Source organism: Paramixta manurensis (assembly GCF_013285385.1).
GTDB lineage: Bacteria > Pseudomonadota > Gammaproteobacteria > Enterobacterales > Enterobacteriaceae > Paramixta > Paramixta manurensis.
In genome coordinates, this window is the sequence record NZ_CP054212.1 from 2007558 (window position 1) to 2065228 (window position 57671).

At 53.5% G+C, this 57671-nt stretch carries 51 protein-coding genes, 2 pseudogenes and 1 CRISPR repeat array (2 of these 54 cut by a window edge); of the genes and pseudogenes, 36 read left to right on the top strand and 17 right to left on the bottom strand.

The window, feature by feature from the left end; genetic code table 11:
- A protein-coding gene (locus PMPD1_RS09820) for a nucleoside deaminase (RefSeq protein WP_173633862.1) crosses the window boundary here: on the bottom strand, positions 1-393 show its 5' portion. It extends 78 nt beyond the left edge of the window; the window shows 393 of its 471 coding nt (coding positions 1-393); it begins with the start codon at positions 391-393; the stop codon falls past the left edge of the window.
- Positions 394-504: 111 nt separating this feature from the next.
- On the opposite strand from PMPD1_RS09820, the gene cynR reads away from it, so the two are divergent.
- The 4 genes from cynR to PMPD1_RS09840 all read left to right on the top strand — a co-directional run bounded on the left by cynR (position 505) and on the right by PMPD1_RS09840 (position 3862).
- Positions 505-1407, top strand: a complete 903-nt coding sequence (gene cynR / locus PMPD1_RS09825; RefSeq protein WP_173633863.1) for a transcriptional regulator CynR — start codon at positions 505-507, stop codon at positions 1405-1407.
- A gap of 110 nt (positions 1408-1517) precedes the next feature.
- The gene (locus tag PMPD1_RS09830) at positions 1518-2699 is read left to right on the top strand and encodes an amidohydrolase family protein (RefSeq protein WP_173633864.1); all 1182 of its coding nucleotides are present in this window, start codon (positions 1518-1520) and stop codon (positions 2697-2699) included.
- A 352-nt stretch (positions 2700-3051) separates the two neighbouring features.
- Positions 3052-3447 (top strand): type IV secretion protein Rhs, encoded by a 396-nt coding sequence (locus tag PMPD1_RS09835; RefSeq protein ID WP_354292842.1) that lies wholly within the window; start codon positions 3052-3054, stop codon positions 3445-3447.
- A gap of 7 nt (positions 3448-3454) precedes the next feature.
- Positions 3455-3862 (top strand): putative T6SS immunity periplasmic lipoprotein, encoded by a 408-nt coding sequence (locus PMPD1_RS09840; protein ID WP_173633865.1) that lies wholly within the window; start codon positions 3455-3457, stop codon positions 3860-3862.
- 455 nt (positions 3863-4317) lie between these two features.
- On the opposite strand, the gene PMPD1_RS09845 is transcribed toward PMPD1_RS09840, so the two are convergent.
- The 3 genes and pseudogenes from PMPD1_RS09845 to PMPD1_RS22880 all read right to left on the bottom strand — a co-directional run.
- Positions 4318-4791, bottom strand: coding sequence for a DUF943 family protein (locus tag PMPD1_RS09845; RefSeq protein ID WP_173633866.1), 474 nt, complete (start codon positions 4789-4791; stop codon positions 4318-4320).
- Positions 4792-4896 (bottom strand): annotated as a pseudogene (locus PMPD1_RS22875) (DUF3289 family protein); the annotation flags it as partial. It lies immediately after the preceding gene.
- Positions 4897-4953: 57 nt separating this feature from the next.
- Positions 4954-5130: pseudogene (locus PMPD1_RS22880) on the bottom strand (DUF3289 family protein); the annotation flags it as partial.
- Between the two features lie 361 nt (positions 5131-5491).
- Positions 5492-5819: direct repeats of the CRISPR family, unit length 28 nt.
- Between the two features lie 1152 nt (positions 5820-6971).
- Here PMPD1_RS22880 and PMPD1_RS09855 point away from each other — a divergent pair.
- Complete coding sequence (locus PMPD1_RS09855; protein ID WP_173633868.1) at positions 6972-7652, top strand: GntR family transcriptional regulator; 681 nt, start codon at positions 6972-6974, stop codon at positions 7650-7652.
- On the opposite strand, the gene PMPD1_RS09860 is transcribed toward PMPD1_RS09855, so the two are convergent.
- Positions 7619-9115: an amidase gene (locus tag PMPD1_RS09860; RefSeq protein ID WP_173633869.1), complete on the bottom strand. Its 1497-nt coding sequence runs from the start codon at positions 9113-9115 to the stop codon at positions 7619-7621. The genes PMPD1_RS09855 and PMPD1_RS09860 overlap by 34 nt on opposite strands.
- 113 nt (positions 9116-9228) lie before the next feature.
- Between PMPD1_RS09860 and PMPD1_RS09865 the strand changes: the two genes are divergently transcribed.
- From PMPD1_RS09865 to PMPD1_RS09900, 8 genes are all read left to right on the top strand, one after another.
- The gene (locus tag PMPD1_RS09865) at positions 9229-10191 is read left to right on the top strand and encodes an ABC transporter substrate-binding protein (protein WP_173633870.1); all 963 of its coding nucleotides are present in this window, start codon (positions 9229-9231) and stop codon (positions 10189-10191) included.
- Between the two features lie 9 nt (positions 10192-10200).
- Complete coding sequence (locus PMPD1_RS09870) at positions 10201-11022, top strand: ABC transporter permease (protein ID WP_354292844.1); 822 nt, start codon at positions 10201-10203, stop codon at positions 11020-11022.
- The gene (locus PMPD1_RS09875) at positions 11019-11795 is read left to right on the top strand and encodes an ABC transporter ATP-binding protein (protein WP_173633871.1); all 777 of its coding nucleotides are present in this window, start codon (positions 11019-11021) and stop codon (positions 11793-11795) included. The genes PMPD1_RS09870 and PMPD1_RS09875 overlap by 4 nt, the downstream gene beginning before the upstream one ends.
- A gap of 52 nt (positions 11796-11847) precedes the next feature.
- Positions 11848-12735 (top strand): ABC transporter substrate-binding protein, encoded by an 888-nt coding sequence (locus tag PMPD1_RS09880; protein ID WP_173633872.1) that lies wholly within the window; start codon positions 11848-11850, stop codon positions 12733-12735.
- Positions 12736-12738: 3 nt separating this feature from the next.
- Positions 12739-13875 (top strand): LLM class flavin-dependent oxidoreductase, encoded by a 1137-nt coding sequence (locus PMPD1_RS09885; protein WP_173633873.1) that lies wholly within the window; start codon positions 12739-12741, stop codon positions 13873-13875.
- Between the two features lie 163 nt (positions 13876-14038).
- Entirely contained in the window at positions 14039-15307 is a 1269-nt protein-coding gene (locus PMPD1_RS09890; protein WP_173633874.1) for an OprD family outer membrane porin, read from the top strand.
- 256 nt (positions 15308-15563) lie between these two features.
- Positions 15564-15809 carry a type II toxin-antitoxin system CcdA family antitoxin gene (locus tag PMPD1_RS09895; protein ID WP_173633875.1) on the top strand — a complete coding sequence of 82 codons (246 nt, stop codon included), beginning with the start codon at positions 15564-15566 and terminating at the stop codon, positions 15807-15809.
- Complete coding sequence (locus PMPD1_RS09900; protein ID WP_173633876.1) at positions 15809-16126, top strand: CcdB family protein; 318 nt, start codon at positions 15809-15811, stop codon at positions 16124-16126. Before PMPD1_RS09895 ends, PMPD1_RS09900 begins: the two co-directional genes overlap by 1 nt.
- A gap of 615 nt (positions 16127-16741) precedes the next feature.
- Here the strand turns inward: PMPD1_RS09900 and PMPD1_RS09905 are convergent.
- Genes PMPD1_RS09905 through PMPD1_RS09930 form a run of 6 tightly spaced genes read right to left on the bottom strand, consistent with a single transcriptional unit; the run spans position 16742 to position 22149 of the window.
- Complete coding sequence (locus tag PMPD1_RS09905) at positions 16742-17509, bottom strand: ABC transporter ATP-binding protein (RefSeq protein ID WP_173633877.1); 768 nt, start codon at positions 17507-17509, stop codon at positions 16742-16744.
- Entirely contained in the window at positions 17494-18273 is a 780-nt protein-coding gene (locus tag PMPD1_RS09910; protein ID WP_173633878.1) for an ABC transporter permease, read from the bottom strand. Before PMPD1_RS09910 ends, PMPD1_RS09905 begins: the two co-directional genes overlap by 16 nt.
- Positions 18270-19106, bottom strand: a complete 837-nt coding sequence (locus PMPD1_RS09915; RefSeq protein ID WP_173633879.1) for an ABC transporter permease — start codon at positions 19104-19106, stop codon at positions 18270-18272. Before PMPD1_RS09915 ends, PMPD1_RS09910 begins: the two co-directional genes overlap by 4 nt.
- Positions 19107-19110: 4 nt before the next feature.
- Positions 19111-19464 carry a 4Fe-4S dicluster domain-containing protein gene (locus PMPD1_RS09920; RefSeq protein ID WP_173633880.1) on the bottom strand — a complete coding sequence of 118 codons (354 nt, stop codon included), beginning with the start codon at positions 19462-19464 and terminating at the stop codon, positions 19111-19113.
- Positions 19461-21080, bottom strand: coding sequence for an FAD-dependent oxidoreductase (locus tag PMPD1_RS09925; protein ID WP_173633881.1), 1620 nt, complete (start codon positions 21078-21080; stop codon positions 19461-19463). The genes PMPD1_RS09920 and PMPD1_RS09925 overlap by 4 nt, the downstream gene beginning before the upstream one ends.
- On the bottom strand, positions 21058-22149 hold the full coding sequence (locus PMPD1_RS09930) for an ABC transporter substrate-binding protein (RefSeq protein WP_173633882.1): 1092 nt from the start codon (positions 22147-22149) through the stop codon (positions 21058-21060). The genes PMPD1_RS09925 and PMPD1_RS09930 overlap by 23 nt, the downstream gene beginning before the upstream one ends.
- A 352-nt stretch (positions 22150-22501) precedes the next feature.
- On the opposite strand from PMPD1_RS09930, the gene PMPD1_RS09935 reads away from it, so the two are divergent.
- From PMPD1_RS09935 to PMPD1_RS09955, 5 genes are read left to right on the top strand one after another with little or no spacing between them, the layout of a single operon-like run.
- Positions 22502-24172 (top strand): ABC transporter substrate-binding protein, encoded by a 1671-nt coding sequence (locus PMPD1_RS09935; protein WP_173633883.1) that lies wholly within the window; start codon positions 22502-22504, stop codon positions 24170-24172.
- The gene (locus tag PMPD1_RS09940; protein ID WP_173633884.1) at positions 24169-25152 is read left to right on the top strand and encodes an ABC transporter permease; all 984 of its coding nucleotides are present in this window, start codon (positions 24169-24171) and stop codon (positions 25150-25152) included. Before PMPD1_RS09935 ends, PMPD1_RS09940 begins: the two co-directional genes overlap by 4 nt.
- Positions 25149-26012, top strand: coding sequence for an ABC transporter permease (locus PMPD1_RS09945; protein WP_173633885.1), 864 nt, complete (start codon positions 25149-25151; stop codon positions 26010-26012). Before PMPD1_RS09940 ends, PMPD1_RS09945 begins: the two co-directional genes overlap by 4 nt.
- Entirely contained in the window at positions 26009-27610 is a 1602-nt protein-coding gene (locus tag PMPD1_RS09950; RefSeq protein WP_173633886.1) for a dipeptide ABC transporter ATP-binding protein, read from the top strand. The genes PMPD1_RS09945 and PMPD1_RS09950 overlap by 4 nt, the downstream gene beginning before the upstream one ends.
- Before the next feature lie 22 nt (positions 27611-27632).
- Positions 27633-28850, top strand: coding sequence for an acyl-CoA dehydrogenase family protein (locus PMPD1_RS09955; RefSeq protein WP_173633887.1), 1218 nt, complete (start codon positions 27633-27635; stop codon positions 28848-28850).
- 109 nt (positions 28851-28959) lie between these two features.
- On the opposite strand, the gene PMPD1_RS09960 is transcribed toward PMPD1_RS09955, so the two are convergent.
- Positions 28960-29595: a GntR family transcriptional regulator gene (locus tag PMPD1_RS09960; protein ID WP_173633888.1), complete on the bottom strand. Its 636-nt coding sequence runs from the start codon at positions 29593-29595 to the stop codon at positions 28960-28962.
- A 289-nt stretch (positions 29596-29884) separates the two neighbouring features.
- On the opposite strand from PMPD1_RS09960, the gene PMPD1_RS09965 reads away from it, so the two are divergent.
- The 6 genes from PMPD1_RS09965 to PMPD1_RS09990 are packed head-to-tail and all read left to right on the top strand — an operon-like array spanning position 29885 to position 36851.
- Positions 29885-30745 (top strand): alpha/beta hydrolase, encoded by an 861-nt coding sequence (locus tag PMPD1_RS09965; protein WP_173633889.1) that lies wholly within the window; start codon positions 29885-29887, stop codon positions 30743-30745.
- 13 nt (positions 30746-30758) lie between these two features.
- Positions 30759-31865 carry a C45 family autoproteolytic acyltransferase/hydrolase gene (locus tag PMPD1_RS09970; protein WP_173633890.1) on the top strand — a complete coding sequence of 369 codons (1107 nt, stop codon included), beginning with the start codon at positions 30759-30761 and terminating at the stop codon, positions 31863-31865.
- Positions 31866-31880: 15 nt separating this feature from the next.
- Positions 31881-33434, top strand: coding sequence for an ABC transporter substrate-binding protein (locus PMPD1_RS09975; protein ID WP_173633891.1), 1554 nt, complete (start codon positions 31881-31883; stop codon positions 33432-33434).
- 14 nt (positions 33435-33448) lie between these two features.
- A complete protein-coding gene (locus PMPD1_RS09980) occupies positions 33449-34390 on the top strand; it encodes an ABC transporter permease (RefSeq protein ID WP_173633892.1) in 942 nt (313 codons plus the stop codon).
- Positions 34390-35208: an ABC transporter permease gene (locus PMPD1_RS09985; protein ID WP_173633893.1), complete on the top strand. Its 819-nt coding sequence runs from the start codon at positions 34390-34392 to the stop codon at positions 35206-35208. The genes PMPD1_RS09980 and PMPD1_RS09985 overlap by 1 nt, the downstream gene beginning before the upstream one ends.
- The gene (locus tag PMPD1_RS09990; protein WP_173633894.1) at positions 35208-36851 is read left to right on the top strand and encodes an ABC transporter ATP-binding protein; all 1644 of its coding nucleotides are present in this window, start codon (positions 35208-35210) and stop codon (positions 36849-36851) included. The genes PMPD1_RS09985 and PMPD1_RS09990 overlap by 1 nt, the downstream gene beginning before the upstream one ends.
- 9 nt (positions 36852-36860) lie before the next feature.
- On the opposite strand, the gene PMPD1_RS09995 is transcribed toward PMPD1_RS09990, so the two are convergent.
- Positions 36861-37634: an IclR family transcriptional regulator gene (locus tag PMPD1_RS09995; RefSeq protein ID WP_173633895.1), complete on the bottom strand. Its 774-nt coding sequence runs from the start codon at positions 37632-37634 to the stop codon at positions 36861-36863.
- A gap of 242 nt (positions 37635-37876) precedes the next feature.
- Between PMPD1_RS09995 and PMPD1_RS10000 the strand changes: the two genes are divergently transcribed.
- The 11 genes from PMPD1_RS10000 to kdpE all read left to right on the top strand — a co-directional run bounded on the left by PMPD1_RS10000 (position 37877) and on the right by kdpE (position 51301).
- Positions 37877-38632, top strand: coding sequence for an IclR family transcriptional regulator (locus PMPD1_RS10000; RefSeq protein ID WP_173633896.1), 756 nt, complete (start codon positions 37877-37879; stop codon positions 38630-38632).
- 83 nt (positions 38633-38715) lie between these two features.
- Positions 38716-39900: a CaiB/BaiF CoA transferase family protein gene (locus tag PMPD1_RS10005; RefSeq protein WP_173633897.1), complete on the top strand. Its 1185-nt coding sequence runs from the start codon at positions 38716-38718 to the stop codon at positions 39898-39900.
- 7 nt (positions 39901-39907) lie between these two features.
- Positions 39908-40675, top strand: coding sequence for an enoyl-CoA hydratase/isomerase family protein (locus PMPD1_RS10010; protein ID WP_173633898.1), 768 nt, complete (start codon positions 39908-39910; stop codon positions 40673-40675).
- A 69-nt stretch (positions 40676-40744) separates the two neighbouring features.
- On the top strand, positions 40745-42022 hold the full coding sequence (locus PMPD1_RS10015; RefSeq protein WP_173633899.1) for an MFS transporter: 1278 nt from the start codon (positions 40745-40747) through the stop codon (positions 42020-42022).
- A 152-nt stretch (positions 42023-42174) separates the two neighbouring features.
- A complete protein-coding gene (locus PMPD1_RS10020; RefSeq protein ID WP_173633900.1) occupies positions 42175-43251 on the top strand; it encodes a glycoside hydrolase family 88 protein in 1077 nt (358 codons plus the stop codon).
- Positions 43252-43537: 286 nt separating this feature from the next.
- Complete coding sequence (kdpF, locus tag PMPD1_RS10025) at positions 43538-43603, top strand: K(+)-transporting ATPase subunit F (protein WP_354292896.1); 66 nt, start codon at positions 43538-43540, stop codon at positions 43601-43603.
- Complete coding sequence (gene kdpA, locus PMPD1_RS10030) at positions 43603-45288, top strand: potassium-transporting ATPase subunit KdpA (RefSeq protein ID WP_173633902.1); 1686 nt, start codon at positions 43603-43605, stop codon at positions 45286-45288. The genes kdpF and kdpA overlap by 1 nt, the downstream gene beginning before the upstream one ends.
- Positions 45289-45342: 54 nt before the next feature.
- The gene (kdpB, locus tag PMPD1_RS10035) at positions 45343-47352 is read left to right on the top strand and encodes a potassium-transporting ATPase subunit KdpB (RefSeq protein ID WP_435529734.1); all 2010 of its coding nucleotides are present in this window, start codon (positions 45343-45345) and stop codon (positions 47350-47352) included.
- 11 nt (positions 47353-47363) lie between these two features.
- The gene (kdpC, locus tag PMPD1_RS10040; protein ID WP_173633904.1) at positions 47364-47936 is read left to right on the top strand and encodes a potassium-transporting ATPase subunit KdpC; all 573 of its coding nucleotides are present in this window, start codon (positions 47364-47366) and stop codon (positions 47934-47936) included.
- 12 nt (positions 47937-47948) lie between these two features.
- Entirely contained in the window at positions 47949-50636 is a 2688-nt protein-coding gene (kdpD, locus tag PMPD1_RS10045; protein WP_173633905.1) for a two-component system sensor histidine kinase KdpD, read from the top strand.
- Positions 50633-51301, top strand: coding sequence for a two-component system response regulator KdpE (gene kdpE, locus PMPD1_RS10050; RefSeq protein WP_173633906.1), 669 nt, complete (start codon positions 50633-50635; stop codon positions 51299-51301). Before kdpD ends, kdpE begins: the two co-directional genes overlap by 4 nt.
- Before the next feature lie 64 nt (positions 51302-51365).
- On the opposite strand, the gene fumA is transcribed toward kdpE, so the two are convergent.
- Together fumA and PMPD1_RS10060 are read right to left on the bottom strand one after the other, a co-directional pair.
- Positions 51366-53012, bottom strand: coding sequence for a class I fumarate hydratase FumA (gene fumA / locus PMPD1_RS10055; protein WP_173633907.1), 1647 nt, complete (start codon positions 53010-53012; stop codon positions 51366-51368).
- Positions 53013-53193: 181 nt separating this feature from the next.
- The gene (locus PMPD1_RS10060) at positions 53194-54705 is read right to left on the bottom strand and encodes an anion permease (protein ID WP_173633908.1); all 1512 of its coding nucleotides are present in this window, start codon (positions 54703-54705) and stop codon (positions 53194-53196) included.
- Between the two features lie 281 nt (positions 54706-54986).
- On the opposite strand from PMPD1_RS10060, the gene PMPD1_RS10065 reads away from it, so the two are divergent.
- Positions 54987-55952, top strand: a complete 966-nt coding sequence (locus PMPD1_RS10065; protein ID WP_173633909.1) for an FAD:protein FMN transferase — start codon at positions 54987-54989, stop codon at positions 55950-55952.
- Positions 55953-55995: 43 nt separating this feature from the next.
- Here PMPD1_RS10065 and PMPD1_RS10070 read toward each other — a convergent pair whose 3' ends face one another.
- Positions 55996-56916, bottom strand: coding sequence for a LysR family transcriptional regulator (locus tag PMPD1_RS10070; RefSeq protein WP_173633910.1), 921 nt, complete (start codon positions 56914-56916; stop codon positions 55996-55998).
- Between the two features lie 200 nt (positions 56917-57116).
- Positions 57117-57671, bottom strand: the 3' portion of a protein-coding gene (locus PMPD1_RS10075; protein ID WP_173633911.1) for a cupin domain-containing protein. Its footprint extends 387 nt past the window's final position; the window shows 555 of its 942 coding nt (coding positions 388-942); its start codon lies beyond the right edge, outside the window — the gene reads right to left on this strand; it ends in the stop codon at positions 57117-57119.

Consider the following 57671-nt stretch of genomic DNA (forward strand, 5'->3'; position numbering starts at 1 on the left):
ACGACGCTGCTCAATCGGCTTACGATATTCATCGTAGAAGGTATCCAACTCAAAATATTTACGGTCATCTTTATAGTACGGCGCGTAATCTTCGCGGGTAGTGATGTAGGTGACCTGCTTCGGGCTGCAGTAATAGAGCGAACCCAGGCACATTGGACACGGGCTGGCGAGGATATAGATTTCGCAGTCGGTCAAATGCTCGGTTTGTAGTTTTTGGCAGGCGGCGCGGATCGCCAAAATTTCGGCGTGCGCGGTAGGGTCATTGGTTTGCGCCACCAGGTTTGGGCTTTCAGCGATGATTTCGCCGTTACGAGCGATCACCGTGGCAAACGGACGTCCGCCTGCTTCCACGTTCTGCATCGCCAGATCGATAGTGCGTTGAATAAAATCCATAACTCCTCCTTAAGAGCGTGCGGAATACCTAACTAACGCTACGCGCTTCTTTCTATAAGTACCAAGACTGATTTACTATCTACCTCATAGGGAGTTCCTATAGGGGGAGTCATGTTACTGCGTCATATTCGCTATTTTCTTGCCGTTGCCGAACATGGCGGGTTTACGCCCGCTGCTCAGGCGCTGCATGTCTCACAGCCGACGCTTTCTCAGCAAATTAAACAGTTGGAGGAGCGGTTAGGCGCTCAACTGTTTGAACGCGGCGTGCGGCATACCTTACTGACCGATGCCGGTAAAGCCTATTTGACGTGGGCGCGTCGCGCGTTGAGCGATCTGGATGCCGGCGAGCGAGCGATCCATGACGTCCAGAGTTTGAATCGTGGTAGTTTGCGGATTGGCATGACGCCGACCTTTACCGCCTTTCTGGTTGGGCCATTGTTAGCGGCGTTTTATCAGCGTTATCCCAATATCACTTTACGGGTCGCGGAGATGTCGCAGGATGAGATCGAAAAAGCCTTAATAGAGGATGGCCTGGATATTGGTATCGCCTTTGATGAGCGCGGATCGCCGGATATTGAGGTGCAGCCGTTGCTGGAAGAGACGCTGGCGCTGGTGGTCGGACAGTCTCATCCTGCCGCCGGGCAAAAAGAAATTAATTTGGCGGCGCTCGGAGATGAGCATCTGGTATTGCTCAGTGAAGCCTTTGCCACCCGTGGGCAAATTGATAGCTATTGTCGGCAGCACGATATTCGTTTGCAGGTTGCCATTGAGGTGAACTCAATTGGTGCGGTGACCGAGATTGTGCAGCGTACCCATTTGGCGACACTTTTACCGATGACGATTGCGCAGCAACATTCGGCGTTAACCTCTATTACCCTCAAACCGACATTGCTGCAACGCACGGCGGTATTGTTGCAACGTAAAGGCGGCTGGCAAACCGCCGCCGCACGCGCTTTTATTACGCTGGCGCACCAACAAGCCCAGGCAATGATGACGGATGTATTACCGGACTGAATAGTCACTATGGTGATTTTTAATTGGTGACCGGCGAAAGGGGCTGCTTATAGTAGGGCTTTTCGTGTCGGTATTACGCCTGGCGTGTGCCAATCAGTTGAGGTGATGAAATGAACAATAAACGCTTTATTAATGCGCGAGCCGCCGACGGAAGCCCGCTCAGCTTTGAGGTGAAAGAGGGGCGCTTTGCCGCGTTCGGCGCGGATCTGCCGGACAATGCTGCCTCCGATAGCCTGATTGATTTGCAAGGGCGCTTAGTGTTACCGGGCCTGGTTGATGGGCATATTCATTTGGATAAAAGTTTTCTCGGCGGCGAATGGCAGCCACATCAACCGGTATCCAGCCTGCGTGAACGTTTAGCGGTGGAGAAGGCGTTACTGGCACAGGCGCAACCGGTTGAAGAACGCGCCAGTATGCTGATCGAGCAGGCGATTTCGTGGGGAACGGTGGCGATGCGTAGCCATGTGGATGTGGATGCCACCACCGGATTAACGAATCTGCATGCGGTGATGGCCGCGCGTGAGCAGTGGCGCGACAAAGTAGCGATTCAACTGGTGGCTTTTCCGCAGGCGGGCGTGATTTCCTGTCCGGGCAGCGCGGCGGTACTTGAATCGGCGGTGAAAGAGGGCGTGGAGGTGATTGGCGGTATCGATCCGACGACGCTGGATGGCGATGCTAACGGTCAGTTGGATATTTTGTTCAATTTGGCGGCGCGTTATGGCGTGCGAATGGATATTCATTTGCATGAGCCGGCGAACCAAGGCGCGCAGCAACTACAGCGTATTGCCGACCGTACGCAGGCGTTGGGGTTAGCAGGGCGCGTGGCGGTGAGCCATGCTTATGCGCTTGGCGATGTGTCGCCATCAGTACTGGAACAGACGGCGCGTAGTTTAGCCGATGCGGGCGTGGCGATTATGACGAATGCGCCCGGCGATCACGCTTTTCCACCGATTTTGACACTGCGCGCTGCTGGCGTGCGAGTATTTGCCGGTAACGACAATATTCGTGATGCCTGGTGGCCGTATGGGAATGGCGATATGTTGCAGCGTGCGATGTTGATTGGCTATCGCTCTGGTTTTAACACCGATGAAGAGTTAAATGTGGCGCTGGAGATGGCGACGACCGCAGCGGCTGAGGTGTTAGGGGTGGACGGTTATGGTTTAGCGCCGGGGAATGAGGCGAATTTTATCGTGATTGATGCGCCGAATTCCGCCGCCGCCGTTGCGATGACGCCGTCTGCGCGTGAAATTTATCGCCGTGGCGAAAAATTAGAGGTGCGTCGTTACGGTTGAATTATAGTATTAGCGTTAATTATTTAATTTAATTAGCGCTAATACTGTATTTAATAATACTTTAACGTTATTTAGACTAGTAAAAACAACCTGTAATTCTATTTTTTATTCTGGACTTTTCCAAAAGATACGATAAATTAATCCTCTTTTTAAGGACGAAAGGGATTGAAATAACGGGATGTTAATAAACGATAAAAAAAGCAATGTGACTGGAGAAGGGAGGTTGCGTCTAATCACACTGAGCGAGATCGCGATGGCCCATGCGATTTTTGGTCATACGATTGCATATAACCGCGTCTGGATTCATTGTGGAAGTTATCTCCCTGCAGGACTGTAAAGTGAAGGTGTTGCTATGTCCCCGAATGGAGAGATTTATTTCCGAAAAGAGCTTTATAGAAGTGATTACTCTTCTCCAATTGTTGGCATAGCTTTACAGCACACATTTATCCATGAGTTGGCTCATGTTTGGCAGTCTCAGCAAGGGATGTGGGTTAGATCAAGAGGGTTATTTAGTTGGGCGGCTAATTACTCCTATATTCTTGATGAGAAAAAAAAGCTTACGGACTATTCACTTGAACAACAGGCACAAATCATTGCTGATTACTGGTTATTAATGAGATTTGGTTTTAATGAATGGAATTTTCAACGTATCCCTGGTAGATTAGTTACGTTTCGTAAAATTATTGATCGGCAACAGATTTTGCCTCTTTATCAAAGTACATTATCTGGTTTCATGCCAATTAGGTGAATGCGTCATGAAATATTTTTCACTTTTTACTGTTTTATTCCTGTTCGCATGTAAAGCCAGCGATCCACGGCCGAAAGTGTATTCTGCGGAGGTTACGGTAAGAGAAGGAGATGTTTGTGTGTTAGCGCCAGCCACTCACGGTGAGTTTCTTTCCTCGCTGGAGATCGATGGGACCGGGGACGTGAAGCGCCTAAGAAAATATTTTTCTGGTAATCCTGACACTATTTATCTCTTAAACCGACAGTGCGTGCCCCTGTTTGGTTATCGTTTTAGGCAAGGTCATTCTTACGGTGTTTCAGTGCTACTCGAAACGCTGGAAGGCCAGAAAAAGGGTGAGGCAGGCCGTATTTTTACCGTCTCTTTTGCTGTTAGCGGTGATAGAGATAGCCAATTACGCGTCAGTAAAATTCAGTAGTGGCGTGATAAAGTTGCAGGATTTTTTCTGTTGTTACCTTATTTTCGTGAGGGCGGCGCATGCGTCGTCTTTTTGCCAGGTAAACAAACCGGTTTAAACCCTTTTTTTGATTATATAGTTAACTTATTGATTTTATATGATCTATTTCGTGGGAAAATAAAAAGGGTTTTGAGGAAAAAATAATGCTTTTCTCTGGCAGAACAAGGATATAGGCTGTTTGGGCTAGTGTTCACTGCCGTACAGGCAGCTTAGAAAGCGGCGGCGGAATATCAGGAAACGCTGGATAAGTTCACTGCCGTACAGGCAGCTTAGAAAGAGATAGAAATATCCCTGGTTGATATAAAATGGTTCACTGCCGTACAGGCAGCTTAGAAACGCGAGTGTGCAGCTCCGGGTGTCGTGGCGAAGTTCACTGCCGTACAGGCAGTTTATAAAACTCAATGCCTTAAGAGATATTATTTCTCTTGCTTAACTTTTCCACTACTACTTATTGTATATATTTTCTTTGTGGTTATTGTTATAGGGCCATTGAGTCCTTTTTCTACTGTCATTATTCTGTCTTTATCAATACAGTTAGGGCCATTTTTGATGTCACTAAAACATTTTAGATCAGATGTTTGTGTACTTAGTCTTATATCTTCTTGTGAGATATTTTTATAACCATCACCGAAAGACCAGAATGTTATTGCAAACCGACCCTTGTCGTCTTTGTGAGGAATATGATATTTATTTTCTATATCGCTTTGATTGTCCAGCCACCATTTTATTTTCCCGCTATCAGTAATGGGGAAGTTTTTAACAACAATATCACTAAAGATACTATCTTGATGAACAGATATTATTTTTGCGGGCAGGCTTATCCTGTATATTGCTGATAAAGCAACAATGACGATTAAAGTAAAGGTGAGCTTTTTCTTTGTAATTCTCATTTACTTTTCTCCTGATATAGTTATGCTTGCCTGCATGTTTGTAAAAAACGGCTTAAACCCTAAATTATCCCAGCGTTGCAAGACGAACCATATTCGAAAAGCTCTTAAATAGAGAAGCTTCGCGATCTCTGGTTTTTTTGGCCGCGACCTGTTGAACGCACTGAATATCGACACTTCCTCACAGGTCCAGGGGTTAACGACATCGGACACGTCATCAAGATCAAACTCCTTTCTGAGTTGCCTCTCTGTAAGGTCGCCATACTTCATGTCGTCGGCGCTGTGATCGTTAAACCTGTGCTGTGTCTGATAAATAGTGCATGGAAGCTGCAACGCTGGCATAAAAATTTCCTTATTGTAATAGCTCAGCCTGTGGGTCCAGATGTTGCTTATAGGTCCGTATCATAACTTGTACTAATTGATTCATAGCCTTGTGTATTTATCCACGCTGTATGAATATCAGGATGATGCGCCAGGCCGGAGGTTTCCATGCCAGACTCAGCCGCCTCAATAGCACATGAATTTAGTAACGGTGAGAATTTGGATTCCGAGGCTATATGTCATATTGGCTGAACCCTTTTTGGGGTTATAAAACTAACTTATTGATTTTATGTGATCTATTTTGAGAGCAGATAAAAAGGGTTTTGAGGAAGAAATAATGCTTTTCTCTGGCAGAACAAGGACATAGGCTCTTTGGACTAGTGTTAACTACCGTGCAGGCAGCTTAGAAAAGCGGGTGATCTGCGATTTGTCCACCCAACCGTTCACTGCCGTGCAGGCAGCTTAGAAAGGGGTAAGCGTTTTTTGGGATGACGGGGTTTTGTTCACTGCCGTGCAGGCAGCTTAGAAATTTGTAGATGTCGTAAGTGCCGGTGCGCATTAGTTCACTGCCGTGCAGGCAGCTTAGAAATACACGGCCACGCTTGATACGATTTACGGAGAGTTCACTGCCGCACAGGCAGCTTAGAAACGGCGACGATCGAGGCCAGCGAATTCTTGCAAGTTCACTGCCGTACAGGTAGCTCAGAAATCTGCTGGCGTGAAGTCGTAGGGCAGAGGATGATTATCCGAGTAAGGCCTGGTCAATCAGGGCTTTTAGGCAAAACTCTGTAAATCACGTACACCGCAAGTAATGTCAGTGCGATATAGATAATTCTTTCATGCCACGTTTCGAAATGAAAAAACCAGTAGGCACAAAGGAAAATTAAAATCCCTCCCAGTAATGCGCCCAGATAGTGAACGACTGAAAAAATTATTTTTTTTAGTGACCCGTTTTGGATGTCATTTCTTTTTGAGTTCATTTTCCACCGCATCAAGAATCTGGTTAAAAGCTGGGGTTCCATGCACCCACATGATATGAAGAGCTTCAACGAATGGCTGCAATGCTGGTTCTACGAAAAAATAAAGGAAATCATAATTATGTGGACGGAGGGAATTGTAAACTTCCGGCGCGTAGGTTTGCAGTCTTTTAGGAGCCCTTAACCTTGCTCAACAGCGAAGGAAATCAGCGAGGCATTATCATAACTTGTCCTAATTGATTCATAGCCTTGTGTATTTATCCACACTGTATGAATATCAGGACGATGCGCCAGGCCGGAGGTATCCATGCCAGGCTCAGCCGCCGCAAGGGTATATAAATTTAGCAACGGTGAGAATTTGGATTCCGAGGCTATATGTCATATTGGCTGAACCCTTTTTGGGGTTATAAAACTAACTTATTGATTTTATGTGATCTATTTTGAGAGCAGATAAAAAGGGTTTTGAGGAAGAAATAATGCTTTTCTCTGGCAGAACAAGGATATAGTCTCTTTGGACTAGTGTTCACTGCCGTGCAGGCAGCTTAGAAAATGCTGCCCGCGCATGAACCACGTTGGTGCAGTTCACTGCCGTGCAGGCAGCTTAGAAATTATAGCTTGCCTCGCCGATGGTTCCCTTCTCGTTCACTGCCGTGCAGGCAGCTTAGAAATAAAGATCTGCGCGATAAGGAAGAAGTCACAGGTTCACTGCCGTGCAGGCAGCTTAGAAAGCACTGTGGGAGCAGGCGCTGGATGACATTGCGTTCACTGCCGTGCAGGCAGCATCTCGTCAACGGCGAACCGCTTAGCTGGCGGGGATCGATCCGATACCGTAATATATTGACACTCCACGTTGGAATCTTACGGTACAGGCAGTAGGGATAAAACATGATTGATCAGGTTCGTACTTTTCTAACGAAAAGTGAGCTGGCTTACCAAACACTGCTTAGCGCAATTCAAAGCGGAGAACTGAAAGCAGGTCAAAAGGTAACGCTCAATGAGTTGGCCGATCGGTTAGGTATGAGTCTGACACCGGTGCGGGATGCGTTTACGCTATTGGCCGAACAGGGGTTTATTATCCGCAAACCGCACTATGCGGCGGTCATCGCCGAAAAAAAACTCAGCCGCACAGATGAGGTATCGTTATTACGCGCCATCCTTGAGCCCGAAACCGCACGCCTCGCCGCCATGCACGCCAATAAAGCGCAGATTGATGAGATTGCCGACGCGTATAACGCTTCGCTTGAAGCGGTAAAAAACCAAAACGCGCGCGAACTCAGCCGACTCAATGAACTGTTTCATCTAAAAATAGCGGAAGCCAGCGGCTCTACGTTATTGGCCGAATTTATTACCAGTTTATGGAAAGCGCTGCCGGTTCAGGGCATGACCCTGAATGGCGATACGGTGGCGACCCTTAAATCACACGCCGATATTTTAACCGCCATCAGCGAAGGCAACCCGGACGAAGCCCGCGCGCTAATGGCCGGGCATGTTGGCCACGCCGCCGATCGCGGACGCGCCTATCTCGACAGCCTTCAGTCATCAGCGCCGGAAGATAAACCGGACTGAGCGGCGTCAAGCGGAGGTGGCGCGAAGCGATAGTGGTGGTGTTCCAGTATTTCCGCCAAAGCGATACAAGCACGATCGGCCCCTGAACGGCCAATAATTTGTGCGCCAACGGGCAGACCCGTTGCGGTGCGCATCAATGGCACGGTAGTCGCAGGTAATCCGCAGGCGGAAGCCAATCCCAGCCAAAAATAGTCATTCGCCGAGGGCAAAGTACGTCCATCCACCGTTAAGTAGCGATCCTCTTTCGGTAGATTATTAAATAGCGGAAAGGCAGCCGTGCTGGCGACCGGGCACAACAAAAAATCCACTTGATCAAAGAACGCTTGCCAGGCAGCCATTAGCCGATAACGTTGCTGGTTCAACGCCAGCCACTGACGATGACTAAGCACATTACCACGCAGCAACAGCGCGCGATAACTGGCATCATCATCTACCAGATTGTCTCTAAGCTGCTGATGACGGCTAAAGGCTTCGTCGCTCTGTCGGCCACTGGTCGCCGCACGCAACAGCTGAACATAAACCTCATAGCTCTCACGGCTGGAGAAAGCGGGTCGTACGGTATCAACCACTTCAATGCCAGCCCGGCGTAACGATTCGCCAGCCTGTTCCAGCGCCAGACGAATCTCACTGCTCACCGGGAAGTGAGGATCATCATTCCAAAGGGCCACCCGGAAATGTGTACCATGGCGCGGACGCGCATCGTCAAGGATCGCCTGCATACGCGGCCAACTGTGGGGATCGGGCTGCGCCAACAGATCAAGCGCTAGTCGTAAATCGCCCGCGCTACGGCTCAGCGGCCCAAAGACGCTAATATCCGCAGGGGCAACATGGCCCGGCTGTGCATGACCACGACCGGGTATCACACCGTAACCCGGTTTGTGCCCCCACACGCCGCAGTAATGGGCCGGCATCCTAATCGACCCGCCGATATCACTGCCAATTTCCAGTGCGGAAAAGCCACAGGCTAGCGCCGCCGCTGAACCACCGGACGAACCGCCCGGCGTGCGCTGGTTATCCCACGGGTTAAGCGTGGCGCCATAGTCGGGGTGACACGTTTGCCAATCGGCAAGGTTAGGAGGGACGTTGGTTTTACCCAACAAAATAGCCCCGGCCTGTTTCAGGCGCGTAACCGCCAGCGCATCGTTACCGGCAATATTATCCCGTAGATGCGGCAGGCCAAAGGTCGAAGGCAAACCAGCAACATCCCACGACTCTTTTACCGTTATCGGCACACCATGCAGCGGGCCGAGCGCCTGACCGGTTTCCTGTGCTTTATCCGCCAGCCAGGCCTGCTCCAGCGCCTGCTCAGCCAATAAAATGACCACCGCATTTATATGTGGGTTATGGCGCGCAATTTGTTCCAGATGCGCCTCTACCAGTTGAACCGCGCTGATTTCCCGACGCTGAATGCGCGCCGCCTGCTGAAAAGCAGGGTCGAACAGTGAGAAAGAAGGGCTTATCACATCATCACCTATGGTTATGCGAAAAGGTTCGAAAGTGAACAGTTGTTTTCGCGACGTTTTTCTTCATATTAATGCCAAATATATTTTATAAAATATTAAAGGTAACTAAAGATATGCAGACAACAGCTATGCGCGGACGCGGCATTGTTGCCGTATTACTGTTGGGGTTAAGCGCATTTTCTCTCCAGGCGAAAACCACACTCACCCTTGGCGCGGCGCAAAACTCGCTGGGTTCTTTACCGCTGGTGATTGCGCAGCAAAAAGGTTTTTTCGCCGATGAAGGACTGCAGGTCGATACCGTATCGTTTAAAGGTGGCGCCCCGGCGGTGCAGGCATTAGCCGGTGGTAGCGTGGCGGCTTGCATTTGCGCCGCCGACCATGCGGTACGCTTACAAAACCGCCATCTCGGCGGGCGGGTACTGGTGGCGTTGACCGAGCACCATGGCTACGGGTTGGTTGCGTTAGCCAATAATCCTGCCGCTCAGTTGAGCGATTTACGCGGTAAAAATGTTGGCATCACCTCACCCGGTAGCCTGACGGATAACACGCTGCGCTACTACATCAGCGAAAAAGGATTGAACGCCGAGCGGGATTTCCGTTTGGTCGGCATTGGTACCGGCGGCCCGATGCGTGCGGCAATCGAGAGCGGAGCGGTGCAGGCGGGAATGTTAACCACGCCGGATGTGCAGGCGGCGCTGGCCGACCCGCGCTTCAAATTGATTCAGGATTTCCGCACCTTACAGTATCCGGCGCTGGACCTGGTGGTGGTTGATCGTTGGTTAAACGCTCACCGTGATGAGGCGCAGCGCCTGACGAGAGCGGTTATCAAGGCAGAGCAGGTGATTCAAACCGATCCGGTCGCGGTACAGGCGGGCGTCGATAAGATGTATCCCCGCCTGTCGCCAGCGTTACGTAAGGTACTGGCGGAAGAAGCGCCGAAATTGTTATCACACGACGGAAAAATGGCGCCGCAAGGCTACCAGTTGATGGTGAAAATGCTCAAGGTAGCCGATCCGACGCTCAGCGCGCCCGACTATAGCGCTATTACGGTGCCCGATCTGTTAAGCAAAGGGTAAGGAGTCGGCGTGAGTAATTTGTTTACTTCTTCTCAACTTCAGCCCAAGCGGCAGGCGGATAACGCGCTGCGGAAAAATGCCGCTACGTCGCGCCGAATCTTCAGCCAGCAAGTCCTGTTTATCTTGGTTTTATTGTTAGTGTGGCAGGCGGCAGGGAGCTGGTTTATCGATCCGTTCTGGGTGAGCCGCCCCGGCGATATTGCGTTGCGACTCTGGCAATTAACCTTAAACGGCGATCTGTGGCGCCATACCGCAACCACCCTGAGTGAAGCCGGCTCCGGGCTGATTCTGGGGGCGGTAGTGGGTATTGCGCTAGGGCTGGGATTGGCGCGTTTCCGGGCTATCGCTAATGTGGTGGAGCCGTTACTGATGGGGCTATATAGCCTGCCGCGCGTTGCGCTGGCACCGTTATTTGTTCTGTGGTTTGGCATCGGCCTGTCGGCCAAAGTGATGATGTCCTTCTCGATGGTGCTGTTTGTTTTCATGTTAAACGTGCTGGAAGGAGTACGTTCACTTGACCGCGACCATATTGATTTGATGCGCACTATGCGTGCCAGCCCTCGTTATATTCTGCGTCGGATCATGCTACCGGCCATTCTGCCGTGGATTGCGGCGGCGGTGCGTATCGCCGTGGGTCTGGCGCTGATTGGTGCGGTGGTCGGCGAATTGATCGGTTCCAGCGAGGGGGTCGGTTGGTATATCGAAAACGCCGCAGGTCAACTCGATTCTACCGGGGTGTTTACCGGCATCATTATTCTGTTGGTGCTGGCAATGATCGCCAATTCGCTAATCGGCCGGGTCTTCCGGCGCATGACGGAGTGGCGCCAATGACTGCCAAAATAGACATCAGACAATTGTCGGTACAGTTTTCTGGCAGCAGCGGGACGGTGAATGCCATCGACCGCCTCTCTCTCAGCGTCGCGCCCGGCGAGTTTGTCGCTATTGTTGGCCCCTCTGGCTGCGGTAAATCGACCTTGTTACGGGTGATCGCCGGGCTGGTGGAGGCCGCTTCCGGACAGGTGCGTATTGATGGCGAACCGGTGAGCGAGCCACCGCCGGGAGTCGGCTTTATGTTTCAGCGCGACACGTTGCTACCTTGGGCGACGGTTGCGGCAAACATCCGGGTTGGCTGTGAACTCTCTACATTGGCGCCCGCCGACTATGCACGGCGCGTGGCTGAGCTCATTGAGCTGGTTAAATTAAACGGTTTCGAAGCGCACTATCCTGGCGCACTCTCCGGCGGGATGCGTCAGCGCGTCTCTCTTGCCAGGTTACTGGCCTATGAACCGGAGCTGTATCTGATGGATGAGCCGTTCGGCGCGCTGGATTATCAGACAAAAATCATGATGGGTCGGGAACTGCTGCGGATCTGGGAAAGCCGTAAACGCAGCATTGTGTTTGTCACGCACGATATTGAAGAGGCGGTGGCGTTGGCCGACCGGGTGATCGTGATGAGCCCGCGACCAGGACGCATCGTCCAGGATTATCGTATTGACTTGCCCCGGCCGAGAGAGCCGCGCGCGCTACGCGGTAACCCGGAATTTTCCAGACTGTGCGGCATGATCTGGGCCGACCTCGCGCAAGCGAGCGGCGAGACCCTTTGATAGCCCACGGCGCATTACAGTAGGTCGCAGTATAAAAATAAGGAACAACGTGATGAAGATTCGCATCGGTGCCCATCCCTCTAATTTGACGTTAACCGCGCTGACCCACTATCAGCCGTTGCAGCAGTTGCTGCTTGACGCCGGTTTTGAGCCCGAATTTTTATGGTATCCCGAAGGTAAAATGATGCACCAACTGGCCGTTAGCGGCAAAGTGAACGTGATTGGCACTGGCACCACGCGCGCGGTGGTGGCGCAGGCAGAACAAGTTCAGTTGGCCTATATTGGCGCCTCGCGCCCGCGGCGAAGCTGGTCGGCGATTTTGGTAACGGAAAACGCGCCGATTCGCCGTGCCGAGGATCTGGCCGGTAAACGTATTGGCTTTATCGAAGGCTCTTTTCAAACTTACTTTCTGCTGGCGACGCTTGAACAGGTAGGGCTGAAATATGCCGATATTGTGCCGGTAAATTTATTGCCCGGCGCTTCGCTGGCTGCTTTACAGGCCGGAGAGGTGGATGCGTGGATCGCGATGGACCCTTACCTCAGCGCGGCGTTGGCGGGCGGAGGCTTGCGCAAAATACAGGATTGTGGCGATGTGATTGCCAACCGCTCGGTTTTTTGGGTCTTACCGGAAGTTGTCGCCGCCGGAGAAGGCAAAGTTCGTGCGCTGTTCGACGCGTTGGTTGCGACCGATGCGTGGATTGGTGCGCATTTAACCGAAGCGGGCGAGCTTTTTGCGCGAGTGATTGCCAATGGGTTGACGCCGGAAGAGTGGACGCGTGGGCTACACGGGCGTGAATGGGGGATTTCCGCACCCGATGAGCAACTGTTCGCCGAGCAGCAGGCGGAAGGGGATTTGTTGTTCCGCCACGGCCTGCTGGCGCACAAAATTGATATTAATGCGACGCGTTTACCGTTTCAGCTTGATGCGGTGGAGGTATAACGAATGGGCCAACAGGTCGAATTCTTCTGGCGCATCCCGACTCATGGTGATGGGCGGTCTGTCTCATCTAAGGCCTGGAATCGAGGCGACTGGAAAACCGCGACATCGCACTCTATCGCGCCGGGCAACGGCGATAGTTGGGGGTATATCGATTATATGGCGATGGTAGCGAAAGCGTGTGAAGTCGCCGGTTTCGATGGCGCGCTGGTGCCGACTTCACTGCCGAGCGACGAACCTTTGATGGTTGCGGCGGCGCTGGCACGGGAAACCCGCACGTTACGTTTTATGACGGCCTTTCAGCCTGGTTTTATTACTCCCGCCTATGCCGCGAAAATGGGCGCAACGCTGCAACGTATCAGCGGCAATCGCCTGGAATGGAATGTGATCACCGGCGGCAGCGCTCCGGCGCAGCGCGCCTACGGTGATTTTTTACCGCATGATGATCGTTATGGACGTACTGGCGAATGGCTGGAGGTGATTGAAGGATTGTGGCGCGGTTCGCCTTTTGATCATCAGGGAGAGCGTTTTCAACTGGAGGGCGGTGGGTTATCCACGCCACTACTCCATACCCGTAAGCCGGGCGTCTATTTTTCCGGCTCTTCAGAGGCCGCGTTAGCCGTTGCGGCGCGTCATGCCGACTTTTACCTGATGTGGCTGGAGCCGCTGGCGGATATGCAGGCGATGATGCAGCGGCTGAACCAGATGGCACAGGCGCAGGGACGCCAGCTTAAATATGGCCTACGGGTGGATATTTTTGCGCGTGAAACGGAAGCCGAGGCGTGGGATGAAGCTCGGCGGCTATGGGATAAACATGATTTCAGCGCTCCGCGTAAAGCCAATCCGATGACCAGCGTCGGCGGCGGCGATTCGGTTGGAGCACAACGTCAGGCGGCGTTGCGGCAAGAAAAAAGTGAAAATTTCGCTGACTATATTATCGGGCCAAATTTATGGTCGGGGCTTGGATTAGTCAGGCCAGGCCCAACCATCGGTATCGTCGGTAGCTATCAACAGGTGGCAGACCGCCTAACCGAGTATGTGCGCGCCGGATTTTCTAACTTTATTCTTGCCGCCAACCCACACCTTGAAGAAGCAATACGGATAGGTGAAGAGGTTCTACCGCGTATACGCGAACAGCTTTAATGTTTTTATCCAGCGTGAATTAATTGCCATCACCGGCCGCCATGAAAGAGTATTTCAGGGTGGCCGGATAATAGTCGTTATTATTATAACAATACAGAACAGTCCAGCATTGTTTCGTCAAGCAACTTGACGATTTATATTATTTCGCCAATACGGGGATAAAATGAAAAACCGGGTAAATATAACGCTGGCAATAGCGATGCTATTACCGGCAGGGGCTTTTGCGTCCGCCATATCGGAAAGTCACGTGTGTGATTCTCAGCAGCAACAGGGGCGTTCATTATTCTCCGCGCTCGTTTGCGGTAACGTTAGCGGTAGCATAAGGACGCTTTATTACTCCACCCATAATGCTAACTTTGTCGCCGCACGGAATCAGGATACGGTAAGTTATGGTGGCTCAATTAAGTATGAAACCGGCGATTATTATGGTTTTAACGCCGGGGTCAGCGCTATTTTTTTACGTGGTATTGACCACCCGGATAGCGCACATACCCTGTCTTCTATTGGAGATAATCAAACTAATATTGGCGAAGCCTGGCTGCGTTGGCGCTATGATGCATTACGTATTACCGCTGGCGATCAGCGGGTTGATATGCCCTTTGTCTCCGATTATGACTGGCGTATAACGCCTGTCCTGTTTCGCGGTGTGGATGTGAACTATGGTGATAAAGAGAACTTCCTACATGCCAGTCGACTTTGGCGCTATAAGCCTTGGGGAAGCGATCAATTTCAGGCCACCAGCGCCTATACCAACGTGAAGCAAACCACCGATGGTATGTGGGCCGCGGGTGCAGGGCGCGCGTTGCGCATGATGGATAAAAAACTATCCGGCCAAGTGTGGTATGAAAATTATCAAGATTATTCCAGAGTGTTGTATACCGAAGGACATCTACGTTGGCAGGATAATAACTGGCAGCCGGATATTGGGTTACAGTTTATTCGGGGGACCAGCGAGGGACGTGCATTGGCAGGTGAGGTGAATAATACCTCCTATGGTGTTCAATTCGCTGCCTCGCTGCTGCCGAAAGTGCGCTGGAATATTAATTATGATCATATTGTCGCGCACCCTTCCGCGTGGAATAACGGTGGCTTGGTGGTGCCTTATGCACACAGTACCTCGTCCGGGCCGTGGTTTGCGCAACCCTATTTTACCAGCACTGAAGATTTAGGGAGTGGCAATGCGTATTCCACCAATTTAATTTGGTCACTACGTCAGGCGTGGAAAGTCGGGACTCGTTACTCATTTATGGATCTAAAGCCGGATGCTGCTGAGCCGGGCATTAATCAATCGGAGTATATGGTTTTTTTTAGTTGGTTTGCTCCAGGTATATTGAAAGGTTTAAGCTTGAGCGATTATTCCGGGGTGCAGACCTCATCGCGCTATAAAAAGAACTTTTGGCAAAATAGGCTGACGTTAAAATATGATTTTTGAATCGGCCGATACGATATAACCAGCTGGTAAAAAAGTGCGAGGCTTGCCTCGCACCAGCAGAAAAGGGTGTTCACTGCCGTGCAGGCAGCTTAGAAAGGCTCATCGCGTCCGGAACAACCGAGTTTTACGTTCACTGCCGTATCCCTTCCGGCCCGGATTCGGTTTTACGGGTGGTTAACTGGAGCCGCCTCTGGCATTGGTTGCCCCACTTTTATGTGCTATAGTTATGCACATAAATTATGCGGAAGAGGTTATTATGAGAACTAACATAACCGAAAAAAAACGTAGCACAAACGTATACTTAAATGCAGGCCTGCTTGAGGAGGCCAAAGCGCTAGACTTGAACGTTTCCGCAATATCTAACCAGGCGCTGGAAGTGGCCGTCAGGGAACGCAAGCGTGAACGCTGGATCGAGGAAAATAGGGCTGGCATCGGGGCGTTAAACAGCTTTGTGGAAGAGGCCGGGCTTTTTTCTGACGATGAAAATTTCGGGGTGATTTAGTGAAACAGTTTGCAGTCTACAAAAATAAATCCCGGAACAGACAGGCGTACCCGTATTTTATTGATGTGCAGGCAGATATGCTTGCACATCTCAACACTCGTCTGGTAATGCCTTTAACACAGAGAACTGACTCTAATTCTCAAGTAAAAGCGTTAACGCCAGTTATTACGATTGAGCAGGTAGATTATGTTGTTCTGGCTACCATGATAACGACAACGGATGTAAAAAATCTGAAAGATGAAGATGCGGTTATGGATGCTTCACATTTACGAGATCAACTCGTTTCTGCGGTAGATATGATGATTCTGGGTATTTAAATGGGAGGTGAAACGCGTAAGTAGATTACTGAAAACTAGAAAGACGACATTCAATTTTTCTTTATTTTATTTCCCCTGCAGAACCTTTTTTATTCTCATTTGATACCAATTAAAGAACTGGTATTTCCCTCGTTACAGGCGGATGTGGTAATTTTTGGAATTTATTTCTTCCCTTTGTAGTTGTTGACGCTTTTGATTTTGGAAGATTCACTGCCGTACAGGCAGACTAACCAGACAAACTGAATTTGCGGACCGGGTGTTGACCTTCCAGAGGCATTAGCGACGCTGAGACAACGCCGGATTCCAGGACGAGGCGACACGACGTCGCCGAGAGGGCGTGCCGCGTCGGGAACGCGTCGCGACCGGTCCGTTGGAAAACGGCGATGGCGAAGGAACCCGCGTTGCGGGCGAAGCGCCTGCCGGAAGCGTGGATTGTTAAGGCCCGCGCTTACGGGCCTTAACTCGCTCACCCGAAGGGTGAGAGAAACCGCCTCTAACGGCGCTGATGTGAAGCAGATACTCTCACTCACTCGACCGAAGGGTAAGCAACCGCCTCTAACGTCGCCGATGTGAGGCAGACACTCTCACTCACCCGCCGGGAGGCGAGAACCCCCTTTACTCACCATCCAGGGCCCGCTGAATCTGCGCTTTAACCTCCACCAACCGGGAAGCGGTCAACTGACGTGGACGCGGCTCGATAATTTCAAATTGACTATGCAAACGCCCCGGACGCGGCTTCAACACCACTATCCGGTCGGAAAGATAGACAGCTTCCTCAATATCATGCGTAACCAACACCGTAGTAAGTTGCTGCTGCTGCCAAATCTGCAGCAACGCCTGCTGCAAATGACGACGAGTAAGCGAATCTAACGCGCCAAAGGGTTCGTCCAGTAACAGCACCGAGGGCTGCGGCGCGAGGCAACGCGCAATTGCCGCGCGTTGTGACATCCCGCCGGAAAGTTGATGAGGCCAGGCGCGTTCAAAGCCTTTTAGCCCAACTAACTCAATCAGCCGCGCCACCTGTTGGTGCTGTTCTGCCGCCTGACCGGGACGATTCTTCAGACTAAGCAAAATATTCTGCTCCACGGTCAGCCACGGCAGTAAACGGTGATCCTGAAAGACAATGCCGCGCGTCAACGAAGGCGTATGAATCAGGTAGCCTCCAACACGTAACTCCCCCTGGTCCGGATGATCAAGGCCCGCCAGCATACGCAATAGGGTCGATTTCCCGCAGCCGCTTGGGCCGATCAGGCTAACAAACTCGCCTTTACGCACTGTTAGAGAAACATTCTCCAGCGCCGGGAGCGCGGTACCATTGACCTGAAAACGGCGGGAAACATGGTTTATTTCGATCTCATCAGGATTTTTTAAGGCAATAGCCATGGGGTTGCTCTCCGGGAAAGTGCAGCAATAAAACGGTTTAACAACACACCGGCCAGCGCCAGCGCCAGGACACCGACGATCACTTTATCCATATCGCCATACATACGCGCGGCGGCGAGATAGATGCCTAAACCATTGCCAAAGCCGTTGACATAACCGGTACCCACCAGGTATTCCGTGCCGATAGTGCCCAGCCAGGCAATAGTAAAGGCCGTTTCAAAACCAGACATGATGGTTGGCAGTGCAGCGGGCAGGATAATGCGACGTAGCGTACTGAACCGACCCAATTCCAACAGAAGCCCCACCTCGCGCCACGCTTCGGGTACTTTTGCACAGCCTTCACGCGTGCTAAGCAACATCGGAAAAAACGCGCCGAGCGCGATTTCGGTAATTTTTAACCCTTCGCCGGTTCCAACCCAGGCGCTAAGTAACGGTATCCAGGCGAACAGGGCGATTTGCTGCGCGCCATTAAAGGTAGGGGAAAACAGACGATGCGCCAGGCGACAAGTTCCAAGGATGATGCCTAACACCGCGCCTGATAGCGCGCCAAGCAGTAAGCCACCGAAGGCGCGAACCACCGTCGCGGCCAGCGCGGCAGGCAACGAACCATCGCTAACCGCGTGCCATAAGGTATGCCAAACCACCGCCGGAGGAACCAAAATGGCGCGATTGCTGGCGGAGTAGTGGCTGGTGGTTGCCCACAGCGCTAATAAGAGCGCCGGTAATACCCACGCCCGCCAGCGGCGAGTTTTGAAGACTCTCATGATTGAGTTTCTCCGTTCCAGTGTATCAGGCGACGCTCAAGGCGCAATGCCAGGTAGTCAATCAACCAACCGATTAAACCAATCACCAGCATGGTGATAAACACCACATCCAACTGAAACGCTTTGCGGCCCCAGGTCATCAAGTAGCCAATACCGGCGGCCGAAGCAATCATTTCCACCAGAATCAACGCCTTCCAGCCTTTGCTCAATGCGAGGCGTGCAGCAGTAAACAGGGCAGGCGCCAGCGCCGGAAAATAGATGATGCGTAGCCGCTGCCAGAAGGTTAACTCCAGTACGCGTGCGACATCACGGTACTTTTGCGGCATCGTGCGGGCGGCGTTATAACTGCCGATCATCAACGGCAAAAAACAGGTTTTTGCGATCAGAATAAATTTTAGCGTTTCACCAATACCGAAAATCAGCATAAAAAAGGGTAGCCAGCCTAGCGACGGAACCAGACAAACCGCCCTTACCGTTGGGCCAATCCACTCATCTGCACGGCGCGATAGAGCGAACAATAAACCGGCGGCCATGCCGAGGCTGGCGCCGCTGACAAAACCAACGGCCAGCCGCAGTAAGCTAATACTTAACGCATCACTCAACTCACCATCACGCAATAAATCGATACCGGTTTGTAAGGTATACAGTGGCGCGGGTAGGATTTGCGGCGGCATCCACTCCCGGCTGGCCGCCACCTGCCACAGCGTGAGCAACAAAGCAGGAAACAGCAGGGCGGTGAGCGTGGGGAGCGCATAACGGGAAACCCAACCCCGTTGCGCGAAGCGCGGGCGGCGAAACTGTTTAGCGCGTGCCGGTAGAGCAACAATAGACATCGGTTTACTCCTGTTTTTGTCCCGCAGCGCGACGATGAAGATCGCGAATTAACCATGTTGGATCGCGATCTGCGCCGCCCGCTTTTCCCTGTTCCCAGCCGAGATGACGCGCGTAATCGCCAAAATAGCCGCGCACGGCGATCTCGTTTTCATCGACCGGCACCGGGCCTTCTGCATCGGGCGCAACATAGAGCGCATCGGTCGGACAGTAGATTTCACACAGGAAACAGGTCTGACAGTCGTTTTGACGACTGATAATCGGCGGCGCGCCGGGGCGTGCATCGAAAACATTCGCCGGACAGACCATCACACAACGATCGCAGGCAATACATTGCGCGGGCGAGATCACTTCGATCATAGCGACTCCGATAATGACAAAGGCCGATCCCACGCCGCACGTCCGGTACTTTTCAGCAGAATGTGTCGGTTGAGGGCGGGGTTAAGCGTTGGTTGATCAAGGCGACGATGAATACCGCGACTCTCCTGGCGCAGTAGCGCCGCTTTATACGTCCAGCGTGCCACGCTGAGCAGGGCGCGCGCTTCACGACGTTGCAGCAAACCGGGCATTTGCCGGTCGGCCTCACCATAGCCATGCAGCGAGAGTGTTTTATATAACTGGTACAGACGCGTCATTGAGTGCGTCATGCCCTCTGCGCTGCGGAAAAAGTTTTTCTCCAGCGGCAACATCTCTTCACGCACCGCGCGTAAAATCGTCTCGGCGTCAGGCCCTTCGGCACGACGACTAATCTGCAGATCGGCGCCGATACCGCCGAGATCCCAAAGTGCGGTGCGGCGGTGTTGTTGCTGGCGTCGCGCCAGGCTATGGCGTTGCCGCTGCGCCAGTAAGGCCGCCGCCTGACCGGCCGCGCGTCCGCTGGCGATGGCCCACGAAGCATTCGGACCGCCGCCGCCGCTAATAGCGCCATTCATCTGTTCACGGCTGGCGGCATCGCCAGCCGCATACAAACCGGGCACATCGGTGGCGCCGGTCGCTGCAATTAGCCGTAAACCGCCCAGACCACGCACCGTTCCTTCATTACGCAATATGATCTCGAACCGGTCGCTAAATGGGTTGATGCCCTGGCGATCAAACGGTACAAAGCAGTTTGGCTGCGATTGCCTGAGCAAGCGTTGTAACGCGGGATCAGCGCGATCAAGACGAGCATAAACCGGTCCGTTAAGTAACGCTTGCGCCAGTGCGCTTTGGCGATCGCCGGTTACGATTAACGGCTTTTCTTCGCGGTCGTAAAAAGTGGCCCATTGATAAATAATGCCTTTATTCATTGAGGTATGGCGCGGGGTAATACCATATTGCGCGCTGTACTCCATGCCAGATAGCACCGCTCCCGCCTGCGCGCCTAACAGATAACCGTCGCCGGTTAACCCGGCCGCGCCGAGAAAACGTTCGCCAAACGCGCAGCCGCCGGTCGCGAGGATCACAGCGGTTGCAGTTATGCGCCAGAAACGGTTTTTTTGCCGATGAATACCGGCAGCGCCCGCTACCCCTTCGCTGTCCTGCAATAGCGCCAGCGCTGGTGAGTGATCGTAGATAATCACGCCAGCCTGACGGGCTTTTTGCCGCATAAACCGCATGTAATCCGGCCCGCGCAGGTTGGCAATATAGGGCTGACCTTGTTGATCTTTCGGGAAGGGATATCCCCAGCGTAATAACTGGTGCAGCCCTTGCCAGGCGCCATCGAGCGTACGGCCAATCACGTCTTCATCCGCCATTTCGCCGGTCAGTTTCATTCGCCGCTGGATCTCTGCCTCGCGGTGTCCGGGCGCAACACACCAGGTGCCGGTGTTGGAAGGGGCGGTCGCGCCGCTGGTACCGAAATAACCTTTATCCACCAGAATAACGCGCAGCCCGGCTTCGGCGGCGCTGAGCGCGGCCCAGGCGCCTGCCGGCCCGCCGCCGATCACCAACACATCGGCACTTTCTTCGGTGGCCTCAGCGCGTAGCGGGAGCGTCATTACCGTTGGCCTCTTTTTGGGTCCACAACGTTTGATAACCAAACTGGGTGATGGCGTGATTGAGGTAGCTGTCGTCGACCCACTGCGCGACGTCAATATCGCGGCGGATAAGTTTGCTCTCGCGCGCAAAAGTAATGCCACGACGCAGATTGGCGCGATAATAGTCATCTAATAACGGGCTGAGGCGATCTTTAAGTAAATCGCCCTGATAGTCGCTTTCCAGGCTGGCGCGCGGGATTTGGGTTTGCGCCCAAATATCCAATACCTGACGCCGGTTTTTTTCATCAGAAGCAAAAGCCGCCGCCTGAACAAAGGCATCCACTACGCGTTGTGTTGCCTGCGGATAATGTTGTGCGAATTGCTCGGTTACCACTAATGAACCAAAAATATTGGCCGGATCGGTTTTTCCTTTGGTGCTATAAATCACCTCGCCAATGCCTTTATCGCGTAGCGGCAAAATATCCGAGTTGCCAACTACCACATCAATATCACCGGAGGTGAGCGCCGAGATTTGATCGGCGGCCTTTAAATCAAACAGTTGAATATCGTTTTCGGTTAAGCCCACGCTTTGCAACAACGTCGCTAGCGAGAGCTCCAAAATAGTGCCGCGCGAAACGGCGATCTTTTTTCCCTTCAGCGCTTTTAACGTATTAATGCCTGACCCATTACGGGCCAGCACGTAAATCGGGCTGCTACCATAAGAGGCCAAAATACGTGTGCGCAACCCCGAACCTCGCCCGACAATATTGGGTAACCCACCATAGTTGGCAAAATCCAACTGACCATTCGCCAGCGCTTCGTTAATCGCCGGGCCGGTGCCTTGCGGGAATTGCCAGTCAATTTTGACGCCATCGGCGGCGAAGGCTTTTTCCAGATAGCCTTTAGCACGCAATACACCAATTACCGCTGTTCCATAAGGTGTTCCGTAGGGATTGCCCTGACCGGCGATATGGATAACTTTTGGCAACGTTTCTGCCGCCTGTGCCGGTAGAGCGAGAGTGAAAAGAGTGTGTGCTATCACCACTGAAATAACCGCGCTGGATACGGAAGGTCTTTTTATTATTGCCACATCAACCCCTGGAACCAATGAATGATTAGGTTTCAGACTGAGGGAAAAAAGCGATCAGAGAAAACAATAAATCCGGCATTACTTATTTAGAAATGCACATTACTCGCCAAGGTGATGTTTATTGCGGTGGCGTGGCGCAATGGCGTCATCATTTTCAGATAACGATAGCAGAGAAGGGCATATTCTTTTTCTGGCTTTGGAAAGGAAAAAAACGTCATAGAAAAATGGCGGGCGGGTTGTTAATAATTTTCATCGAAAGCGTTAATAAAAAACGATGTTATTAAGCACATTATTTAATCGCTGATAGCACCTTCGGCATGATAATAATCCATTACTAATAGGCTTACGATAAATGAACAACCCTCTTTTGGCTTCTGCTAATGCAGGGCTCGCCGGGAAATCCTCACCCTTTAAATACACAGGTCTGGCGTTAGTGTTAGGTGTACTTGGCGTTGGGGTCTGGCACAGCGCCCACGCCGATCAGCCGGTCAATGGCGGAACATTAATTTATGCGACCGATCGTGAGCCAAGCTGCCTCGATCCACATGTTGACGGTGATATGCCGCAGGTTTTTATCGCACAACAGTTTCTCGATTCGCTGGTCTCGATGGATGAGAAAGGGCATATCGGCCCCTGGCTGGCGAAAAGCTGGCAAGTTTCGCCAGACGGCAAGACCTGGACCTTCCACCTCCGCAATGATGTGACATTTACCAACGGTGAAAAATTTACCTCCCAGGCGGTAAAAGCCAACCTTGACCATATGCGCAATCCGGCCACTCAGTCCTCTACTGCCGGAGGCTATATTCAGCAGTATCTCTCTACCGATACGCCGGATGATTACACGGCGGTCGTCCACCTCTCATCGCCGTATGCCGCCTTTCTTGAAGTGTTGGCACAGGGCTTTTTAGGCATTGAGGCCCCGTCGGCGTTGAAGCGCAGCCGCGATGAAAACTGCCAAAGCCCGGTGGGATCCGGGCCGTTTAAAGTGGTGTCGTGGGATCACCAAAATCAAGTGGTACTGGCGCGTAACCCAAATTATAACTGGGCGCCGCCTTATGCTCATCATCAAGGGCCGGCACGGCTGGAAAAGGTGATTTGGCGCTTTATTCCTGAACCTTCGGTGCGTTTTGCGGCTTTACGTAGCGGAAAAGTGGATGTGATTGAAGCATTGCCGCCGGAATCGGAGGCGTCGGCGCGTAAAAATCACGACCTTAGCGTGGTGATTAAGGATCGTCCCGGTAACCCGACTAACGGCGAGTTAAATACACGGCGGGCGCCGTTTAACGATGTGCGCGTTCGGGAAGCGTTTGTCCGTTCGGCAGATATTGACGGCGCGTTGGCCAGTATCTATTTCAATACGCTGAAACGCGCCAGTGGGCCGCTCAGCAGTGTCACCCCGTTCTATAGCGCGGCCTCCGCCCATACCGACGATTACGATCCGGTGCGGGCAGCCAAACTTCTCGATGAAGCCGGATGGCGGCAGGCGTCGGCGGGCGCGGTGCGGCAGCGTAATGGTCAGTCATTGACGGTACATATTCCGATTCGCGCCACCACCAGTAATGCGGAGCGAACCTTGTGGGAGCAGGTACAGGCCACCGCCGGTCAGGTTGGTTTCGATGTTCAACTGGAGCCAATGGGCGATACCGAAGCGAGCGAACGCCAGGGCAACTGGAATTACGATGTGACGCTGGATTACTGGAACACCAATACGGCGGATGTGTTGCGGATTGTCTTTGGATCGGCATTTCTCGGCGCGGCGGGCTCCGGTGGTTATCACCAGAATGGCTCCGGTTTTAATAACCCGCAGTTTGACCATCTGGTCGCCGCTGCGCTGGAGACGCAAGATCCATCACAACGTGCCGACCTGTATGCCCAGGCGCAGAAAATAGTGGCGGATAACTACTTACAGTTGCGCACCTATCCGCAAAGTACCCGGCTTGGCGTGTATAAACGCGCGCATGATGTCTGGCTGGAGCCGTCGCTGAGCGTCACTACGCTGTATGATGCCTGGGTGTCGCCATGAGTAGCCTGATTGAATCTACCTCGCCGGGCGTTCGTCGCGCCCGTCAGCTTGGGCAACGCCTGGCGTTGCGCGGAGTGGGCGGTGTGTTGGTGTTGTTGGCATCGGCAAGCGTGACCTTTTTTGCGCTGCATCTGACGCCCGGCGATCCTGTTCGCGCTATTCTCGGCGGGCCATCGGCTAATCCCACGCCGGAAACCATTGCCGCTGCGATTAAGGAGTTTGGTCTCGATAAACCGTTAATTGAGCAATATGGTATCTGGCTGCTACGGCTGCTGCACGGTGACTTTGGTCGCTCCTTCTCCCAGCATCAACCGGTAGTGGAGGTAATTCGCCAACAACTGGTTCCCACTTTGCAACTGACGGCGGCGGCGCTGTTCGCCGCCTGGCTGCTGGCGTTGATTTCAGTATTGGGTACTGCGCGCCGCAACCGTTGGCTTAGCGGGCTGGGATCGTTACTGGAAACCTTAAGTGCTGCGCTACCACAGTTTTGGCTGGCGCTGGTGCTGTTGGCGGTGTTCTCTTTTGGTTTGCAGTGGTTTCCGCCGGAGGGAAATGATGGGCTACTAAGCTTGGTGCTACCGGCGTTGGCGCTGGCGATCCCGCTCGCCGGGTTTCTTGCCCAAGTGATGCGTGAGGCCTTTGAACTGGCGCTCGACCAGCCATTTATTTTGTCGGCGCGGGCGCGTGGGCTCAGCGAATGGCAAGTTAGACTAGGTCACGGGCTGCGCCACGCCGTGCTACCCGGCGTCAGTCTTTCCGCCTGGGCAGTCGGTTCATTGGTCGGCAACTCGGTACTGGTCGAGTTAATTTTCTCGCGCCAGGGGCTGGGGCGTCAGTTGTACCAGGCGGTGTCACTGCAAGATATGCCGCTGACGATTGGCATTACGCTGTTTATCACTTTGGTGTACATCCTCACCAGCCTGCTGGTGGACTTTCTCTATACGCTGGTTGACCCGCGTTTAAGCGAGGTGCATGGATGAGCAGCTCCCCCACATTATGGCGAGACATCGCGCTGAAAAGCCCGGTGGCGCGCCGCCGGATTTCAGCCGGTACTTCACTGTCGCTGCTGTTTTTACTTTTCCTGTTGCTGGCGGCGGTTTTTCCTCAGTGGTTTAGCGCCGCCAATCCGTTGGGGATTGCGCCACGCGACGCTTTCCAGCCGCCGGGCTGGCAGCACTTTTTCGGTACCGACCAGTCCGGACGTGACATTTTTACCCGGGTTATTTATGGCGCCCGGCAATCGTTATTGATCGGGATTGGCGCAGTGGCGCTCTCAATGACCCTGGCAATTGCGCTGGGATTATTGGGCGGGTTAAGCGGAAAGGTCGGTCAACGTATGGTCGGCTGGACGCTGGATGTGTTGTTCTCTTTTCCTACGTTAATTTTGGCGCTGCTGTTTAGTGCCCATCTGGGTAATGGATTGGGGCCGTTGATGGTGGCGACCGGGATCGGCAACGCACCGGGTTATGCTCGCATGGTATACGGCCAGGTGCTCTCCACACGCCACGCGGGATATATCGATGCCGCACGGGCGTTAGGGCATTCGCCAGGCCGAATTATTCGGCGTCAACTGCTGCCCAATGCGATGCGTCCGTTGGTGGTTACCATCACGATGGGCGTTGGGCAGGCGATTGTCTGGTCTTCGGCGCTCTCTTTCCTCGGGCTGGGCGCCAAACCGCCGGCCGCCGAGTGGGGCACCATGCTGTCAATGGGGCGTGATTTTGTTGAGCAGGCGTGGTGGCTAACCTTTTTTCCCGGCTTGTTTATCGTGTTGACCACGTTGTCTACCACCGTTTTTGGTCGTTACTTACAACGCCGTATTGAGGGAAGAACCCAATGAACGATTCAACGCTGGTCGTCGAAAAACTCACGGTGGAGATTGGCGTCGGCGATCGTCGCCGACGCGTGGTACAGGATATTTCGTTCACGCTCGCGCCGGGTAAAGTGGTGGCATTGGTTGGTGAATCCGGGTCGGGTAAAAGCGTTACCGCGCGTGCATTGGTCGGGTTAGTGGCCGAACAGAGCCGGGTAACGGCGCGCCGGTTTAACTATGGTGCGCACGACCTGCGCCAGATAAAGCAAAAACAGTGGCGCGCATTACGTGGCAAATCGGTGGGTTTCGTGCTGCAGGACGCGCTAGTCTCGCTCGACCCGTTGCGTACTATTGGGGATGAGGTGATTGAGGCGTTGCGCGCGCATGGCTGGGGTAATAAGGCCGCACGCCAACAAAGAATGCTGGCGCTATTGGCGCAGGTCGGGCTGCCCGATCCTGAACGCATTGCACAGCTTCGCGCCGGGGAACTCTCGGGCGGCTTACGTCAGCGGGCATTGATCGCCACCGCTCTGGCGCTCGACCCGCCGATTCTGATTGCCGATGAACCCACCACCGCGCTGGACACCACCGTGCAAGCGCAAATCATCGCGTTGCTCGCCACGCTACGCCAGCAAGGACGCGGATTGTTATTGATCAGCCACGATTTAGCGCTGGTGTCGCGGCTGGCGGATGAAATCATTGTGTTGCATCACGGCGTGGTGGTCGAACAGGGCGCAACGCGGCAGATACTTTCCGCCCCGCGTCATGATTACACCCGCGCGCTGCTGAATGCCGCGCCGGGATCGCATCCCCGTACTGTTCGTACTGACGAACCGCCTGCTGCGCCGCTCTCGCCGCCAGTGTTGGCGGCGCGTAATTTGGGGAAAACCTTTCACCGTGCCGCCCACCGCCATACCGCCGTCCATGACGTGAGTTTTACTCTGCCTCCCGGTCAGACGCTCGGCATTATTGGCGAATCAGGTTGTGGTAAAACCACCACCGCCCGGTTGGTGATGGGGCTGCTCACACCGGATGAGGGCGAGGTCACGTTTAATGGCGAGCCGTGGGTACGGGCTGCGCCGCAAGAGGCCATCAGTGAACGGCAGCGGCGTGAAAAACGGCGTCAGCTCAGCATTATTTATCAGGATCCGCTCAGTTCATTCGATCCACGCTGGAGCGTGGCGCAAATTTTAAGTGATGCGCTGGATGCCGCCGCTATTCCGCGCACGCAGCACCCTGAGCGTATTGCCGCGCTACTGGCTCGCGTGCGCCTAACGTCTGACTATGCCGGACGTTGGCCGCATCAACTCTCTGGCGGCCAGCGCCAGCGCATTGCCATTGCGCGCGCCATCGCGACTGAACCGCAGGTCATTATTTGCGATGAGCCGGTATCGGCGCTAGATGTCTCGGTGCAGGCGCAGGTGCTTGATCTGCTTGCTGACCTGCAGGATGAACTTGGGGTGTCTTATCTGTTTATTTCGCATGATTTGGGGGTGATACGCCATATCTGTCACCACGTACTGGTTATGCAACAGGGCCGGGTGGTGGAACAGGGCGCGCCGGAGCAACTGTTCCATGCGCCTCAGCACCCCTTCACGCAGAAACTGATTCAGGCCGCGCTATAACGCTAATTAATCTGAGGAATGTATGACACAACGTTACACCGCATGGGGCCAAGGGCCAGATGACAATTACGCTGAACTGGCGGCGCGTTTCCGTCCGCTATTTGAACGTATTCGCGCAGATGCCGAGCAGCGTGAAAACAGCCGGGAATTGCTATTTGAAGCGATAAGCTGGCTTAAACAAGCCCGTTTTGGCGCGTTACGCCTGCCGGTAGCGGAGGGCGGTTTCGGCGCATCGTTACCGACGTTGTTTAGCTTGCTGATTGAGTTGGCTGCCGCTGACTCTAATGTGGCGCAGGCGCTGCGTGCGCATTTTGGCTTTGTTGATAATTTACTGCTCTCGCCGGATCGGCAACGACAAGGGCGTTGGTTTCCACGTATTGCGCGGGGAGATTTGGTGGGCAATGCCTGGAGTGAGATTGGCGATGCCCGCCAGGGACAATTCTCTACGCGTGTGACGATCAACGCCGGGCGAGCGACATTGCGTGGTGAAAAATATTACACCACCGGTTCGTTGTATGCCGATTGGATCAATACCGGCGCCAGTGGCGAAGACAATCAATCGCTCAATGTGGTGGTGGCGCGTACCGCACCGGGCGTGGAGGTGGTTGATGACTGGAATGGGTTTGGGCAACGCTTAACCGCCAGCGGCAGCGCACGATTTGTCGATGCGCCGGTTGATATTGAGGATGTGATTATCAACACGGCGCAAACCTCTTCGGAACCCGCCTTTTATCAACTGGTACATTTGGCGACGCTCGCCGGTATTGGGCGAGCGGCAGCAGAAGATGTAGCGTTGGCCGTCAGACAGCGCCAGCGTAGCTACTCGCATGCGACTTCGCCATTGCCCGCCAACGATGCGCAAATTCTGCAAATTGTGGGGCAGGTACATGGCGCCGCCTACGCGGCGGGCGCAGTGGTGCTTCAGGGCGCGCGGGCGCTTGAACGGGCATTTGACCTACGTCATCAGGCTGAGCTGGGCGATGAAGCCAACGCGCAAGCGGAGTTAGAGATTGCGCAATCCCAAACGGTGGTCTCCGATTTAATTCTGAATGCCGTGACGATTTTGTTTGATGCGTTGGGCGCTTCGGCTACCGTGCGCGAGCGGGCGTTAGATCGCTACTGGCGCAATGCGCGTACCTTAACGTCGCACAATCCGCGGGTGTATAAAGACCGGATCGTGGGCGATTACGCGGTAAACGGTACCGCGCCGGGCTATCAGTGGCGGATTGGTAAAGCGTAGTTAATGCCGTTTACGGAAAAACCGCGATCCACACCCGCGCTTCCACAGAAACTTATCGTAATAAATGGATGACGTTAAGAGAGAATAAAAGGGTTAGAGCCGCTGGACGCTAGCCGTGCCGGTGTGGATTATCTTCCTGAATAATATGTTGATTAATCAGTTTCGCCAACGCGTCGGTATCTTTATTACTGATAGCTTCCACCATTAAAAAGTGCTCCTGAGAAGACTTCACCACCCGCGCATGCGAATTCCACTGCCCGAGCGCGGCTGACGGCACCCGGCTGCGCAAATCAAAAATGAGCTCAACCATATCCTGATTGGCACAGGGCGCCAGCAGGGCGCGGTGAAAGGCGAGGTTGGCTTCATACTGCTCCAGTAACGTGCCATATTGCGTGCAGTGTTCAAATTGCCCGGCGCAGTGGCGCAGCCTTTGCAGCGAAGCGTCATCGGTATGCGCGACAATATCTGCCGCCGAGGCGCTTTCGAGAATAGCGCGGATGGCGGAAATATTGCGCCGTTGCTGCTCATTCGGTGAATAAACGTGATAACCGCGATTGGGCACGTGCTGCACCAGCCGCTCAATGACCAACTGATCCAGCGCGCGGCGAACCTCGCTGCGGCTACAGTTATAACGTTCCGCCAGTTCAACCTGCTTTAACCAGCTACCGGGTTTAAACTCACCGGTATTGATATCCATCGCCAGGCTGTTTGCGACATTCACCAACACGCTTTTACGTTGCTTCATTAGGTTATCCCTTTACTCATTTCTGCCGGTCAATAATGCTGGCTGCGCAGCATTTTCGCCAGTTTTCTCCGGCTATCATTCGGTTTTCATCTGACGACAATACGGCTGACTGACTATTTAATGATAAATAACAGTAGGTTAAATCACGTCTTTCGCTTTCCTTCCTCATAATCTCGCTAAATTGTGACATGAACCAGATCTTTTGTTAATAAATTGTTTTTTAAATTGGCGCCAATTTTGGTTTTATGATTGAATCGATTTCGAACAGTTATCGAACAGGAAATCAGGGATGCAAAATACCGATGTAAAACCGGAGGCAGAGAGTGCGGCACAACGCAGCCATGCGCTCTATTTTCGTGGCAGTACCACCATTTTTGCCTGCCGCCAGGATCCACGCTTTCAATATTGTCTCTATGTGCCGCCCGCTTTTGATGCCGACCGCCGCGCCTATCGGCTAGTGGTCGCCATGCATGGCACCGGACGATCAATGACGCAATATCGCGATGCCTTTGCCGAATTTGCTCGCTACAACCACTGTGTGGTGCTGGCGCCGCTATTTCCGGTGGGGCCGTTGGGCGACGGCAACTCGCATGGCTTCAAATACATCATTGAGCAAGATATTCGTTATGACCAAGTGTTATTGACCATGATTGACGAAGTTAGCGCCTCGCTGGCGCATGATTTCGGTCGCTTCCTCCTGTTTGGTTACTCCGGCGGCGGACATTTTGCTCACCGTTTTCTTTACATCCACCCGGAGAAATTACTCGGCGTCTCAATTGGCGCACCGGGTTCGGTCACGTTACTGGATGAAGAGCAGGAGTGGTGGGTTGGCGTGCGCGATTTTGAAGCGCGTTTCCACAAACCCCTTAATTATGAGGCGATGCGCCAGGTTGCCGTCCATTTGGTGGTGGGCAAAGTCGACATCGAAACCTGGGAAATCACCCATCCGGCGGACGGCAAATATTATCAACCCGGCTGCAACGATGCCGGAAGCACGCGGGTTGAGCGTAATACAGCCTTACTTAACAGCCTACGCGCCCATGGGATCGACGCAGTACAAGATATTGTGCCCAACGTGGGGCATGACGGTATGAAGGTGCTCGATCAGGTGAAAGATTTCTTCCTCCATGTTTTGCAGCAAGCACGTTAAGGAGCCCGCCATTATGACGCAACCGTTCCCCCTGATTGAGATTAGCGGCTCGCCTTTTGTGCGCGGTCAGCAATACGGCGAGCAGGCGCGAACACGCATTCACGCCAGCGTTGCAATCTATGGCGATCAGTTGGATGACCTGCAGATCAGCGCGCCGCAACGCCACCAGTTAATTGATGGATTTAGCGCGCTCATCCGCGACTTTGATGCCGATTACCTGGAAGAAATGCGCGGTATTGCCGAAGGCGCCAATGTTCCGCTGGAAGCGATTGTAATGATTAACGCCCGCACGGAAGTGATCGCGCAGGCGCGTCGCTTGCAGGATTACGCCACTCCGCATGACAACCAGATTAAAGATGGCTGTAGCGGCGCGGTCATTTTGCCCGCCCGTAGCGCACACGGGAAACTGATTCACGGGCAAAACTGGGATTGGCGCGCAGAGTGTGCGGAAAGCTCGGTGGTGGTGAGGATTCGCCGCGACAACGGGCCGGATGTCTTGACATTTGTTGAAGCCGGCGGGCTGGCGCGTAGCGGTATGAACAGCACAGGTATTGCCATCACCGCTAACTATCTACGCTGCGAGCGTGACTATACGCAGCGCGGTGTACCGCTGTCGCTAATTCGGCGTAAAGCGCTGGAGCAGCAGCATATGGCATTGGCGATGCGCGTGGTGGCTACCACGCCGAAGTCTTGCTCCAACAATATGATTTTAAGCACTAAAGAGGGCTTTGCTATCGATTTCGAATGCGCGCCGGACGAGTGTTTTACCCTCTATCCGCAGGAGGGGTTGCTGGTACATGCCAATCATTGGGAGAGCCTGGCGGCGCGCTGCAAAGTACGTGAAGAAGGTATCGAAGCCTCGCCGGATTCTCTCTATCGCAGTTGGCGCGTAAGCCAATTACTGGCGAAAACCGCGTTGCCGGATGAAGAGACGATGAAGCAAGCCTTTTTTGATGATTTTGGCGCGCCTTATTCCGTCTGTCGTCCGCCAAGACCGGGGTTTAGCAGCGATTTGTCGGCAACGGTAGCCATGATTGTGATGACGCCAGCGGATGGTGTGATGGATGTTGCGCCGCTTCCGGCGATCAACAAAACCTTTACGCGCTATTCGCTTGATTAACTGTGAGAGGGCTGTATGAAAAAAAGATTAACCGGCGTCGCGATTGTTGCCCCGTTATTACTGGCGCAGCCATTGCAGGCAGCCGACAACAGCGTTATTCATTTTGCGTTAAACCAGGATATTCGTAGCAGTCAACCCGGCGTCAACCGCGATGGCAATACTGATGATGTGCTAATGCATGTGGTGGAAGGATTGGTGGGCTACCGTGAGGATGGTACCGTCGGGCCGATGCTGGCAGCGGGCTGGAAAGTCTCCGATGCGGGCAAAACCTACACCTTTACGTTACGTGATGGGGTGAAATTTCATAATGGTGACCCTGTAACGTCTAACGATGTGGTCTGGAGCTGGCAGCATTGGACCGCTCCGAAAACGCAGTGGCGCTGTTTACGCGAGTTTGATGGCAGCGGCCTGATTCACGTTACCTCGGTGAGCGCGCCCGATGCTAAAACAGTGGTCATGAAGCTGGAAAAACCGGTAGCGCTATTCCTTGACTCGCTGGCACGGACCGACTGCGGTGCCGCTGCGGTTATCAGCCCGAAATCGGTGGATGCCAATGGTAAATGGATAAAGCCGATTGGCACCGGGCCGTTTAGCTTTGGCACATGGAAACACGGCGAATACGTCTCCTTAATGCGCTTTGCCGATTATGCGTCGCTGCCGGGTAAACCGAATGGCTTTGTCGGCGGTAAAAAGGCGCTGGTCGATGAGGTCCGTTTTATGGCGGTACCGGATGCCGCTACGGTGAAAGCCGGCCTCAGTTCAGGCGCTATTGAGGTGGCGCAGGTGAGCCCTATTGATGCCAGCGATCTAAAAAAAGATGCCAACATCGGTATTGAAGTCGCGGCCAATGCGCAACGCCACGGGCTGTTGATTCAGACCAACGATCCATTGCTAAAAAACGTCAAACTGCGGCAAGCCATCGCTTCCGCGTTAGATACACAGCAAATTGCGCTGGGTACCAGCCAAGGCATGGCGACGCCAAGCAATTCCAATATCTCGACCGCCTCGGCGTTTTACACCGCAGTGGAAAAACAGGGGTATCGCTACGATCCGACACAAACCGCCCGCTTGTTGAAAGCGGCGGGTTATCACGGGCAAACCATCGAAATCATCGCCAATAAGCGCTCAACCGTACCGAGCTTTGATATGGCGATTATCGCCCAGGCGATGTTACAGGCGGCGGGTATTAATGCCAAAGTCACCACCATGGAGTGGGCAACGCAACTGGAGCGTTATCAGTCCGGGCGCTACCAGATGATGGCCTTCACCTATTCAGCGCGCTTTAACCCGGCGCTGGCGTTTGAGCAAATTGTTGGCGATAAAACCAAGCAAACCCGCAAAGTCTGGGGCGATCCGCAGGCGATTAAGCTGACCGATAGCCTGGCGTATATGGATGATAAAAGCCAAATCCAAACCACGGTAGACGCACTGCATAAGCAGATGATTGAACAGGTTCCGCTGATTGTGTTCTATCCGGGGCTGGATATTGTCGCACACCGTAAAAACATTAGCGGCTATAAAGCCTGGCTGGCTGCGGCGGTCAGATTATGGAATGTCTCCAAAGCCTGAGGTAAGGAGCGCGCATGTTGCAATTTCTTTTCGCCCGCATCATGGCGGCGATCCCGACGCTGCTGTTGGTCACGGTACTGGTGTTTCTGCTTACCCGCCTGGTGCCGGGCGATCCGGCGCTATTAATGCTCGGCGATATGGCGACCGAATCCAGCCTGGCGGATTTGCGTCATAGCATGGGCCTCGATCAGGGGCTGCTACAACAGTTTCTGATCTGGTTCGGCCAAGTGTTGCATGGCAATTTCGGACAGTCGATTCAGACCGGTCAGGCGGTGCTGCCGCTCATTTTACAGCGCTTTGGCGTCACCTTAAGCGTGGTATTGGCGGCGATTGTGATCGCCTCGTTGCTGGCGGTCCCCGCCGGGATGCTGGCGGCCTGGAAGCAGAATTCGAAATGGGATATTGGGCTGGTAATGTTCTCCACCTTCCTGCTTTCGATTCCCAGTTTTTGGATGGGGTTACTGATCTTATTGACGCTGGGTCTGAGCCTGGGCTGGTTGCCGGTGGTGGGCTACGTCTCGGTTACCGATAACCTGCAACAGGGCGTGCTGTATCTGCTAATGCCAGTGCTGACGCTGGTATTAGTTGAGATCGGCGCACTGGTGCGGATGATGCGTGCCAGTACGCTGGAAGTACTGCGGTTGGATTATGTCTCGCACGCACGGGCGAAAGGGCTACGCGAGCGCACCGTGCTGTCGCGTCATGTGTTTCCGAATGCATTTGGCCCCACCTGGACGCTAATTGGCCTCACGTTGGGTAATTTACTGAGTGGTGTCGCGGTCACCGAAACGGTGTTCAGCCTGCCGGGGTTGGGCAGATTATTAGTGGATTCGATTTACGCGCGTGACTACCCGGTCATTCAGGGCTGCATGCTGTTTATCGCCACGCTGTATGTGCTAACCAATTTGGTGATTGATGCGCTCTATCCACTGTTTAATCCGAGGGTTTCCGCCTGATGAAAAGACGCATGGCAATCGCCCCCAATGCGCTACTGGGATTGATCTTAATTGGCCTGATAGTGACTGCGGGCGTGATGGGGTTTTTCTGGACGCCTTCCGATCCGGGACGAATTAATATTCTGGCGCGTCTACAAGGGCCGACATTTGCTCACTGGTTGGGCACCGATGAGTATGGTCGTGACGTATTAAGTCGCCTGTTATTAGGTGCCAGTGCCAGCCTCTCGATTTCGGTGATTACGGTGAGCTTCGCCTTACTGGTCGGCATTTTGCTCGGGCTGGTCAGCGGCTATCTGCGTGGCATCATTGATCGACTAATTATGATGGTGACCGATACGTTATTGGCTTTTCCAGGCATTTTGCTGGCGCTGGGTTTGCTGAGTATTTTAGGCAACAACCGCTACGGCATTATTCTCGCGCTGGGGCTGGCTTATACCCCATCGGTGGTGCGTATTGTGCGCGGTACGGTGATGGAGCTACGCGAAGCGGATTTTGTCGCCGCATCGCGGGTGATGGGGCATAGCGAATGGGCGATTCTGCGCCGCCATGTGTTGCCTAACTGTATCGCGCCGCTGACGGTGCTGGCGACCTCAATGCTGGGCTGGGTGCTGATCTCCGAGAGTGCGTTATCTTTTCTGGGGCTTGGCGTACCGCCGCCGGAGCCTACCTGGGGCAATATGCTGGCGGCCAGCCGAACCTATTTGGCGCAGGCGCCCTGGCTGGCGCTGCTGCCGGGGGCGTGTATTTCGCTGGCGCTATTGGGCGTTAACCTGTTGGGTGACGCATTACGTGATTACCTCGATCCAAGGATGCAGTGATGAAAACGCCGAATCGTGCTTTATTGCAGGTGGAAAATCTGCGTGTGAGCATCAATGAGCGCCAGGTGGTGAAGGGGATCTCTTTCTCGCTGGCGGAACGCGAAGTGCTGGCGGTAGTCGGTGAATCTGGCAGCGGGAAAACGCTGGCGATGCGTGCATTAATGCGTTTGTTGCCGACCGGTGTTGCCTTCGACGCCGCTGCCTTGTGTTTCGACGGGACAAGTTTGCTGGGCCTCAGCGGCGAACAGTTGCGGGCAGTGCGCGGTGCCCGCATCGGCATGGTGTTCCAGGAGCCGATGACTTCGCTCAATCCGGCAATGACGATTGGCCGTCAGTTGGATGAAGGGCTGGCGTTGCATACCTCCCTTAACGCCGCCGCGCGGCGCGAGAAAATTGTCGCGATGCTGGAGCGTGTGGGGTTACCCGAAGCTGAGAGCTTACTGAATCGCTACCCTCATGAGTTCTCGGGCGGCATGCGTCAGCGCGTGATGATTGCCTCCGTCATGCTGCCAGAGCCAAAACTGATTATCGCCGATGAGCCAACTACCGCCCTCGACGTGTTGGTACAACATGAAGTGATGGCGTTGATGCTTTCGCTAACTGCGGAAAAAGGCAGCGCGGTGATCCTGATTAGTCACGATTTATCGATGGTGGCGAACTACGCCTCGCGCATTATGGTGATGGAGCAGGGCGAATTGGTGGAGCAGAATACCAGCGGAGCACTGCTGGCGCAGCCGCAGCATCCCTATACCCGACGTCTGTTGGAGGCTCTGCCGGTTCGCCAGCCAGCGCCAGATCGTCAAAAGCTGTTAGCCGCCGAAAGTATTATCGCGCTGCATAACGTGGATATTACCTACCGCGGGCGCAAGGCGTGGTTTAAGCCTGCGACCGTGACTGCCGCTGTCAAAGGCGTCAGTTTTAACGTGCGTGCCGGGGAAACCGTGGCATTAGTGGGCGCCAGCGGTTCCGGTAAGACTACTCTCGGCAAGCTGATTGCCGGGATGTTATCCGCCAGCGCGGGTACCCTGGCGTATAAAGGACGTTCGCTTGCGCAGGCCAGCAAAGCAGAACGCCGGGCGTGGCGGCGGGATTGCCAGCTTATTCAGCAAGATCCGTTTTCGTCACTCAATCCGCGCCTGCGTATCGCCCAGATTTTGGAAGAGCCGATCCTGCTGGTGGAGACCATGAACCGCAGCGCAAGACAACAACGGGTACGTGAAGTGTTGGAAGAGGTCGGGCTGGCTGATATGTTTTTGAGCCGTTATCCGCATCAACTTTCCGGCGGGCAGCGACAGCGGGTAGCGATCGCCCGTGCGATTATTCGGCGACCGGCGTTTATTATCGCCGATGAACCGACATCCGCGCTGGATATGACGGTGCAAAAACAGATCCTGCAATTATTAAAACGTTTGCAAGCGCATTATGGGTTTGCCTGCTTATTTATTACCCATGACTTGGGGGCGGTAGAGCAAATTGCCGACCGAATAATGGTAATGGAGCAAGGTAAACTGGTAGAAAGCGGCTGGAGCGATGAGGTATTGGATGCTCCGCAGCACCCTTATACCCAGCGTCTGCTCAACTGCCTCCCGGCGCTAAAACCGCTGGCGGGCGGCGGCTACCAATTACGGCAAAAAAGCGCGTAATGGCATGAATTAATATAAGGCGGCGGCGTGCATGGCGTGATTGCCGAGCCGCCTGGCAATCTCAAGCCGGGTCTCCTGTAGCGCAGGCAAGTATTGGCGGATGCGCGCATCGGTCATATGGGCCACAGTGCCGGAAATACAAAGCGCCAGCGGCGCGCTATTGGCCGCGGTAAGCAGCGGAATGGCAATCCCGCGTAATCCTTTTTCCGCTTCCTGATCGTCAATCGCATAACCTGCCTGCGCCACCGTTTGCAGTTGTTGCAATAATTCGCTACGGGTGGCGATGGTCTGCGGCGTTCGTGTTAGCAAGGTTTCCTGCGGGTAGAGTTCCATCAGGCGCGGAAGGGGCAGCGTCGCGAGCATACATTTGCCGGTTGAGGTGCAGTGGGCGGGCATACGCAGCCCTTCGGCGATCGAAAAACCGTAAAAATCTTGTGTGGTGACGCGCGAAAGATAAATCACCTCGGCATCGGTTAAGGTGGCAAGTTGCACCGTTTCTTCGACCTGCTCGCTGAGTTTCTTCATCCATGGCAGCACCACGGCGTGCGTCACAATACGCGACTGATACAGCATACCCAGTTCGTAATTAATATGTCCGAGCGAGTAAAGCCGCGACTTCGCATCCTGCTGCAACAGTTTTTCCGCTTCAAGCGTTTTCACCAACCCATGCACCGTCGTTTTGCTCAGGTTCATCAGCGCGGCCATTTTGGCGATCGACAATGTTTCGTGTTCGCGGAACAGTTTTAAAATGGCGGATGCTCTGGCAACGCTCTGTATGGACATTTTAACCTCCTGATTAGCAGGCTATAGTAGCAAAATCGCCATCAATGTAATCCCTCTTATCGACCTGGCGCGCGTTTAGCGGAGGCGGCGAGGTTATCAGTAGAATTTCGTCCATCGTTATTCACCCATTTCGATCGGTATCACAAAAATTAACCCTGCCAGGCGAAAGTTCTGGCATTTTTTTGCGCTGACCATTAAATGATCGGTACGACATTGTTGAACGAGGTTCAGAAAGTAAACGGATGAATAAAACCATTGAGCGGACGGTTCGCATTCTTGAGTTCATTGCAAAAAGTCGTGAACCCGTCACCATGGCGGAAGTACGCAACGCGCTGGATCTTCCGAAAAGCAGCGCGTCGGATATTTTTAATTCATTGCTGGATTTGGCTATTTTACGGTTGGACGATAGCGGTTATGCAACCTTAACCGCCGGCGCGCGCTTTTATGACATTAGCGCCGGGTTTATCGCCAAAAACGATCTGATTTCCGTCAGTAATGAAGTGTGCGTTGGGTTGGCAAAAGAGACCGGTAAGTTAGTTTGCCTGACGCTGTTTAATGACAATGAGATGGTGTTGCTGGAGAAGATTAGCGGCAGCGATATTGTTCAACCGCAGTTGAATGGTTTGCCAAAATTCTCCCTGAGCCAAAGCGCCAGTGGCAAAGCGATTTTAGCCGCCAGTAGCCGTCGGCAAATTGGGCAATTGCTACCCGCGCCGCTGGATAGGGAGCTGTATCCTGAGTTAATGCAGGTGGCCACCGACGGTTATGCGATAAGTCATGAACTGCCTGATTTATCGACTATTGCGGCGCCGGTGTTGCAGTCAAGCGGCGAGCCGCTGGCAGCGATTTGCATCATTGATTTTGATTTTCGGCTGGATAGCGCGGAGCAAAAGCGGCTGGGCGATAAAATTGCCGCTGCGGCGCTGACTGCCTCTCGGCAGATCGGGTTTAAAGGGTTACGGCTCTGCCAGGACCCGCAACTCTTCCGGCAGCACTGAAGTAAAACCTGACCGTTTAGACGGTCATTTTTAGCAAAATTACTCCGAACTGCATTCGGTAATATCGAACGATTGAGGTGGCTATGTTAGAAGGTGTGAAAGTTCTCAGTTTTACCCACTACTTACAGGGGCCTTCTGCGGCGCAAATGTTGGCAGATTTAGGCGCAGATGTGGTGAAAATTGAGTCACCGAAAGGGGCTTATGAGCGCTCATGGTCCGGTTGCGATACCTATGTAAATGGGGTCAGCGTGTTTTTCCTGTTAGCCAATCGCAATCAACGCGGCATGGCGATAGACCTGAAGTCCGAGAGCGGCAGGCAGGTTATTTACGATCTGATCAGCCAATACGATGTGATTATTGAAAATTTTAAGCCTGGCGTAATGGATCGATTGGGGCTGGGCTATGAAACGGTTAAAAAGATTAATCCGCGCATCGTGTACTGCTCCTGTACCGGATATGGTTCAGCCGGCCCTAAGGCGAAAGAGCCGGGGCAAGATTTAATGGCGCAGAGTATTAGTGGACTGGCGGAATTAAATGGGCCGGGCTCCCATCCTCCGATGCCGGTAGGAACGGCGATTGTTGATCAGCATGGTGCGGCGTTGGCCGCGCTGGGTATTATCGCGGCGGTTTTCAATCGGGAAAAAAGCGGGCAGGGACATAAAGTCGATGCCTGTTTGCTCCACTCAGCGCTCGATCTGCAAATTGAACCGTTGAACTATTTCCTGAATGGCGGCCAGTTAACGCCGCGTGCGGATACCGGTTTATCCAGCCGTTTTCATCAAAGTCCGTATGGCATTTATGAAACCCGTGACGGCTATATTTCTCTCTCATTAACGCCATTTGAACGTTTAAAAGCGGTGTTCAGCCCGCAAGCGCTGGCAGGGTTTAGCGCGCCGGACCAAATGCGCCAGCGGCTGGATTTTGACGCCTGTGTCGCGGCGGAAATGCGTACCAAAACCACCGCAGAATGGACCGCATTATTCAAACAGGAGGGCATTTGGCATGCGCCGGTCAATGAATATGCGCAAGTGGTGGAAGATGAACAGGTGCAATTTAATCAGGCTTTCCTGACCATGGATCATCCGGTTGCCGGTCAGGTGCGCGTGCTGGGCCATCCCAATCATTACGATGGTAAACCGTTGCCGTTACGTCGGTTACCGCCCGAACTGGGGGAACACAGCGAGGAAGTGCTGTTGGAACTGGGCTATTCGCCAGAAAAGGTCGCCGAACTGTTGGCGAATAATGTTATTACCACTCATCAAGAGTAACTATGTTATGTCACTGATTACTTATGAAACCAATGGCGCGGTTGCCGTCGTTACGCTAAATAATCCACCGTTAAATTTGGTCACGCTTGCGTTATCAAAACAGTTGCGGGAAACGCTACAGTCGCTGGATGCGGATGAAGCGGTGCGGGTTATCGTGTTAACCGGTTCGGGGCAAAAAGCGTTTTGCGTCGGGTCGGATATTAAGGAGTTTCCTGAAGTTTGGGACAATGTTATTGAAAAGAAACTTCAGAAAGAGAATGAAACCTTTAATACCATCGAATTTTTAAGTAAACCGGTCATTGCGGCGATGGAAGGCGTGGTGTGCGGCGGCGGCTTCGAAATGGCAATGGCGTGTGATTTACGGGTTTTATCCGCCAACGGCAAAATAGCGTTGCCGGAAATTAATCTTGGCGTATTTCCCGGCAGCGGCGGGTTATTTCGTTTGCCAAAACTTATCGGTGCGGCACGCGCGGTAGAGTTGATGATGACCGGAGAGTTTGTTGAGGCGCAGCAATGCCTGGCATGGGGGATGGTAAACCGCCTGGCGCCTGCCGGTTCGGTGCTAGACGTGGCGGTCAGTTTAGCGCAACAGATAGCGTTAAAACCACATGAAGCGATTAAGTTAATTAAACAAGGGGTGCGAGAAATTGGTATGCAACCCACCGATCAGTGCTTCCTGAAAAATTTACGCTTTAGTGAAAATATTTTCCGCACCGCCGACTGTGCGGAAGGGGTGGCGGCCTTTCTGGAAAAAAGGGAGGCGAAGTTCTTATAAAAAAACTGAAAATAATCATCTCAGTAAAAAAATAAAACGATCCTCTTAAATTCTATTGAGGTTAGCAAGATGAATACATTACCTGTACGCCGTTGGTTTTATATTATGCCAACGATTTTTATCACCTACAGTTTGTCTTATCTCGATAAAGCAAACTACAGTTTTGCTTCGGCCGCCGGTATCGGCAACGATCTGGGGATTGATCCATCAATGGCTTCATTGATAGGCGCGCTGTTTTTCCTCGGCTATTTTACCTTACAAATCCCCGGCGGAATGCTGGCGGAAAAATGGAGCGTGCGCAAATTACTGACCTGGAGTTTAGTGGTCTGGGGGCTTTGCGCGACGTTAACCGGCTTAGTGACCAACGTCACCTCGCTGATTGTTATCCGTTTTATGCTTGGCGTGGTGGAAGCCATTGTCACTCCCTGTTTGCTCATTTTGGTTTCGCGCTGGTTTAGCCATACTGAACGCTCTAAAGCCAACACGTTATTTCTGTTGGGTAACCCGGTAACGGTGCTATGGATGTCGATTCTCTCCGGCTGGTTAGTTGAACGCTGGGGCTGGCGGCATATGTTCGTCATTGAAGGGATCCCTGCCGTGCTGTGGGCGGTGGTTTGGTGGTACGTCATCCGCGATAAGCCTGAACAGGCGAACTGGTTGAACGCCGACGAAAAAGCGGCAATTGGTCAGGCGCTGGCCAATGAGCAAAAAAGTAAGGAAGTGATGACCAATTGGCGCGAAGTGTTTCGTTCTGCCAATGTCATTAAACTGGCAGGGTGGATGTTTTTCCAGAGCATTGGTTTTTACGGTTTTTTGATGTGGCTACCGTCAATTTTACATTCCGGCGCGATCTCCATGTCTGAAACCGGCTTGCTCTCTTCATTGCCGTATGGCTTAGCGGCTATTTTCATGTTAATTGCCGCCTGGCTGAGTGATAAGTATCAAAAGCGCGTGGCATTTGTTGCCTGGCCTATTTTTATCGCCGCCTGCTGTTTCTTTGCGCTGGCCTTGCTTGGCAATACGCATTTTTGGGTCTCTTATCTTCTGCTGGTGGTGACGGGCATTTGCCTGTATGTCCCTTTTGGCCCCTTTTTCGCGCTGGTGCATGATGTGTTACCAACCTCAATGGTGGGAGGCGCGGGTGGAATGATCAATAGTATGGCTGCAGTGGGCGCCTTTATCGGGTCTTATTTAGTGGGGATGTTGAATGGCATTACAAATTCAACCAATTCATCTTATTACTTAATGGCGGCCAGTTTAGGGATCTCCGTTATATTCGGTCTCTCGATTAAGCAAAAAAAAGTCATTGAAAGTGAACCGCTACGTCGTCGATCCGGTATGGCGTAATAATCTACGTGCGATGGGTTTATTATTCTCCTTAAGAGAATAGGGTTCATCATATTATTATCAGGGTAAATATCACGGTTATTTTTGCCAGGCTACTTTATTAAAAGCAGTACGGATATTGCTGCATGACTATCCGGCTGAATGAGGATTTTATGAATTGGTTATCTGATGCAATAGATAAATGTCTTGCTAAAACGCAGGCTAATGTGGAGCAATTTACCGATTTTCCACATATTACCGAGCAGGGAAAATATGTTTTTACGCCAGATGGCGTGTGGACCGGCGGTTTTTGGACCGGTATTCTGTGGCTTGCTTATCAGCGGAATCCATCGCCAGCGCTATTAACCGCTGCGACGCACTTTACCGACCGATTGTTACCGCGCGCTCATGATCGGCGTAACCATGATCTGGGCTTTATGTTTTATCCTGGCGCAATTGCCGGGTGGCGGCTTACCCAGCGTTCGGACTATAAGCAGGCCGCGCTGACCGCAGCGAATAGCCTGGCGGCGCAATTTAACGCGCGTGCCGGTTTTATTCCCGGCTGGGGTTTTTTTGGCGGGGAAGAGTGGTCAACCTCAGTGCTGATCGATACGTTAATGAACCTTCCGCTATTGGCCTGGGCGGTGAAAAATGGCGGCGACCCGGCCTTATTGGCGGTGATTGAGCAGCATACCGCGACCGCGCTGGCGCATCATTTGCGGGCGAATGGCTCGGTATTTCATGTCTACCATTTTACCGAGGAAGGCGTGGGCATTCGCGGCGATACCTATCAGGGGCTGGCGGCACAGAGTAGTTGGGCGCGCGGGCAAGGCTGGGCGATTACTGGCTTAGCCTTGCTGGCCGATGCGCTGAATAATCATCATTATTTGGCAACAGCAGAAAAAGTCGCCGACTTTATTTTATCGCACCTGCCGCCCGACCATATTCCAAAATGGGATTATGACGATCCACAGCCCAATGCGCCGAAAGATGCCTCGGCTGGCGCTATTAGCGCCTATGGTTTATTACGCTTATATCGGCTCAGCGGGAAAGAACGCTATAAAACCGCCGCCACGGCGATGCTGAAGGCATTAGCGGCTACGTGTATTGTTGATGATAATCAAGGTCTGTTAGCGCATTCAACTGCCGATCTGCCGCATGGCTTAGGGATTGATCAAGCTACCGGCTATGGCGATTATTATTTTCTTAAGGCGTTGTATGCATTAGAAGCGATATCAGCAGCCCGGTAAACTATTGCGTAATTAAGCCGTAAATTCGTTGACTGGCGTGTTTGTTTAACTATTTTCATCAAGAGTGAATGAACACGCCTTTTTTAGAATATCAGTAACGCTTCTGAACATGCTTCTCCTCAGATAGGTATACAATTTCGCCATCCATCATGATGGCATTTTTATACTTTTTTTATACCGCGCTCGCCGATCTTGACGACATTTTTATTTCGATTTCCTTAAGCTTTAAATCCTCTCTATAAACAATACAAGGTGGCTTATCGTGAGTCCGGGATTAATTGTCGGCATGGTGCTGGTGTTCCTGTTATTAGGGTATCTTTTTTATGCTCTACTTGGGGCGGAGGAATTCTAATGGTAGCCGAAGCCTTTTTACTGCTGGCCTGTTTTCTGGCGATATTATTACTGGCGGCGCGACCGTTGGGCCACTTTATGACCGGTATGGTACTTGACCGCCCGGTCGCAGGAACCGCCGCCATCGAAACGCAATTTTGGCGCTGGTGTGGCGTCTCATCCTCGGAGATGAACTGGCGCCAATATCTGTGCGCAATCTTGTTATTTAACCTGATTGGGCTGCTGTTTCTGCTGGCTATTCTGTTGGCACAGGGGGTGTTACCGCTGAACCCGCAACGGTTGCCGGGCCTCTCTTGGCATTTGGCGTTAAACACCGCAATTAGCTTTGTCAGTAATACCAACTGGCAAGCTTATGCCGGTGAATCGACCATGAGTTATTTCAGTGAAATGGTGGGGCTGGCGGTACAAAACTTTCTCTCGGCAGCAACCGGTATCGCGGTGCTATTTGCCTTGATACGCGGTTTTGCACGCCAAACCACCGACAATCTTGGTAATGCATGGCGCGACCTGACGCGGGTGACGCTGTGGGTGTTGTTACCGCTCTCGGTGCTGATGGCGCTGTTTTTGGTCAGCCAGGGCAGCATTCAGAATTTCAGCCCGTATCTCACCTTGAGTACCCTGGAGGGCGTGCACCAAACGCTGCCCGGCGGGCCAGTCGCCTCACAGGAGGCGATCAAGATGCTAGGGACTAACGGCGGCGGCTTGTTTAATGCCAACTCCGCACATCCGTTTGAGAACCCGACGGCGTTAACCAACTTTGTTCAAATGTTGTCGATCTTGATTATTCCGGCGGCGCTCTGTTTTTCCTTTGGCGAGGCGGTACAAGATCGCCGTCAGGGCAATACGCTGCTGTGGGCAATGTCGTTAATTTTCATTGTCGCAGCGGTATTGGTGATGGCGGCGGAAGTGAAAGGCAACCCGCATTTGACAGCGTTTGGCGCCGACTCAGCGATGAATTGGGAAGGGAAAGAGAGCCGTTTCGGCATTCTGAACTCAAGCCTGTTTGCGGTGATCACTACCGCCGCCTCCTGCGGCGCGGTGAATGCGATGCATGACTCGTTTACCGCGCTGGGCGGCATGATTCCGCTGTGGCTGATGCAGTTGGGCGAAGTGGTGTTCGGCGGTGTGGGATCGGGCCTGTATGGCATGTTGATGAACGTGATTCTGGCGGTCTTTATTGCCGGGTTGATGATTGGTCGCACGCCGGAATATTTAGGCAAAAAAGTGGGCGTTGCGGAGATGAAGATGGCAGCGCTGTATATCCTGGTTACGCCTGCGTTGGTGTTGCTCGGTACTGCGCTGGCCATGATGACCGACGCAGGGCGTGCCGGTATCTTCAACCCCGGCGCGCATGGCTTCAGCGAAGTGTTGTATGCGGTTTCTTCCGCCGCCAACAATAATGGCAGCGCTTTCGGCGGCCTCTCTGCCAACACCCCCTTCTGGAACCTGCTGTTGGGTATCGCCATGTTGCTGGGCCGTTTTTTACCCTTTATTCCATTAATGGCGATCGCCGGTTCGCTGGCGGCGAGAAAAACGCAGCCCGAAAGCGTCGGGACGTTGCCGACGCATGGCGCGTTATTTGTGGCATTGATCATCGGTACCATCATGCTGGTGGGCGCGCTGACCTTCGTTCCGGCTTTGGTACTTGGGCCGGTTGTCGATTATTGGCCGTTATCTACTCATTAATTGCCGGAGAATTTTCGTATGGCGCATCAAATATCTTCCCGGCAACGTAGCGCAATGTGGCGCGCCGCGTTTGTCGAGTCATTCAAAAAGCTCGATCCACGCGTGCAATACCGCAATCCGGTGATGTTCGTTGTGTACCTCGGCAGCATCCTCACCACGTTGTTGGCGATGAATCTGCTTGACGGCGCCAACGGGCAGACCGGCTTTACCGCCGCGGTTAGCCTGTGGCTGTGGTTCACGGTGCTGTTTGCCAACTTTGCCGAAGCCTTAGCCGAAGGGCGAAGCAAAGCACAGGCGGAGAGCCTGAAAGGGATTAAGCGAACCCGCTGGGCGAAAAAATTGTCAGCGCCGGTTCGTGACGCCGCGCAGCAAAATGTGGCGGCGGAAAGTCTGCGCAAGGGCGATTGGGTGTTGGTGGAGGCCGGGGATATTATTCCTTGTGATGGCGAGGTGCTGGTTGGCGGCGCCTCGGTGGATGAAAGTGCGATAACCGGTGAATCCGCGCCGGTTATTCGTGAATCGGGCGGTGATTTTGCTTCGGTAACCGGCGGCACGCGCGTGTTATCCGACTGGCTGGTTATTCAGTGCAGTGTCAATCCCGGTGAAACCTTCCTCGATCGGATGATTGCGATGGTCGAGGGCGCAAAACGGCGTAAAACGCCGAATGAAGTGGCGCTGACAATCTTATTGGTTTCGTTGACCATTGTGTTTCTGCTGGCTACCGCGACGCTGTATCCCTTTACCGCCTGGAATAGCGTGCCGGTTAGCGTAACGGTACTGGTGGCGCTGTTGGTGTGCCTGATCCCCACCACCATCGGCGCGCTATTGTCGGCGATTGGGATTGCCGGTATGAGCCGCATGTTAGGCGCGAATGTGATCGCCACCAGTGGGCGGGCGGTCGAAGCGGCGGGTGATGTCGATGTATTACTGATGGATAAAACCGGCACCATTACGCTAGGAAATCGCCAGGCCAGCCAGTTTCTGCCGGCGCACAATATCAGTGAGGAAGCGCTGGCGAATGCCGCACAGTTGGCTTCGCTGGCTGATGAGACGCCAGAAGGGCGCAGTATCGTGATTCTTGCCAAGCAGCAATTCAATCTGCGTGAGCGCGATTTAGCCAGCCTGAACGCCACCTTTATTCCGTTTAGCGCCCAAACGCGGATGAGCGGGGTCAATATCAACCAGACCCTGTTGCGCAAAGGCGCGGCTGACGCCATCCGTCGCCATGTCGAAAGCAATGGCGGTCATTTCCCATCGGAGGTTGCCGCGCTGGTGGATGCGGTGGCGCGCAAAGGGGAAACCCCGTTGGTAGTGGCACAAGACAACCGGGTGATGGGCGTGGTGGCGCTAAAAGATATTGTGAAGGGCGGAATCAAAGAGCGCTTCGCCGAGTTACGCAAAATGGGCATCAAGACCGTTATGGTCACTGGCGATAATCCGCTCACCGCGGCAGCCATCGCGGCGGAGGCCGGTGTGGATGACTTTTTATCTGAGGCGACGCCGGAAGCCAAGCTGGCACTGATTCGTCAGTATCAGGCGGAAGGGCGCATGGTTGCCATGACCGGAGACGGCACGAATGATGCGCCCGCGCTGGCGCAGGCCGATGTGGCCGTGGCGATGAACTCAGGTACTCAGGCGGCGAAGGAAGCCGGCAACATGGTGGATCTGGATTCGAACCCGACCAAGTTGTTGGAAGTGGTGCATATCGGGAAACAGATGTTGATGACCCGTGGTTCATTAACCACCTTCAGTATTGCCAATGATATTGCGAAATACTTTGCGATTATTCCGGCGGCGTTCGCGGCAAGCTGGCCGCAATTAAATGCGCTCAACGTGATGCGATTGCACTCCCCGGCATCGGCGATTATGTCGGCAGTGATTTTTAATGCGTTAATCATCGTGCTGCTGATCCCGCTGGCGTTAAAAGGGGTCGGTTACCGTCCAATGTCCGCCGCCGCGTTACTACGCCGTAATCTGTGGGTGTACGGGGCTGGAGGAATTGTGGTGCCGTTTATTGGCATTAAGCTTATCGACCTGTTACTGACCGCTATTGGTTTAGGCTGAGAGAGGATTGTATGAATCATTTACGCCCGGCTATTTCGCTGTTTATCCTGCTCTCGCTTGTCACCGGCGTGGGGTATCCGTTATTGACCACCGGCCTTGCGCAGTGGTGGTTTCCGCTCCAGGCTCGGGGCTCGTTGATGGACAGCGGTGGGCAGGTCCGTGGCTCGGCGTTGATTGGGCAGAATTTTACCCGCGCGGATTATTTTCAGGGGCGACCTTCCGCCACCGCAGACAGGCCGTATAATCCACTGGCTTCCTCAGGCAGTAATCTGGCGGTCAGTAACCCGGCGCAAGACACGGCGATTAAACAACGCGTGGCGGCACTGCGTCAGGCAAACCCGCGGGCGAATCCAACCGTTCCGGTTGAACTGGTCACGGCCTCGGCGAGTGGTTTGGACCCGCAGATTTCGCCCGCCGCCGCCGAGTGGCAAATACCACGAATTGCGCAGGCGCGTCATCTGCCGCAAGCGGCGCTACGTCGTCTGGTAGCGAAAAATACCGTGCATCCGCTGTTATGGTTTATCGGCGAGCCGGTGGTGAATGTGCTGGCATTAAATATGGCGTTGGATAAATTGCAACCGTAACAAGGAATCACGATGACGGATGAGCCCCTGCGTCCCGATCCCGATGCGCTGCTGGCGTTAGCTGGCAGCGCCGGGCGCGGAAAACTGAAAATCTATTTTGGCGCCTGTGCCGGGGTAGGAAAAACCTGGGCGATGCTACAGGAAGCGCATCGCTTACGGGCGCAGGGCGTGGATGTGCTGGCCGGGGTGGTTGAGACGCACGGCAGGAAGGAGACGGAAGCGCTGCTCGTCGGGTTGGCAAGCTTGCCGTTGCGTATTAGCGGGCGACATCATTATCCGGAGTTTGACCTCGATGCTGCCCTTGCGCGGCGTCCGGCGGTGATTTTAATCGACGAGTTGGCCCACTCGAATGCACGCGGGTCGCGACATCCGAAACGCTGGCAGGATATTGATGAGTTGCTGGATGCCGGGATTGATGTGCTGACCACGGTTAACGTTCAGCACCTGGAAAGCCTCAACGATATTGTCAGCGCCGTAACCGGTATTCGGGTACGAGAGACGGTGCCGGACCCGTTTTTCGATACGGCGACCGAGGTGATATTAGTCGACTTGCCGCCGGATGATCTGCGCCAACGGTTAAAAGAGGGCAAAATTTACGTTGGCGAGCGCGCCGAGCGGGCGATTGAAAACTTCTTCCGGAAGGGCAACTTATTCGCGTTACGTGAGCTGGCGTTGCGGCGCACCGCCGACCGGGTTGATGAGCAGATGCGCGTCTGGCGTGATACGCAGGGGCACGAAGAGAAAGTGTGGCATACCCGCGATGCGATTTTGTTGTGTATCGCTGCGGGAACCGGTAGTGAGAAACTGGTACGAGTTGCCGCTCGTCTCGCAACCCGTTTGGGCTGTGAATGGCATGCAATCACCGTCGAAACCTCCTCCTTACAGCGTAAGAGTGAGGCACATCGTCGCGCGGTCCTGCGCACTTTGCACCTTGCGCAAAACATGGGCGCAGAAACTGCCACCTTATCCGATCCCGATGAAGCCCGCGCGGTGCTACGTTATGCACGCGAACATAATCTGGGCAAAATCATTATTGGCCGTCCATCGCGGCGGCGCTGGCGTTTACCTAACCGTTTCGCCACGCGTCTTAGCCAATTAGCGCCGGATCTGGATCTGATGATTGTGGGGCTGGATGACACACCAGAACTACGTGCCGATACCGCGTCAGGCGGGCGCGGTGCGGCGGAGAAATGGCGTCAAAAATGGCGTGGCAGCCTGGCGGCGGTGGCGATGTGCGGCCTGATTACGCTCTCTTGTAAGGTGCTGTTGCCGGGGTTTTCTCCCATCAACCTGGTGATGATTTATTTGATGGGCGTGGTGTTGATCGCCATTGGTTTTGGCCGCGTGCCGTCAGTGGTGGCCGCCTTGGTGAATATCGTGGTCTTCGATCTCTTTTTCGTTGCGCCGGAAGGGACTTTCGCGGTGACGGATGCGCAGTATCTGGTCACCTTTTCTGTGATGCTGGCGGTGGGGGTAATTATCGGTAATCTCACCGCTGGCGTGCGTTACCAGGCGCGGGTGGCGCGGCAGCGGGAACAACGCGCGCGTTACCTTTATGAAGTGGCTAATGGCTTGAGTCGGGCGCGTGAGCCGGATGAGATCGCCAAAATTTGCCAGCAAGTGGTGGGCGCGGCGTTGCTATCGCGCTGTGAAATTTGGTTACCGGATAAAAATGGCGTGCTGACGGCGGCAGCGGAAAAATGGCTTAACAGTATCCCTGATCCGGCGATTGTTAAATGGAGTTTTGATAAACGGCAAGTGGCGGGCGCTGGCACCGACACCTTGCCGGGCGTGCCGTATAAAGTGTTGCCGTTGGCAGGGTCGGAACGTACGTTGGGGCTATTGATTATTGAACCTGGTAACCTCCGCCATCTGCTGATCCCGGAACAACAGCGGTTGCAAGATACGTTTATCACGCTGATTGCCGGGGCGCTGGAACGGCTGGCGTTGACCCGACGCGAACAGCAGTCGCGGCTGGCGGCGGAACGAGAAGAGCTCAGGAACGCTTTACTGGCCGCGCTGTCACATGACTTGCGCACGCCGCTGACGGTGTTATTTGGTCAGGCGGAAATTTTGACTCTGGAGCTGGCAAGCGCCGCTTCGCCGTTTGCCCCGCAGGCCAATGAGATTCGCCAGCAGACGCTCAGTACTATCCGTTTAGTGAATAATATGCTGGATATGGCGCGGATTGAATCAGACGGTTTACGCCTGCAAACCGATTGGGTCGCGCTGGACGAACTGATTGGTAGCAGTTTAACCTCGCTGGAGGCGATACTGGACGGGCACGCTGTTCACCTTGACCTACCGGAGGCAATGGTGCTGTTCAAGGCGGACGGGCCACTGCTGGAACGGGTGTTGGTGAATATTGTGGAAAATGCGCTGAAGTATGGCGGCAAACAGGTGGAAATTAGCATCAAAGCCCGAACGTTGAGCGACCAGCTACAGATTGAAATAGGGGATAATGGCCCCGGTTTGCCCGCCGGTATGGAGCAGCGGATTTTTGAAAAATTTACCCGCGGACATACCGAGTCGGCGATCCCCGGTGTAGGAATGGGGTTGGCGATTTGTCAGGCGATTATTGATATGCATCACGGTAAAATCGAGGCGGCTAATCGCCCACAAGGCGGCGCTGGATTTACCCTTACTCTCCCTTGGTCAGCGGCGCAGGCCGTGACGTCAGATCCGGAAGCACATCCGTGAAAAGCTTGCTAATTATTGATGATGAAAAACAGATCTGTCGCTTTCTGCGTAGCGCGCTGGAGAGTGAAACCATGAAAGTCTGGCAGGCGGATACGCTGGCGCATGGGCTAAGTACCGCTGCCGCGCGCAGGCCCGATCTGGTGATCCTGGATTTGGGGTTGCCGGATGGTCACGGTTTGACGTTTATTCGCGAGTTTCGCCAATGGAGTAATAAGCCGATTATTGTGCTTTCCGCACGTACCGATGAAGAGGATAAAATTGAAGCGCTGGATGCGGGCGCGGATGATTTCCTTAGTAAACCTTTTGGTGTCGGTGAGTTACAGGCGCGGGTTCGCGTGGCGTTACGGCGTAACGAAGAAGAAAAAGAGCAGCTCATTGCCTTCAGTGATATCACTATCAACCTTAGCACCCATGCGGTGACGCGCGCCGGCGAGGCGGTGCATCTCACGCCAATCGAGTTCCGCCTGTTGGCATTGTTGGTCAGTAATCCGGGCAAGATGCTAACGCAAACCCAGATTTTGAAACATGTCTGGGGGCCGCATGCCGATAACAGCCAATATCTACGGATTTATATGGGCCATTTGCGGCAGAAGCTGGAGACGCTTCCGGCGCGTCCGCGCCACTTCATTACCGAAAACGGTGTTGGTTATCGCTTTGTGGGTTAACGACTGTTGAACGGCGGTGAACGAATAGCGGCCCCTTCGGATGAAAGGGGCCGAAGGATGCGGTTTATTTCACGCAGTTACTACACTGGTTGAGTTGAATCTGACGGAAGAAGTCATTGCCTTTGTCATCCACCAGGATAAAGGCCGGGAAGTTTTCAACTTCGATTTTCCAGATAGCCTCCATACCCAGTTCAGGATATTCAACACACTCCAGGCTCTTAATACTTTGTTGCGCCAGCACCGCCGCCGGGCCGCCAATACTACCGAGATAGAAACCGCCATGCTTGTGACAGGCATCGGTCACTTGCTGGCTACGGTTGCCTTTCGCCAGCATGATCATGCTTCCGCCGTGAGCTTGCAGCAGGTCAACATAGGAATCCATTCGTCCGGCAGTAGTTGGGCCGAGCGAGCCAGAGGCGTAACCTTCCGGGGTTTTCGCCGGCCCGGCATAGTACACCGGATGGTCTTTAATGTACTGCGGCAACCCTTCGCCGTTATCAATCCGCTCTTTCAGCTTCGCGTGGGCGATATCACGCGCCACAATGATGGTGCCGCTCAGTGACAAACGGGTGGAGACCGGATATTGCGAGAGTTGGGCCAGAATGGTTTCCATCGGACGGTTCAGGTCGATATGTACCGTTTCGCCTTCGCCCTGTTGGCGTAAGGATTGCGGAATATATTGGCCTGGGTTTTGTTCCAGTTTCTCAATCCAGATACCGTCTCGATTGATTTTGGCTTTGATATTACGGTCAGCAGAACAGGACACGCCCATCCCAATTGGGCAGGATGCGCCGTGGCGCGGTAAACGAATAACCCGCACGTCATGAGCAAAGTACTTGCCGCCAAACTGCGCGCCAAGGCCGAGGTTTTGCGCCGCAACCAGCAATTCTTGCTCCAGTTGCACATCGCGGAAGGCTTGACCGTACTCGTTACCTTCGGTTGGCAGACCGTCATAATAGTGGGTGGACGCCAGCTTAACGGTTTTGAGCGTGCTTTCGGCGGAGGTGCCGCCAATGACAAATGCGATGTGGTAGGGTGGGCAGGCCGCCGTACCGAGCGTTAGCATTTTATCAATCAGGTAGTCTTTCAGTTTACCCGGGCTCAACAGCGCTTTGGTTTCCTGATATAGATACGTTTTGTTGGCTGAGCCGCCGCCTTTAGCAATGCAGAGAAATTTATATTCATCGCCATCTACGCTATATAAATCGATCTGCGCCGGCAGGTTGGTACCGGTGTTGATCTCTTTATACATATCCAGCGCGACGTTTTGCGAGTAGCGCAGGTTGTCTTCAATGTAGGTGTTATAGATACCGCGTGATAACGCCGCTTCGTCACCGCCGCCGGTCCATACGCGTTGACCTTTTTTTCCGCTAATAATCGCGGTACCGGTATCCTGACAGGTTGGCAAAATGCCTTTGGCGGCAATTTCCGAGTTACGCAGGAATTGCAGCGCCACATATTTATCGTTTTCGCTGGCCTCCGGGTCATCTAAAATGGCGGCAACCTGCCGTTGGTGCGCGGGGCGTAGCATAAATGAAGCATCGTGAAAGGCTTGCTGCGCCAGCAGCGTTAGCGCCTGTGGATCAACCTTCAACACCTCCTGCCCATCAAACTCAACCACCGACACGTGGTCACGACTCAGCAGGTAGTATTCGGTATCCTCCGGGGCGAGAGGGAAAGGGTTCTGGTAATGGAAAGGCTTATTCGACATTGTATTCTCACTTAACGAAGTACTGCCGTGCGCTGTGGCTCTGGCGCTTGGGCAATATCATTGGCGACATTTCGTTGTTGTTGTCTTGCCGCTCTGCCATAGCAACAGAGCGGCACCTTGAAGAATGGTATATTACCACGCCGGTATTCGCATCCCCTTGCGTCGTAAATTCGTATTACCCTCAGAACATCATCACCATCCACGGGTAACCAATCAGCATCAGCGCGGCGAGGAAAATGGCGCCGAAAATGGTGCCTAACCGCCAGTAATCTTTGGTTGGCAGGTAGCCACTGCCGTAATAAATCGGGCTCGGGCCGGTGCCGTAAGGCGTAATAATCCCCATCACGCCCAGCGAGGTGCTCAGCATCAGGCAGAACACCGGCATATTGATGCCCGGAATCGAGGCGGCAACGGTCAGCATCGCCGGCAGCAGCGCGGTGGTGTGCGCGGTGGTACTGGCAAACAGATAGTGCAACAGGAAGAAGGCGATCAGCAGCATCACCGCCGCAACCTGCGGGTCAATACCGTGCAGCAACTGACCACCTTCTTTACCCAGCCAGGCGATAAAGCCAACCCGTGCCAGCCCGTCCGCCAGCGCCACCAGCGTGGCGAACCAGGCGAAGGTGTTCCAGGCCGGTTTATTGCTGGTAATGTCGTTCCAGTTCAGCACCCCGGTCCACAGCATCAGCACAATCACCAGCAGCGCCGCCATCGCCGGTTCAATCCACGCGGTGGCAAAAATCCACATCAGCAGCGCACAGCACACGAACACCAGCAGCAGGATTTCATTACGCGACAGCTTGCCGAGTTTTTCCAGCTCACTGGCGGCCCAGCGCGGCACTTCATCGTTAACCTTCACTTCCGGCGGATAGAACCAGTAGGCCAGCAGCGGCATGGTGAGGATTAACAGCACGCCGAGCGGCAGGAAGGCGAGAAACCACATGCCCCACGAAATATCAAAACCGACAATGCTTTTCACCAGCGCCAGCGCCAGCAGGTTCGGCGCCAGCGCCGAGAGGAACATTGAGCTGGTAATACAGGCGGCGGTGATCGCCACCCACATCAGGTACGAGCCGATTTTACGCGCGCTGGGGTCATTCGGTTTGGAGCCGTATAACGGCGGCAGGTTGGCAATAATCGGGTAGATGGTGCCGCCGCTGCGGGCAGTATTTGACGGGGTAAACGGCGCCAGCAGCAGGTCGGCAAAAGTAATCGCATAGCCGAGCGTCAGGCTGCGCCGCCCGAGATATTTCACCAGAATCAGCGCCAGGCGGCGACCGAACTGGGTTTTATCGTAACCGGCGGCAAACATAAAGGCGCCGAAGATTAGCCAGACGGTGGAGTTGCCAAACCCGCTAACCGCCCACTTAAACGACTCGGTGGCGACTTTAAACTTGGGATCAGCTAACTCGGCCGGACTAAACAGCAGCCAGTGGCTGAACAACGCTATCGCCACCACGCCGGTCAGACCAATGACCGCGCCGGGCAGCGGTTCAAAAATCAAACCGACAATCACCCCGACAAAGATGGCAAAAAAGTGCCAGGCGTAAGGTTCCAGACCAGCAGGAACCGGCACCAGCAGCAATAACGCTGCAACCAGCACCGGAAGCACCATCAATATCAGAGGTTTTTTGCGATCCGGCGCGGTGGGAGACGACCTGGCCGGAGCATTCACAGTGGATATTTTTTTCATCGCGTTCATCTTTAAGTTGTTGAGAATGCTGTTTATGCCCGGCATCGTTTCCGATGGGATTGATAGGGTGTCGGATCAGACCAGGCCAGGCATATTAATCCGTTTGATGATGCGCCCTCCTGCCGCCTGCGGGAGGTAAACTAACCCTTAAGAGTGATGTATCCTATGATGCGAGTTTGGTATTTGTCGGTTTTGATCTGTATCAACTGAAAGCGTGGGCGGATATTTTTTAAAATCATGTTGCGGGCAAATTTAAAATGAAGCGCTGAGAAGGAAGTACGATGCCAACAGATGAACAGGTTTATGCTTACTCTACGGTAATGATGGGGTCGCCCATTTTGCTAAAACTGTTTGAACATAACCAAGCGTTAGCGGCCGCCGTGTTTGGTCTGATTAAGCGTCAGGAAGATCGGTTAACGGTAAACCGGCAACAGTCAGAAGTGATGTCCATCAATCATGCGGCAGGGCTGCATCCGGTGGCGGTCAGCCCGCCGGTTTTTAATCTGATTCAATGCGCCAAAGCGGTGAGTGTAGCGCCGGGAAGCTGTTTCAATTTTGCCATTGGCCCATTGGTAAAACGTTGGAAGATTGGTTTTCAGGGTAACAGTGTACCGCCAGTTGATGAGTTGCACTCTCTACTGCCATTAACCGATCCGCAACAGGTGGTGTTGGATGAACAGCAGCACACGGTATGGTTAAAAAAAGCCGGTATGGAGATAGATCTCGGTGCGATTGCCAAAGGGTACATTGCCGATCTGGTCAGAGACGCGTTGCGCCGGGAAGGCATTGAGCGCGCATTGATTAATTTGGGCGGGAATGTGCAAACCCTCGGTATGCCGGAGAGCGAGGGCGAGCCGGGATGGGCGATCGGTCTGAAACAGCCTTTTGCCGAAGCGGATGCGCTGATTGGCGTAATTCATGTTTGCGGTAAATCGGTGGTCACTTCCGGCATTTATGAACGCTATTTCTGGCTGGACGGGCGTTGTTATCACCATATCCTGGATGCCAAAACCGGCTATCCGCTCGATAATGAGCTACTCAGCGTGACCATCATTTCCGATAATTCTATTGATGGCGATATTTATACCACCTTGCTATACGGAATGGGGGTGGAAAAAGGGTTGGCGTACCTTGCCGCGCTGCCACAGATTGAGGCCATTTTCGTTACCCGCGATCGGCAGGTGATTTGTTCATCGCAGCATCAGTTCAGGTTTACGCTGATAAACCATGAATACCGTATAGGTTAAGCTTCCTTGCCGGCAGCTGCCCTCATCGCCGGGCAGCACAAGCCTATTGCGCCCAATAAGGCACACTACCGACTTTATCGACGATAAAATCAATGAAAGTACGCACCTTACTGGATACGGTTTTTTTACGTGGGTAAACAATCCAAATGGCGGTTTCACTGCGAAACATACTGAACTCTAGTTCAGGGAATACGCGCTGGAGTTGCTGGTCTTTCGCCACTTGCCAGGTGAGCCAATCGGGAAGCACAGCGATACCGGCGCCGGTACGGCAGGCATACAGCAGAGCCTCGCTGTCGTTTGCGCTGAAGCGGTAATTAACCGGGATCCGCGTCCACTCTTCATCTGACCCGGCATTTCGCGCATACCAGCCTTCGCCATGAAGACGTGAGAACATTAAAATTTGCAGATCTTTTTGCCCGACCGGAGAGTGCGGTGGAGTGTGTTCAGCTATCCATTGCGGGCTAGCCCATGCGTAACGTGTTTGCGGCGCGAGCTTACGCGCATGCATGGTTGAATCTGGCAAGGTGCCAATACGAATACTGACATCAATCCGTGATTCAATCAGGTCCTGGATTTCATCGCTGAAAGTAATATCCAGCGAGATTTCAGGGTGGAGCCGCAAAAACTCATCAACAAACGGCATGATATGTAGCCGCCCAAAAGCGCAGGGAACGCTGAGCCGCAGCAGGCCGGCAGGGCGTTTATTCAGCGCCGAGGTGAGGTTGCGGGCCTCTTCCCACTGTTGTAAGAGCTGGATTGCGTGGGAATAGAACAGTTTGCCCGCTTCGGTGAGCGCCAGACCGCGCGTTGAGCGGTTAAACAAGGCAATATGCAGGTCCGCCTCAAGGTCGGCAACATGGCGGGAGACGGTTGAGGTTTCAATATTGAGCGCCTTCGCCGCCGCACTAAAACTTTTTAATTCCGCAGCTCTGACAAAGGTCCCAATAGCGGCAAAATAGTTCATTATCTTTGTCGTTCCTCAATTTGCCTGCCGGAGACAGGTATAACATGACGCGAATAAGCAATTAGGGCCGCTGCCGGTAGGGGGCCGCGACCCGACTAATGTTTTAACAGTTTAATTGCTTTGCGTCATTGAGGAACGCTTTACTTTTCTGGCTGTTTAGGCCGTCTTAGCGGGGGAGCAAAGACGGCTGCCGTAGTGGTTTAGCTAAAGCGAATATCCAGCGAACGTAGCCAGGTTTGCAAACCGGCATCCTGGATGGGGATCAATTTAGCCGCGCGGTCAGATTCATTAATATGCGCATGCCAGTAGCCGGGAGGCGTAACAAATGCCATACCGGGCTCCCAGTCAACGCGAGTGGCATCGGCGATATTGCCTTGTTCATCTAACCGGGTTCCCACCAGCGAGTAACATCCTTGCGGGCAATCAACGATAAAGTCCAACGCTATTGACTGGTGACGATGCGGTTTTTGCACCGAATTTGCCGGTAACAATCCAAACATAGCCCACAGCACGTGCGTGACGGTACGGGTTTGCGGGAAGTGGCTATTGCCCAATAACACCGAGATACGGCTACGATTACCTGCTTCTTTATCTTCCGCCGCTTTCTTTAGCTCTTCTTCCGCCCGTTCTGCGCTATAGAGGGTGGCGGAGAAACGTGGCGTTACCTGAGTAACGCCAAGGTAGGCAAGTAGCGGCGCATCGTTAACGTAGTACAGCGTCAGCGTCGAGACCGCCCGCAACGTGGCTGGCTGGCC

What these genes read in the sequence shown, in the direction of transcription:
- cynR (WP_173633863.1), top strand. Translation starts at nt 505, where the DNA reads ATGTTACTGCGTCATATTCGCTATTTTCTTGCCGTTGCCGAACATGGC.
- PMPD1_RS09830 (WP_173633864.1), top strand. Translation starts at nt 1,518, where the DNA reads ATGAACAATAAACGCTTTATTAATGCGCGAGCCGCCGACGGAAGCCCG.
- PMPD1_RS09835 (WP_354292842.1), top strand. Translation starts at nt 3,052, where the DNA reads ATGTCCCCGAATGGAGAGATTTATTTCCGAAAAGAGCTTTATAGAAGT.
- PMPD1_RS09840 (WP_173633865.1), top strand. Translation starts at nt 3,455, where the DNA reads ATGAAATATTTTTCACTTTTTACTGTTTTATTCCTGTTCGCATGTAAA.
- PMPD1_RS09845 (WP_173633866.1), bottom strand. Translation starts at nt 4,791, where the DNA reads ATGAGAATTACAAAGAAAAAGCTCACCTTTACTTTAATCGTCATTGTT.
- PMPD1_RS09855 (WP_173633868.1), top strand. Translation starts at nt 6,972, where the DNA reads ATGATTGATCAGGTTCGTACTTTTCTAACGAAAAGTGAGCTGGCTTAC.
- PMPD1_RS09865 (WP_173633870.1), top strand. Translation starts at nt 9,229, where the DNA reads ATGCAGACAACAGCTATGCGCGGACGCGGCATTGTTGCCGTATTACTG.
- PMPD1_RS09875 (WP_173633871.1), top strand. Translation starts at nt 11,019, where the DNA reads ATGACTGCCAAAATAGACATCAGACAATTGTCGGTACAGTTTTCTGGC.
- PMPD1_RS09880 (WP_173633872.1), top strand. Translation starts at nt 11,848, where the DNA reads ATGAAGATTCGCATCGGTGCCCATCCCTCTAATTTGACGTTAACCGCG.
- PMPD1_RS09885 (WP_173633873.1), top strand. Translation starts at nt 12,739, where the DNA reads ATGGGCCAACAGGTCGAATTCTTCTGGCGCATCCCGACTCATGGTGAT.
- PMPD1_RS09890 (WP_173633874.1), top strand. Translation starts at nt 14,039, where the DNA reads ATGAAAAACCGGGTAAATATAACGCTGGCAATAGCGATGCTATTACCG.
- PMPD1_RS09895 (WP_173633875.1), top strand. Translation starts at nt 15,564, where the DNA reads ATGAGAACTAACATAACCGAAAAAAAACGTAGCACAAACGTATACTTA.
- PMPD1_RS09905 (WP_173633877.1), bottom strand. Translation starts at nt 17,509, where the DNA reads ATGGCTATTGCCTTAAAAAATCCTGATGAGATCGAAATAAACCATGTT.
- PMPD1_RS09910 (WP_173633878.1), bottom strand. Translation starts at nt 18,273, where the DNA reads ATGAGAGTCTTCAAAACTCGCCGCTGGCGGGCGTGGGTATTACCGGCG.
- PMPD1_RS09915 (WP_173633879.1), bottom strand. Translation starts at nt 19,106, where the DNA reads ATGTCTATTGTTGCTCTACCGGCACGCGCTAAACAGTTTCGCCGCCCG.
- PMPD1_RS09920 (WP_173633880.1), bottom strand. Translation starts at nt 19,464, where the DNA reads ATGATCGAAGTGATCTCGCCCGCGCAATGTATTGCCTGCGATCGTTGT.
- PMPD1_RS09925 (WP_173633881.1), bottom strand. Translation starts at nt 21,080, where the DNA reads ATGACGCTCCCGCTACGCGCTGAGGCCACCGAAGAAAGTGCCGATGTG.
- PMPD1_RS09935 (WP_173633883.1), top strand. Translation starts at nt 22,502, where the DNA reads ATGAACAACCCTCTTTTGGCTTCTGCTAATGCAGGGCTCGCCGGGAAA.
- PMPD1_RS09940 (WP_173633884.1), top strand. Translation starts at nt 24,169, where the DNA reads ATGAGTAGCCTGATTGAATCTACCTCGCCGGGCGTTCGTCGCGCCCGT.
- PMPD1_RS09945 (WP_173633885.1), top strand. Translation starts at nt 25,149, where the DNA reads ATGAGCAGCTCCCCCACATTATGGCGAGACATCGCGCTGAAAAGCCCG.
- PMPD1_RS09950 (WP_173633886.1), top strand. Translation starts at nt 26,009, where the DNA reads ATGAACGATTCAACGCTGGTCGTCGAAAAACTCACGGTGGAGATTGGC.
- PMPD1_RS09955 (WP_173633887.1), top strand. Translation starts at nt 27,633, where the DNA reads ATGACACAACGTTACACCGCATGGGGCCAAGGGCCAGATGACAATTAC.
- PMPD1_RS09960 (WP_173633888.1), bottom strand. Translation starts at nt 29,595, where the DNA reads ATGAAGCAACGTAAAAGCGTGTTGGTGAATGTCGCAAACAGCCTGGCG.
- PMPD1_RS09965 (WP_173633889.1), top strand. Translation starts at nt 29,885, where the DNA reads ATGCAAAATACCGATGTAAAACCGGAGGCAGAGAGTGCGGCACAACGC.
- PMPD1_RS09970 (WP_173633890.1), top strand. Translation starts at nt 30,759, where the DNA reads ATGACGCAACCGTTCCCCCTGATTGAGATTAGCGGCTCGCCTTTTGTG.
- PMPD1_RS09975 (WP_173633891.1), top strand. Translation starts at nt 31,881, where the DNA reads ATGAAAAAAAGATTAACCGGCGTCGCGATTGTTGCCCCGTTATTACTG.
- PMPD1_RS09980 (WP_173633892.1), top strand. Translation starts at nt 33,449, where the DNA reads ATGTTGCAATTTCTTTTCGCCCGCATCATGGCGGCGATCCCGACGCTG.
- PMPD1_RS09985 (WP_173633893.1), top strand. Translation starts at nt 34,390, where the DNA reads ATGAAAAGACGCATGGCAATCGCCCCCAATGCGCTACTGGGATTGATC.
- PMPD1_RS09990 (WP_173633894.1), top strand. Translation starts at nt 35,208, where the DNA reads ATGAAAACGCCGAATCGTGCTTTATTGCAGGTGGAAAATCTGCGTGTG.
- PMPD1_RS09995 (WP_173633895.1), bottom strand. Translation starts at nt 37,634, where the DNA reads ATGTCCATACAGAGCGTTGCCAGAGCATCCGCCATTTTAAAACTGTTC.
- PMPD1_RS10000 (WP_173633896.1), top strand. Translation starts at nt 37,877, where the DNA reads ATGAATAAAACCATTGAGCGGACGGTTCGCATTCTTGAGTTCATTGCA.
- PMPD1_RS10005 (WP_173633897.1), top strand. Translation starts at nt 38,716, where the DNA reads ATGTTAGAAGGTGTGAAAGTTCTCAGTTTTACCCACTACTTACAGGGG.
- PMPD1_RS10010 (WP_173633898.1), top strand. Translation starts at nt 39,908, where the DNA reads ATGTCACTGATTACTTATGAAACCAATGGCGCGGTTGCCGTCGTTACG.
- PMPD1_RS10015 (WP_173633899.1), top strand. Translation starts at nt 40,745, where the DNA reads ATGAATACATTACCTGTACGCCGTTGGTTTTATATTATGCCAACGATT.
- PMPD1_RS10020 (WP_173633900.1), top strand. Translation starts at nt 42,175, where the DNA reads ATGAATTGGTTATCTGATGCAATAGATAAATGTCTTGCTAAAACGCAG.
- kdpA (WP_173633902.1), top strand. Translation starts at nt 43,603, where the DNA reads ATGGTAGCCGAAGCCTTTTTACTGCTGGCCTGTTTTCTGGCGATATTA.
- kdpB (WP_435529734.1), top strand. Translation starts at nt 45,343, where the DNA reads ATGTGGCGCGCCGCGTTTGTCGAGTCATTCAAAAAGCTCGATCCACGC.
- kdpC (WP_173633904.1), top strand. Translation starts at nt 47,364, where the DNA reads ATGAATCATTTACGCCCGGCTATTTCGCTGTTTATCCTGCTCTCGCTT.
- kdpD (WP_173633905.1), top strand. Translation starts at nt 47,949, where the DNA reads ATGACGGATGAGCCCCTGCGTCCCGATCCCGATGCGCTGCTGGCGTTA.
- fumA (WP_173633907.1), bottom strand. Translation starts at nt 53,012, where the DNA reads ATGTCGAATAAGCCTTTCCATTACCAGAACCCTTTCCCTCTCGCCCCG.
- PMPD1_RS10060 (WP_173633908.1), bottom strand. Translation starts at nt 54,705, where the DNA reads ATGAAAAAAATATCCACTGTGAATGCTCCGGCCAGGTCGTCTCCCACC.
- PMPD1_RS10065 (WP_173633909.1), top strand. Translation starts at nt 54,987, where the DNA reads ATGCCAACAGATGAACAGGTTTATGCTTACTCTACGGTAATGATGGGG.
- PMPD1_RS10070 (WP_173633910.1), bottom strand. Translation starts at nt 56,916, where the DNA reads ATGAACTATTTTGCCGCTATTGGGACCTTTGTCAGAGCTGCGGAATTA.